Origin of the sequence: Streptomyces sp. WAC 04229, from assembly GCF_003947455.1 — a bacterium.
Taxonomy (GTDB): Bacteria; Actinomycetota; Actinomycetes; order Streptomycetales; family Streptomycetaceae; genus Streptomyces.
In genome coordinates this window covers 1-49,145 of sequence record NZ_QHJH01000039.1, presented here as the reverse complement: position 1 = coordinate 49,145, position 49,145 = coordinate 1, and the positions used below count along the sequence as shown (strand labels likewise).

The 49,145-nt window shown below is 72.8% G+C and carries 39 protein-coding genes and 3 pseudogenes; 20 read left to right on the top strand and 22 right to left on the bottom strand.

From position 1 onward, the window contains the following. Together DMH12_RS14055 and DMH12_RS14050 are read right to left on the bottom strand one after the other, a co-directional pair. The coding region (locus tag DMH12_RS14055; RefSeq protein WP_125491908.1) for an NAD(P)/FAD-dependent oxidoreductase at nucleotides 1-1,698 on the bottom strand (1,698 nt) is incomplete at its 3' end. A gap of 111 nt (nucleotides 1,699-1,809) precedes the next feature. Continuing rightward, a complete protein-coding gene (locus tag DMH12_RS14050) occupies nucleotides 1,810-2,292 on the bottom strand; it encodes a phage holin family protein (protein WP_125491913.1) in 483 nt (160 codons plus the stop codon). An 88-nt stretch (nucleotides 2,293-2,380) separates the two neighbouring features. Between DMH12_RS14050 and DMH12_RS14045 the strand changes: the two genes are divergently transcribed. Then, on the top strand, nucleotides 2,381-2,728 hold the full coding sequence (locus tag DMH12_RS14045) for a VOC family protein (RefSeq protein WP_125491907.1): 348 nt from the start codon (nucleotides 2,381-2,383) through the stop codon (nucleotides 2,726-2,728). Between the two features lie 17 nt (nucleotides 2,729-2,745). On the opposite strand, the gene DMH12_RS14040 is transcribed toward DMH12_RS14045, so the two are convergent. Continuing rightward, nucleotides 2,746-4,731, bottom strand: coding sequence for a DUF5107 domain-containing protein (locus tag DMH12_RS14040; RefSeq protein WP_125491906.1), 1,986 nt, complete (start codon nucleotides 4,729-4,731; stop codon nucleotides 2,746-2,748). 148 nt (nucleotides 4,732-4,879) lie between these two features. Here DMH12_RS14040 and DMH12_RS14035 point away from each other — a divergent pair, with 148 nt between their 5' ends. After that, complete coding sequence (locus DMH12_RS14035; RefSeq protein ID WP_125491905.1) at nucleotides 4,880-5,227, top strand: DUF6204 family protein; 348 nt, start codon at nucleotides 4,880-4,882, stop codon at nucleotides 5,225-5,227. On the opposite strand, the gene DMH12_RS14030 is transcribed toward DMH12_RS14035, so the two are convergent. Then, on the bottom strand, nucleotides 5,199-5,771 hold the full coding sequence (locus DMH12_RS14030) for a GNAT family N-acetyltransferase (protein ID WP_125491904.1): 573 nt from the start codon (nucleotides 5,769-5,771) through the stop codon (nucleotides 5,199-5,201). The genes DMH12_RS14035 and DMH12_RS14030 overlap by 29 nt on opposite strands. A 95-nt stretch (nucleotides 5,772-5,866) precedes the next feature. On the opposite strand from DMH12_RS14030, the gene DMH12_RS14025 reads away from it, so the two are divergent. Continuing rightward, a complete protein-coding gene (locus DMH12_RS14025; protein ID WP_125491903.1) occupies nucleotides 5,867-6,439 on the top strand; it encodes an XRE family transcriptional regulator in 573 nt (190 codons plus the stop codon). Between the two features lie 56 nt (nucleotides 6,440-6,495). Then, nucleotides 6,496-7,938, top strand: coding sequence for an FAD-binding oxidoreductase (locus DMH12_RS14020; RefSeq protein WP_125491902.1), 1,443 nt, complete (start codon nucleotides 6,496-6,498; stop codon nucleotides 7,936-7,938). Nucleotides 7,939-7,964: 26 nt separating this feature from the next. On the opposite strand, the pseudogene DMH12_RS14015 reads toward DMH12_RS14020, so the two are convergent. From DMH12_RS14015 to DMH12_RS14000, 4 genes and pseudogenes are all read right to left on the bottom strand, one after another. After that, nucleotides 7,965-8,333 (bottom strand): annotated as a pseudogene (locus DMH12_RS14015) (LD-carboxypeptidase); the annotation flags it as partial. Between the two features lie 8 nt (nucleotides 8,334-8,341). Further along, a complete protein-coding gene (locus DMH12_RS14010) occupies nucleotides 8,342-10,309 on the bottom strand; it encodes a prolyl oligopeptidase family serine peptidase (RefSeq protein WP_125491901.1) in 1,968 nt (655 codons plus the stop codon). Between the two features lie 34 nt (nucleotides 10,310-10,343). Next, nucleotides 10,344-11,663: a M20/M25/M40 family metallo-hydrolase gene (locus tag DMH12_RS14005; protein ID WP_125491900.1), complete on the bottom strand. Its 1,320-nt coding sequence runs from the start codon at nucleotides 11,661-11,663 to the stop codon at nucleotides 10,344-10,346. Next, complete coding sequence (locus DMH12_RS14000) at nucleotides 11,656-12,489, bottom strand: M55 family metallopeptidase (RefSeq protein ID WP_125491899.1); 834 nt, start codon at nucleotides 12,487-12,489, stop codon at nucleotides 11,656-11,658. Before DMH12_RS14000 ends, DMH12_RS14005 begins: the two co-directional genes overlap by 8 nt. 208 nt (nucleotides 12,490-12,697) lie before the next feature. On the opposite strand from DMH12_RS14000, the gene DMH12_RS13995 reads away from it, so the two are divergent. Further along, complete coding sequence (locus tag DMH12_RS13995; RefSeq protein ID WP_125491898.1) at nucleotides 12,698-13,531, top strand: PIG-L family deacetylase; 834 nt, start codon at nucleotides 12,698-12,700, stop codon at nucleotides 13,529-13,531. A 28-nt stretch (nucleotides 13,532-13,559) separates the two neighbouring features. Here DMH12_RS13995 and DMH12_RS13990 read toward each other — a convergent pair whose 3' ends face one another. From DMH12_RS13990 to DMH12_RS13975, 4 genes are all read right to left on the bottom strand, one after another. Continuing rightward, entirely contained in the window at nucleotides 13,560-14,288 is a 729-nt protein-coding gene (locus DMH12_RS13990) for a bifunctional 2-polyprenyl-6-hydroxyphenol methylase/3-demethylubiquinol 3-O-methyltransferase UbiG (protein ID WP_125491897.1), read from the bottom strand. 126 nt (nucleotides 14,289-14,414) lie between these two features. Continuing rightward, nucleotides 14,415-16,892, bottom strand: coding sequence for a SpoIIE family protein phosphatase (locus DMH12_RS13985; RefSeq protein WP_185832309.1), 2,478 nt, complete (start codon nucleotides 16,890-16,892; stop codon nucleotides 14,415-14,417). A 144-nt stretch (nucleotides 16,893-17,036) separates the two neighbouring features. Further along, nucleotides 17,037-19,436 carry an MFS transporter gene (locus DMH12_RS13980; protein WP_125491896.1) on the bottom strand — a complete coding sequence of 800 codons (2,400 nt, stop codon included), beginning with the start codon at nucleotides 19,434-19,436 and terminating at the stop codon, nucleotides 17,037-17,039. A gap of 174 nt (nucleotides 19,437-19,610) precedes the next feature. Beyond that, entirely contained in the window at nucleotides 19,611-20,057 is a 447-nt protein-coding gene (locus tag DMH12_RS13975; protein WP_125491895.1) for an SRPBCC family protein, read from the bottom strand. A 160-nt stretch (nucleotides 20,058-20,217) separates the two neighbouring features. Between DMH12_RS13975 and DMH12_RS13970 the strand changes: the two genes are divergently transcribed. From DMH12_RS13970 to DMH12_RS13955, 4 genes are all read left to right on the top strand, one after another. Continuing rightward, a complete protein-coding gene (locus DMH12_RS13970) occupies nucleotides 20,218-21,264 on the top strand; it encodes an Rv2578c family radical SAM protein (RefSeq protein WP_125491894.1) in 1,047 nt (348 codons plus the stop codon). A 156-nt stretch (nucleotides 21,265-21,420) separates the two neighbouring features. Beyond that, nucleotides 21,421-23,022, top strand: coding sequence for an alpha/beta hydrolase (locus tag DMH12_RS13965; RefSeq protein ID WP_125491893.1), 1,602 nt, complete (start codon nucleotides 21,421-21,423; stop codon nucleotides 23,020-23,022). Nucleotides 23,023-23,087: 65 nt separating this feature from the next. Then, nucleotides 23,088-23,486 (top strand): RidA family protein, encoded by a 399-nt coding sequence (locus DMH12_RS13960; RefSeq protein WP_125491892.1) that lies wholly within the window; start codon nucleotides 23,088-23,090, stop codon nucleotides 23,484-23,486. Between the two features lie 20 nt (nucleotides 23,487-23,506). Then, nucleotides 23,507-24,010, top strand: coding sequence for a GNAT family N-acetyltransferase (locus DMH12_RS13955; protein ID WP_125491911.1), 504 nt, complete (start codon nucleotides 23,507-23,509; stop codon nucleotides 24,008-24,010). Nucleotides 24,011-24,014: 4 nt separating this feature from the next. Here DMH12_RS13955 and DMH12_RS13950 read toward each other — a convergent pair whose 3' ends face one another. After that, nucleotides 24,015-24,608 (bottom strand): adenylosuccinate lyase, encoded by a 594-nt coding sequence (locus DMH12_RS13950; protein ID WP_125491891.1) that lies wholly within the window; start codon nucleotides 24,606-24,608, stop codon nucleotides 24,015-24,017. 380 nt (nucleotides 24,609-24,988) lie between these two features. Between DMH12_RS13950 and DMH12_RS13945 the strand changes: the two genes are divergently transcribed. From DMH12_RS13945 to pssA, 9 genes are all read left to right on the top strand, one after another. Continuing rightward, nucleotides 24,989-26,794 carry a 3-hydroxyacyl-CoA dehydrogenase family protein gene (locus tag DMH12_RS13945; protein ID WP_125491890.1) on the top strand — a complete coding sequence of 602 codons (1,806 nt, stop codon included), beginning with the start codon at nucleotides 24,989-24,991 and terminating at the stop codon, nucleotides 26,792-26,794. A gap of 136 nt (nucleotides 26,795-26,930) precedes the next feature. After that, on the top strand, nucleotides 26,931-27,746 hold the full coding sequence (locus DMH12_RS13940) for a TetR family transcriptional regulator (RefSeq protein ID WP_125491889.1): 816 nt from the start codon (nucleotides 26,931-26,933) through the stop codon (nucleotides 27,744-27,746). Between the two features lie 385 nt (nucleotides 27,747-28,131). Next, complete coding sequence (gene ccrA / locus DMH12_RS13935) at nucleotides 28,132-29,469, top strand: crotonyl-CoA carboxylase/reductase (RefSeq protein WP_185832310.1); 1,338 nt, start codon at nucleotides 28,132-28,134, stop codon at nucleotides 29,467-29,469. Nucleotides 29,470-29,479: 10 nt separating this feature from the next. After that, nucleotides 29,480-31,507: a protein meaA gene (locus tag DMH12_RS13930; RefSeq protein WP_125491887.1), complete on the top strand. Its 2,028-nt coding sequence runs from the start codon at nucleotides 29,480-29,482 to the stop codon at nucleotides 31,505-31,507. After that, nucleotides 31,504-32,466 carry a CoA ester lyase gene (locus DMH12_RS13925; RefSeq protein WP_125491886.1) on the top strand — a complete coding sequence of 321 codons (963 nt, stop codon included), beginning with the start codon at nucleotides 31,504-31,506 and terminating at the stop codon, nucleotides 32,464-32,466. Before DMH12_RS13930 ends, DMH12_RS13925 begins: the two co-directional genes overlap by 4 nt. 5 nt (nucleotides 32,467-32,471) lie before the next feature. Beyond that, entirely contained in the window at nucleotides 32,472-32,984 is a 513-nt protein-coding gene (locus DMH12_RS13920; RefSeq protein ID WP_125491885.1) for a MaoC family dehydratase, read from the top strand. Further along, entirely contained in the window at nucleotides 32,985-34,190 is a 1,206-nt protein-coding gene (locus DMH12_RS13915) for an acyl-CoA dehydrogenase family protein (RefSeq protein WP_125491884.1), read from the top strand. A 170-nt stretch (nucleotides 34,191-34,360) separates the two neighbouring features. After that, entirely contained in the window at nucleotides 34,361-35,017 is a 657-nt protein-coding gene (locus DMH12_RS13910) for a phosphatidylserine decarboxylase (protein WP_125491883.1), read from the top strand. A gap of 22 nt (nucleotides 35,018-35,039) precedes the next feature. Then, nucleotides 35,040-35,855 (top strand): CDP-diacylglycerol--serine O-phosphatidyltransferase, encoded by an 816-nt coding sequence (pssA, locus tag DMH12_RS13905; RefSeq protein ID WP_122618910.1) that lies wholly within the window; start codon nucleotides 35,040-35,042, stop codon nucleotides 35,853-35,855. A 53-nt stretch (nucleotides 35,856-35,908) separates the two neighbouring features. On the opposite strand, the gene DMH12_RS13900 is transcribed toward pssA, so the two are convergent. Further along, complete coding sequence (locus tag DMH12_RS13900) at nucleotides 35,909-37,051, bottom strand: glycerate kinase (protein ID WP_125491910.1); 1,143 nt, start codon at nucleotides 37,049-37,051, stop codon at nucleotides 35,909-35,911. Nucleotides 37,052-37,216: 165 nt separating this feature from the next. On the opposite strand from DMH12_RS13900, the gene DMH12_RS13895 reads away from it, so the two are divergent. Together DMH12_RS13895 and DMH12_RS13890 are read left to right on the top strand one after the other, a co-directional pair. Then, complete coding sequence (locus tag DMH12_RS13895) at nucleotides 37,217-37,711, top strand: NUDIX hydrolase (protein WP_125491882.1); 495 nt, start codon at nucleotides 37,217-37,219, stop codon at nucleotides 37,709-37,711. Between the two features lie 41 nt (nucleotides 37,712-37,752). Next, on the top strand, nucleotides 37,753-38,484 hold the full coding sequence (locus DMH12_RS13890; protein WP_125491881.1) for a Sir2 family NAD-dependent protein deacetylase: 732 nt from the start codon (nucleotides 37,753-37,755) through the stop codon (nucleotides 38,482-38,484). On the opposite strand, the gene DMH12_RS13885 is transcribed toward DMH12_RS13890, so the two are convergent. From DMH12_RS13885 to DMH12_RS13845, 8 genes and pseudogenes are all read right to left on the bottom strand, one after another. After that, the gene (locus DMH12_RS13885) at nucleotides 38,481-38,975 is read right to left on the bottom strand and encodes a methylated-DNA--[protein]-cysteine S-methyltransferase (RefSeq protein ID WP_125491880.1); all 495 of its coding nucleotides are present in this window, start codon (nucleotides 38,973-38,975) and stop codon (nucleotides 38,481-38,483) included. The two genes, DMH12_RS13890 and DMH12_RS13885, sit on opposite strands and share 4 nt — an antisense overlap. A gap of 39 nt (nucleotides 38,976-39,014) precedes the next feature. After that, nucleotides 39,015-39,824 (bottom strand): annotated as a pseudogene (locus DMH12_RS40485) (DNA-3-methyladenine glycosylase family protein); the annotation flags it as partial. Between the two features lie 154 nt (nucleotides 39,825-39,978). Next, a pseudogene (locus tag DMH12_RS40480) lies at nucleotides 39,979-40,659 on the bottom strand (DNA-3-methyladenine glycosylase 2 family protein); the annotation flags it as partial. A gap of 145 nt (nucleotides 40,660-40,804) precedes the next feature. Then, entirely contained in the window at nucleotides 40,805-44,719 is a 3,915-nt protein-coding gene (locus DMH12_RS13865) for a glycoside hydrolase family 2 TIM barrel-domain containing protein (protein WP_125491879.1), read from the bottom strand. Between the two features lie 179 nt (nucleotides 44,720-44,898). Beyond that, nucleotides 44,899-46,503 carry an alkaline phosphatase gene (locus tag DMH12_RS13860; RefSeq protein ID WP_125491878.1) on the bottom strand — a complete coding sequence of 535 codons (1,605 nt, stop codon included), beginning with the start codon at nucleotides 46,501-46,503 and terminating at the stop codon, nucleotides 44,899-44,901. 147 nt (nucleotides 46,504-46,650) lie between these two features. After that, nucleotides 46,651-47,310: an ABC transporter ATP-binding protein gene (locus DMH12_RS13855; RefSeq protein WP_125491877.1), complete on the bottom strand. Its 660-nt coding sequence runs from the start codon at nucleotides 47,308-47,310 to the stop codon at nucleotides 46,651-46,653. Continuing rightward, nucleotides 47,303-48,289, bottom strand: a complete 987-nt coding sequence (locus tag DMH12_RS13850) for an ABC transporter ATP-binding protein (protein WP_125491876.1) — start codon at nucleotides 48,287-48,289, stop codon at nucleotides 47,303-47,305. Before DMH12_RS13850 ends, DMH12_RS13855 begins: the two co-directional genes overlap by 8 nt. Beyond that, on the bottom strand, nucleotides 48,286-49,145 hold an 860-nt coding region (locus tag DMH12_RS13845; RefSeq protein ID WP_260474210.1), incomplete at its 5' end, for an ABC transporter permease. The genes DMH12_RS13850 and DMH12_RS13845, both read right to left, overlap by 4 nt.

The following is a 49,145-nucleotide window of genomic DNA, read 5'->3' as shown; positions in this document are numbered from 1 at the left end:
GGGTTCGGGGCCGGGGTCGGCGGGCGGACCCGCGGCCCGGGTCGGTCCGGACGGGGCGGCGGCCCGGCCTCCGCCGGACGCCCGGGACGTCTTGCGCGCCTTGCCGGAACCCCGGGCGGGACCCGTACCGCCGCCTTCTCCGGCCCGGCGCGGCTTACCGGAGGCGCGGGGCGGATGCGGCTGGTTCTTCGCGGGCTCCCCACCCGGCTGGTTCTTGGCAGGCTCACCACCGGGCTGGTTCTTGGCGCGCTCACCGCCCGGCTGGTTCTTCGCCGCCTCACCGCCGGGCCGGCTCTTCTCGCGCTCACCGCCCGGCGTGCTCTTCGCGGGCTCGGCGCGGGAGTCCTTCCCGGTCGTCCCGGTCGTCGCCGTCTGCTCGGCGTCCCGTTCCGGGCGCCCGGCCACCCTGGCCACCTCCGGTGACGACGACTCAAGCGGTACCGACCAGGAGCGGACGAGGCCCAGCTGCACCGCCTGGCGGGGCAGTACCGCGTCCAGCAGCCAGTCCGCGGCCACCCGGACGCGGTTGCCCGGCATCGCCGCGAGGTGGTAGCCGCGGGTGACCGCGCCCGCCGCCGGGCCGGACATCGGCAGACCGAGGGGGTTGGCGGCGGCCTTGGCCCCGCCGAGGTCCACGACGAACCCCAGGTCACGGTGGCGGTAGGGCCGCCGCTCGCCGATGCCGAGCGACGCGGCGACGTTCTGGGCGCACACCTTGCCGTGCCGCCAGGCGTGCTGCGCGGTCATCGGCGTGAACTGGCCGGGCTGCGTCAGGTCGGGCACCGCGGCCGCGTCTCCGCAGGCGAACAACTCGGGGCGGCCCGGCACCTGGAGATGCGGGTCGACGAGCAGCCGGCCGCGTTCCACGGGCAGCCCCAGGGACTCGACCAGCGGGTCCGGCCGCACGCCGACGCACCACACGAGCGTGCGCGTGTCGACGCTCGTACCGTCGGTCAGCACCACGCCGTCGTGCGTGGCCTCCTTCACCGAGGTCCCCATCCGCACGTCGACGCCCCGCTGCCGCAGTACCTGGTCGGCGGTGCGGGAGAGCCGTTCGTCCATCTCGGGCAGCACCCGGGGCGCCACGTCCAGCAGCATCCAGCGGGGCCGCATACCGGTGCGCATGGGGTGCTTGCGGACCTGTGCGTCGGTGTACATCGCGCCGTGCGCGGCGACCTCGGTGCCGGTGTATCCGGCGCCGACCACGACGAAGGTGCACCGCGCGGCGCACTCCTCGCGGTCGTCGGCCGCGGCGGCCAGCTCCACCTGGCGCGTCACGTGGTCGCGCAGGTACAGCGCCTCCGGCAGCCCCCGGAAGCCGTGGGCGTGCTCGGCGACGCCCGGGACGGGCAGCAGCTTGTTGACACTGCCCGCGGCGAGCACCAGCCGGTCGAAGGGCAGGGTGCCCTCGCCGCCCTCGGGCCCGGTGTAGTGCACGGTGTGCTCGTCGAGGTCGATGCCGTCGGCCTCGCCCAGCACCAGCCGGACGTGCGGCAGCGAGCCCGAGAGGGACACGGTGACGCGGCGCGGCTCCAGGATTCCGGCGGCGACCTGCGGCAGCAGCGGCAGGTAGAGGAAGTAGTCGGTCGGGTTGAGCAGGGTGATGTCGGCCTGGTGCCGGGTGAGCCGGGACAGGGTGCGGGCCGTCCGGTACCCGGCGAAACCGGCACCGACGATCACGATGCGGGGTCGGCTCACGGTTCGCCTCCGGGCTGTCGCGTACCTCGTGAGCCTTCCGCGTCCCCTTGACCAGGGCACCCAAACGTCGCGAGCGGGCCGGTTTCCGGCGCTGTGTCCGCGTCCGGCGGCTCAGCCGCGCTCGCGCGGGCCCTCGGCGTCGGTGCCGTCCCGGCGCGGCGCGGCCGGTCCCGTACCACCCGGTGCAGGGGTGCCCGCCGGGGCGGTGGGCGCGACCGGCGGCATCGGCGGCACCTCGGGCGCGGCCGGCGGCACGGGCGGCGCTTCAGCGCCGGCGCCGTGGCCGGATCCCGGACCCGACGGGTGGGGCCGGGCCGCACCGCGCAGCAGGTACGCGGCGACGCCCAGGAGGACGGCCGTGATCAGCGCGGCGGCCCAGTCGGGCAGTCCCACGGCGAGCGCCAGGCCCACGGCGAGCGCGAGGGCCGCGCCCGCGTACAGCGCGGCGGCACCGGACGCGGCGTACAGCGTGGCCCTGCGGCGCTGCTTGCGGGTCTGTTCGCGCAGCTCGTCGCGCACGGTCTCGCGTGCCACCTGTGCCAGTTCGTCGACCAGATGCTTGTCCAGGTGTTCCAAGTGTTCCATGCGGTCCATGCGGTTCATGCCTTGCGGGTACCCGGCCGCGGAACTTCCATGGCCGGGGCGCGAGTCGGGCCCACCCGCCGCCAACTAGGCTCGTCCCATGGACATTCTGGGAGCCACACTGCGCGTCTACGTCGACGACCTGGACAAGGCGATCCCCTTCTACGAGGGTCTGGCCGGCGGCCGGGCCATGCGTTCCGAGCGCGGCGGGGTCGAGGTCGCCGCGGTCGGCTGCTTCCTGCTGATGAGCGGGCCCGAGTCCCAGCTCGAGGTGTTGCGCAAGGTGGCGGCGACGATCGCGGTGACGGACGTCGAGGAGACCCAGCGGATCCTCACCTCGCTGGGGGGCGACGTCATCGCCGGCCCGGTCCCGACGCCCGGGGGCCGCAACCTGATCGCCCGGCATCCGGACGGCGCGATCTACGAGTACGTGGACCGGCGGGCGTAGCCCAGGACCGGGCGGGCTCACCCCGCGTCCGGCCGCATCCGGAAGTCGTGCCGGGCCGGGAGCGGTTCGTCGCCGAGCCGCGCCCACAGCGCTCCGATGCTCTCGTCGCCCTCCCGCAGGTCGGCGACCTCGAAACCCTCGTCGAAGACGGCCCGCGCCTCCTCGTGCCGGCCCTCGGCGGCCAGCAACTCCCCCTCGGCCAGCCGGAACCGGCCGCGGGTCCGGGTCGCGGGGTCCAGCCGCTCCCACACGGCGCGGGCGTCGGCGGTGCGTCCGACCGCGAGCAGCGCGCCGATGGCCTCGCGGCCGAGGGCGGCGGCGACGGCCGTCCACCGTCCGTCCCGGTCCGGGGCGTCCGCGTCCGAAGCTCGCCCGGGATCCGGCCGGCGCGCGCACAGGTCGTCGAAGGCCTCCGCGTACTGGTCGGCGGCCCGCTCGGCGTGCCCGTCCGCCTGGTCGGCGGCGGCGAGGCAGCGCAGCAACGGCCAGCGGTCGGCGGCGCCCTTGAGGCCGCGCTCCCAGCTGCGGACCGCCTGGGCCCGGTCGTCGGCGTGCCACTGGGCGACCCCCAGGTGGTACTCGGCGAGCGGGGTGGCGGCGGTGGTCTCCAGCATGTCCCGCCAGGGCCGGGCGACCAGGGTGGAGCCGGGCGGCTCGCGGTGTCCGGTCTCGGGGAGGGTCCCGGTGCGCAGCAGGTGGAGCCACGGTTCCTGCTCCTCGCCGAGGGTGTCCTCGCCGAACGGGGTGCCGGGCAGCTTCCATCCCGCGCGCAGCGCTTCCAGCGCGCCCCAGCCCGAGCCGGTGGCCAGCCGCTCGCCGGGCTCGGTGTCGGCGTGCGCCCGCCAGACCTCGTACGCGGCGTCGACGCCGGCCCGCGGCAGGGCGCTCTCCAGCCGCTCCTCCGCGCCGCGCAGCACGGTGTGCCAGTCGCCGTCGGGCGTGGCTTCGAGCGGCCCGTACGCCTCCAGCCAGGACACCTCGCTCTCCGCGTCCAGCCTGACGTGCTCCAGCTGGGTGCGGGCGAGGCCGGCCTGGATCTCGCAGTAGCCGCCGGTGCCGGGCTCGGTGAGCCACTCCTGCCAGCGGCGCCCGCCGGGTCCGGTGCCCCACACGAACAGCTTCCGGCCGCGCAGTACGTCGGTGGAGGTCTGCGCCAGCCCGTGGCCGTGCTCGTCGAGCGCGGCGATCCAGCGGCGCCGGCCGTCCGGCACGTCGTAGAAGTAGTCGGCGGCGTAGGTGCTGTTCAGGGGGTACGTCCGGTCGGTGCCGTCGTACTCCGGGACGGGCACGCGGCGCAGCCGCCGCTCGTAGCCGAAGTGGTACGCCTCGTCGGCGGGGGCGAGGACCCGGCGGTCCTCGGGCACGGCGATGTTGGACCACCAGTAGGTCGGCACGGGGCGCTCGTGCGGGTTGCGGACGCGGACGCCCACGTACAGGAAGTCCGAGCCCTCCGGGAGCCACAGGTCGACCTGGAAGGGCAGGTCGCGCAGCCGCTCCCACTCCCACAGGCGCAGCATCTCCCCGCCGTCCGGGGCGGGCACGCGGGCGGCGTGCACGGGGGAGCAGGAGAGGGTGGTGTGTCCGGTGGCGCCGATGTTCCACTCGATGCCGCCGGAGAACCAGGCGCCGTTGAGGGCGAAGTTGGCGGGCTGGAGGACGGGGTTGACGTAGAGGAGTTCGCGGTCGGTCGGCTTGTGGCGCAGGGAGGCGATCCGGCCGCCGAGCGCGGGCAGCACGGTGGCGCGCAGCCGGTCGTTCTCGATGACCAGCGCGTCCAGTTCCCGCGGCTCGCGGTCGCGTCCGTAACCGTCCCGGACCATGACGGGCAGCAGGCTGCGCAGCGGCTCGTAGTCGACCTGTCGGGCCATGTCGCGCGGCAGGCCGGCCCGGTCCCGGTCGTCGATGCGGTGCGCCTCGTCCAGGGGGCGCAGCGGCGGCAGGGGATTGTCCGGGCCCTGCGGCGCGGCGGGCAGGGTCAGTACCTCACGTCGGATCGTCGTCACGGTTCCCCATGGAAGCCGCTCCCCGCCACGGTGAACAGGGTCGGAGCCGGTCGCCGTCACGCGACGTGACTCACGTTTAATTCCTTGGGGCGCGGTGCGGGCGGGGGCTTAGGGTCGGGCGGTCGGCGTACGTACGAAGGAGTGGCACGTGAGCGAGCGGCACACCTACCGGGTGATCGTCCGGGGCACCTGGGAGGGCCTGACCGAGGAGGCGCGGGCCCGGCTGCTCGCCGAGGCCGGTGACCACGGGATGACGAGCATGCGGTTCACCGAGGAGGGGTCGCTGTCGTACGAGCCGTCGCCGCTGAAGCACTTCTCGATGCGGTACGTGGTGGTCTCGGACCCGGCGGACGGCGACGAGATGGCGGCCGCCCTCGCCGAGGACCGGGCCGAGGACACGCTGCGCGGGCTCGGCTACGGGTTCGGTGAGCTGCGCTCGACGGTGACGGACCTGGACACCATGAAGATCAACCGGAAGTCACGGTCTCGGCGGTGATCGCCCAGCGCTGATGGTCGCGCCAGTCCCCGTCCACGTGCAGCATCCTCGGTGAGAAGCCCTCCAGGTGGAAGCCGCAGGAGCGGGCCAGTGCGATGGAGGCGGCGTTGCCCGGCTGCACGTTGATCTCCAGCCGGTGCAGCCGCATCGGCCCGAAGGCGTGCCGCACCACGAGGCCCAGCCCCTCGCGCATCAGCCCCCGGCCGGCCGCGTGCGCGAAGGCGCCGTAGCCGAGGGCGCCGCTGAGGAAGCCGCCCTCGACGATGTTGTTGATGTTGACGAACCCGGCGATGGCCCCGCCCTCGCCGGAACCGCCCGCCCCGTCCTTCTCGCAGATCAGGAACCCGGCCTTGGTGGGGTCCTCGATCAGGCGGGACGCGTAGGCGTCGTACGCCTGGGGGCTGTCCGGCGGGAAGAGCCAGGGATGGTGCAGGTCCTTGCTCTCCCGGGCCCGGGCGGTGAACTCGGCGGCGTCCGCGTAGGTGAAGTGCCGTATGCCCACGCGAGGGCCCTCGGCGAGGTGGCGGGACGGGGTGTGCGGCATGGGGTCAGCCTAGAGGGACCGGCGCCGGCAAAGATTTCTTCGGTCCCGCCAACATTCATTGTGCTGCCGGCAAACCGTTGTTAGGTTGCCGCGGCATGGCGACCGAGCACCCCGGCCCCGCGGCCGGCATCGGCGGACGTCTGCGCCGCCGCAGAAGGGCCCTCCACCTGACTCTCAAGGACGTGGCGGACCGGTCCGGAGTCACCGAGGGCTACCTGTCCCAGGTCGAACGGGACCAGGCCAACGCCAGCGTGCGCACCCTCCAGCGGCTGTGCGAGGTCCTCAAACTCAACGTCGGCGACCTCTTCGCCGCGGGCGGTACCGCGGCCAACCCCGTACTGCGCTTCCGCGACGCCCACGGCATGTCGTTCGGCGAGGGTGCCTCGAAGATCAAGCTGACCCCGTCGTCCTTCGACCACCTCGAGGTGCTCCTCGGCCACTTCGCCCCGGGCGGTTCCACCGGCGTCGAGCCCTACACGCACGGCAGCTCCGAGGAGATCCTGCTGGTCCTCTCCGGCGAGGTGGACGTGCGGATCCGCGACCAGCTGCACCGGCTGTCGGCCCTGGACTCCGTCCACTACCGCAGCAGCGACCCGCACCGCGTCGCCGAGACCACGGGCGTGGACGAGGCCCGGGTCCTGTGGGCCATGGCGCCACCCACCTACTGAGCCTTTGCACCGTCGCGCCACGCACCGACCCAGCACCTCACCCCCGGGACCCGCCCATGACGCCGTACCGCAACGGTCAGATTTCGCACTGGATGACGGCGGCCCGCACCGCCGCGGACCTGGGCGGCGAGGCCCACCGCACGACGGCGGACCTGCCCGGCCAGGAGCAGGACCTCGTCGTCGTGGGCGGTGGTCTCACCGGGCTGTGGGCCGCCTACCACGCGATCGCGGAACGCCCCGAGGCGCGGATCACCGTCGTCGAGGCCAAGGAGGTCGGCTACGGCGCCTCCGGGCGCAACGGCGGCTGGCTCTCCCCCCTCATCCCCGGCAACCGGGCCGTCTACGCCAGGGCCGCGCGCAGGCGGGGACTGGACGGAACCGCGGCCGTCGTCTCCTTCCAGGAGGAGATGCACCGGTGTGTCGACGACACCCTGCACATCCTCGAACAGGAGGGCATCGAGGCCGACCAGCACCGGGGAGGGCACCTGCGGGTGGCCACCACGCCCGCGGCGATGAAGCGCCTGGAGACGGCCTACGCCGCGGACCTGTCCCACGGATACCCCGCGCAGGACCTGGAGCTGCTCGACGCGGAGGCCGTCAGGAGGCGGATCGCCGTCCAGCCGGCCCTGGGCGGCCTGCTCACCCGCAGCACCGTCCGGATCGACCCGGCCAAGCTCGTCCACGGCCTGGCGGCCGTCGTACGGGCCAAGGGCGTGCGGATCTGCGAGGACACCCGCGCGACCCGCATCGCGCCCGGCGTCGTCACGACGTCGCGCGGCGCCGTGCGTGCCAAAACCGTCCTGGCCTGTGTCGAGGCCTACTCCGGGCAGATCGACAGCGACGCCCGCGGCCTGGGGGCGCGCGACGTCATTCCGGTCAACTCCTCCATGGTCGTCACCAATCAGCTGCCCGAGGACGTCTGGCAGCGCATCGGCTGGGAGGGCCGCGAGTGCCTGGGCGACGCGGCGCACACCTTCGTCTACGCGCAGCGCACCGCCGACGACCGCATCGCCATCGGCGGCCGCGGCACGCCGTACGCCTTCAACTCCGGCACCCCCGGCGAGGGACGGGTGGACGCCCGCACCGTACGCACGCTCAGCGAGCGGCTCCGCCTGTTCTTCCCGGAGACGCCGTTCTCCATCGAGCACGCCTGGCGCGGTTCCATCGGCGTCACGCGCGACTGGTGCGCCGGCATCACCTTCGACAGGGCCACGAGGATCGGTGTCGCGCGCGGCTACGCCGGGCACGGTGTGACGGCGACCCGGCTGGCCGCCCGTACCCTGCTCGACCGGGCCGAGCACCGCGACACCGCGCTGACCCGGCTGCCGTGGAACGACCACTGCTCCGGGCGCTGGGAACCCGAGCCGCTGCGGTGGACGGGCGTCCACGGCATGTACCGGCTCTTCGGCGTGGCCGACCGCTGGGAGGAGAGCCGGCACTCCCGGAGCACCTCGCTCATCGCCCGTTTCGGATCCCGGCTGGCAGGACTGAGCGAATGAAACCGACACCTGTCCCAGATCCTCGGCGCCTGGCTGGGCGCGGTGACGTCGCTGAAGCCGGCGTACACCTTCGGCCCGGCCGCGCGCATCGCCTCCCGGTCGAGCAGGTCGGCCATGCGCTGGACGCCGTACCCGCCGCGGGCGCACAGCACGGCGTCCACGGACGGGTCGCACCAGGCGGCCCGGAGGCCGGCGGCCCGGTCGGTGTCGGTGCCCGCGAGGTAGTCGAAGACGCCGTGCCGGTCCAGGAGATGCGGTGCCACGACCGGGCCGAGGTCTCAGCCGCGCAGGACGTCCAGGCCCGCCTGGAGCCGCTCCTCGGGCACCGGCCCGCTGGGCGCGACGACGGCCACCCGGGCGCCGGGGGCGAGCCGGTCCGGCCGGGTCGGTTCCACCGCCCCGCTCACCGGGTCAGCTCCAGGGCGGGGATGCCCTGCGGTTCCAGCCCGAAGACCTGCGCGTAGAGGGAGAGTTCGGCCTCCAGGGCGCGCACCATGGTGTCCGCCCGGCGGAAACCGTGCCCCTCGCCCTCGAAGGTGAGGTAGGCGTGCGGCACTCCGCGGCCGGCCATGCGGGCGAGGAACCGCTCGCACTGCACGGGCGGGCAGATCACGTCGTCCAGGCCCTGGAGGAGCAGGAACGGGGCGGTGACGCGGTCGGCGTGCTCGGCGGGCGACCGTTCGGTGTACCGGGCGGGCACCTCGGCGTACGGGCCGATCAGGCTCTCCAGGTACTGGGACTCGAAGTCGTGGGTCTCCCCCGTGCCCCAGCCGGTCAGGTCGAGGATGGGGTAGATGACCGTGCCGCAGGCGTAGACGTCGGTGGTGGCCAGGGAGGCCGCGGAGGTCCAGCCGCCCGCGCTGCCGCCGCGCACCGCGAGCCGCCGCCGGTCGGCGGTGCCCTCCTCGGCGAGGGCGAGGGCGACGGCCGCGCAGTCCTCGACGTCGACCACGCCCCACTGCTCGCGCAGCCGGTTGCGGTACTCCCGGCCGTGCCCGCTGGAGCCGCCGTAGTTGACCTCGGCGACGCCGATGCCGCGGGAGGTGAAGTAGGCGATCTCCAGGTCGAGGACGAGCGGGGAGCGGGTGGTGGGACCGCCGTGCGCCCAGATGACGTACGGCGGCAGCGTGCCCTCCGGCGCGCGGCAGCCCGGGTGGTGCGGCGGATAGAGGTGGGCGTGGATGTCGCGGCCGTCCGGGCCCGTGAAGGTGCGGATCTCCGGCCGGGGGTAGTACGCCGGGTCCACGACGTCTTCGTGGAGCGAGCCGATCACGCGGGCGCGGCCGGTGCGGGCGTCCAGCTCGACGACCTCGTAGCCGCTGTGCGGGCTCGCGCCGACGCCGGCGACCCGCTCGCCGTGCGCGGCCAGGGCGGGCGCGAACTCGGTCCAGGGGCCGGCCGCGTCGACGACCTCGCCGGTCTCCGGGTCCAGTATCCCGAGGACGGCGGCGCCCCGGCCGTGCAGGACGGCGATCACTCCGCTGTCCAGGGGCGCGAACCAGCGCTGGCCGAGTTTCCACAGCGGCCCGCCGAACTCCTCGTCGCGGGCGCACAGCGGCGATCCGTCGCGGTAGAGGTTCCACCAGCCGGTGCGGTCGGAGGCGTACAGCAGGGCGCCGTCCGGGGCCCAGTCCACCTGGGTGACCGACTCCTCGGGGCCGCCGGCGGCGGTCCGGGCGTCCCGGAAGGTGCCGTCGGGGCCGATGTCGGCGACGATCAGCTCGGTGCCGTCCCAGGGCATGCGCGGGTGGTCCCAGGCGAGCCAGGCCGCGCGCCGCCCGTCGGGCGAGACGCGGGGTCCGGTGACGAAGCGGTGCCGTGCGCCGGTGAGTTCGCGGAGCCGGTCCCGGTCGTCGGCGGCCGAACCGTCCAGCGGCACCGCGACCGGGAGGCGGCGCACGTCGGTGGGCCCGTCGCCGGTGAACTCCTCCAGGACGCACCACACCTCGCCGCGCTCGGGGCGCACCTGCGGCTCGACCCAGCGCAGGCCGCCGCCGACCGGGGAGACGGGCGTCAGCGGACGCGGCTCGGCACCGCCCGGCCGGTAGGCGTACAGCCGCTGGTCGGCGAAGTTCACGAAGACCACCAGCGGACCGGCGTCGGTGGTGACCGCGGCCCACGGCCGGCCGCCGTACTCGATGACGCGGCTGCGCACGTTCCACGGCGGGGGCAGCACCGGCTCCTCGGTGCCGTCGGGGTGCCGCCGCACCAGCGCGCGCCGCCCGCCCTCGGTGGGCCGGGGCGCGGTCCACCACACCTCGTCGCCGACGAAGCCCACGTCGTCGGGGCGCCCGTCGTGCGCGGCGGCGAGCGCCGCGTCGATGGGCGAGGGCCATGCCCCGTACGCAAGAGTCCGCACTGACTCCCCCACTTCCTTCTCCTTGAGCCGCTCGGTCGGGACGGCGCTAGGCCGTGCGCAGGAACCGGTCCAGGACCCGGACGCCGAAGTGCAGCGCCTCGACGGGGACGCGTTCGTCCACGCCGTGGAAGAGGGCCTGGTAGTCGAAGCCCTCGGGCAGCTTCAGCGGCGCGAAGCCGTAGCCGGTGATGCCGAGCCGCGAGAACTGCTTGGCGTCCGTGCCGCCGGACATGCAGTACGGCACCACGTGCCCCTCCGGCGCGAACTCCTCGACGGCGGCGCGCATCCGGGCGTACGTCGGCGAGTCCACCGGCGCCTGGAGGGCGACCTCGCGGTGCGCGAACTCCCAGTCCACGTGCGGCCCGGTGAGCCGGTCCAGGGTGTCGCGGAACTCGTCCTCGCCGCCCGGCAGGAACCGCCCGTCGACGTGCGCGACGGCCTCGCCCGGGATGACGTTCAGCTTGTACCCGGCGTCCAGCATGGTCGGGTTGCTGCTGTTGCGGACGGTGGCCTCGACGAGCTTGGCGGCGGGCCCGAGCTTGTCCAGCAGCGCGTCGACGTCGCTCAGGTCGCCCTCGATGCCGTAGACGGCGGCGATCTCGGTCAGGGCGGCGCGCACGGTGGCGGTCAGCCGCAGCGGCCACTCGTGGTCGCCGATGCGGGTGACGGCGGCGGCGAGCCGGGTGACCGCGTTCTCCCTGTTCACCTTGGAGCCGTGCCCGGCGCGCCCGCGAGCCGTGAGCTTGAGCCAGCCGGTCCCCCGCTCACCGGCGGCGATGGGGTAGAACTGCCGCCCCGCCCCGTCGTGGAACGTGAACGCCCCGGACTCGCTGACGCCCTCGGTGCAGCCCTCGAACAGCGGGGCGTGCCGGTCGGCGAGGAAGCCGGAGCCGTCCTCGGCGCTGGCCTCCTCGTCCGCGGTGAAGGCGATCACGATGTCGCGCCGCGGCCGCACGCCCGCGCGGGCCCAGTCGCGCACGACGGCGAGGATCATCGCGTCCATGTTCTTCATGTCGACCGCGCCGCGCCCCCAGACGACGCCGTCGCGGATCTCGCCGGAGAAGGGGTGCACACTCCAGTCGGCGGCCTCGGCGGGCACCACGTCCAGGTGACCGTGGACGAGCAGCGCGTCGGCCGACGGGTCGGTGCCCTCGATGCGGGCCACGACATTGGTGCGGCCCTTGGTGCGCTCCAGCAGGGTGGGCTCGATCCCGGCCTCGGCGAGCCGCGCGGCGGCGTACTCCGCGGCCGGCCGCTCCTGGCAGTCGCCGCCGCCCCGGTTGGTGGTGTCGATCCGGATCAGCTCGGAGGTGAACCGGACGACCTCGTCCAGCGCCTCCGTGTCCGTCCCCGCGTGCTCAGCCATACTGCTCCTCAACCGCCGCCGAGACGATCGTGGTGACCGCCTTGAAGGTCCTGATCGTCTCGAACATGGTGTCGTGGGTGTACGCCACCTTCCGCTCCCCCACCTGCGCCACACCCGGCACCACGGTCGCGGCCGCCGCCAGGTGCTCGGCGTCGAACTCCAGGGCGACGGTGAACGGCCCGCCGCGCACCGGCTCGTACCGCACCGCGAGTGCCGTCGCCTCCTTGGCGGCCGCGCGGATGTCGGCGGCGGTCCTGGCGGGCGTACGGCACACGGCCGCGTACCGCGACACGTGGTCCTTCACCGCGACCTTCCGCGCCTCCGGCGCGTAGCCCAGCGCGTCCTCGCAGGCCACGTCGTCCCCGGTGACCAGCACGACCGGCACCCCGTACTCGGCGACGACGTGCGCGTTGAGCAGACCCTCACTGGCCCGTACGTCGTTCAGCCAGACGCCGGTGATCTGGTTGGCGAGGTAGGTGTGCGCGAGGACGCCCTCCATGCCGGCGCCCGCGTGGTACCCGATGAACGCGATGCCGTCCACGTCCCCGTGCTGGACCCCCTCGACCATGGACAGCGTCTTGTGCCGCCCGGTGAGCATCTGGGTCCGCTCGTCGAGCCGCTCCAGAAGCAGGTTGCGCATGCTCCAGTGCGCCTCGTTGACCAGCACCTCGTCGGCCCCGCCGTCGAGGAACCCGAGCACGGCCGCGTTCACGTCGGAGGTGAACATCGACCGGCACCGCTCCCACTGCGGCGTCCCCGGCAGCACGTCGGCCGGCCAGGTGACGCCGGTGGCGCCCTCCATGTCGGCGCTGATGAGGATCTTCATGCGGAGGACGCTACATGCCGCCGAATACGCTGGCCAGGGGCTACACGACAGCCACTGGTCCATACCACTCGGGCGGCCGCTTCCGGCCGTCTCGCGGTCGGCCGGCGGGATCGGGAACAGCCGGACCGGCCCTCGCGGTTGGATCCGGCGGAGAGACCGGGGCACCGCGCACCCGGAACGAGACGTACGTACGCAGGAGGACTGCTTCATGACCGACCGGCCCCTGACGCTCATGGCCGTGCACGCCCACCCCGACGACGAGGCCACCGGAACGGGCGGGGTCCTCGCGCGGTACGCGGCCGAGGGCATCCGCACGGTTCTGGTGACCTGTACCGACGGCGGCTGCGGTGACGGACCGGGAGGTGTCAAGCCCGGCGACGCCGGGCACGATCCGGCGGCCGTCGCCCGGATGCGCCGTCAGGAACTCGAGGCCAGCTGCGCGGCCCTCAAGATCAGCGATCTGGAGACGCTGGACTACGCCGACTCGGGAATGGTGGGCTGGCCGAGCAACGACGCACCCGGCTCCTTCTGGCGGACGCCGGTGGAGGAGGGCGCCGCCCGGCTCGCGGAGCTCATGCGGCACTACCGGCCCGACGTGGTCGTCACCTACGACGAGAACGGCTTCTACGGCCACCCCGACCACATCCAGGCGCACCGCATCACCATGGCGGCGCTGGAGACGACCGGGCTGACTCCGAAGGTGTACTGGACGACGATGCCCCACTCGACGATGCGGCGCTTCGGCGAGCTCATGAGCGAGCACCAGGAGGGCATGCCGGAGCCGGATCCCGCCGAGGCCGCCGCGTTGGCCGAGATCGGCCTGCCCGACGACGAGGTCACCACGTGGGTGGACACGACCGCGTTCAGTGACCAGAAGTTCGACGCGCTGGCCGCGCACGCCAGTCAGGGCGAGAACATCTTCTTCCTGAGGATGGGCAAGGAGACGTTCGGCGAGCTGATGGGCACGGAGACCTTCGTACGCGTCCGGGACACCACCGGCTCGGCCGTCCCGGAGAACGACCTCTTCGCCGGACTGCGCTGACCCGGCCTCCCGGCCACGGCCGGACCCGCTACACCGCCCGGGCTCCCGCCACCACCCACGTGGAAGGCAGCTCGATGCGGGCTCCGTCCGGCGTGTACTCCGTGGTGATCAGCGGGAGTTCGCCGGTCGCCAGGACGGCGAGGCCGGCCGTGCGCAGGTGCTCCGGTACCGCCTCGTCGGGGACCGCGCCGGGGGTGAGGCCGTGGCGGAGGACGGGGGCGAGTTTGGCGGGCGGGCCGTCGGGGCCCTGGGCCAGGTCCGCGAGGACGGTGCGGGCCGCCTGCGCGGGCTCCACCAGGAAGGCGCGGCCGCGGGCGCCGAGGAGGGCGGCGAGCGCGTCGGCGAGGGGCTGCCGGTCGTCGGGCTCGCACTGGTGCAGGACGCCGCGCACATAGAGGTTGGCGTCGCCCAGCTCGGCGTGCAGCGTCTCCGCCTCGGCCTTGTCGGCGGCGTCCAGCTGCCGGTACGTCGCCCGGCCCTCGGGGTCGGCGCGGCGGGCGTGGTCGAGGGCGGCGGCCGAGAGGTCGGCGCCGACGACGTGCCCGAAGCGTTCGGCGAAGTAGCGGGTCTGGGTGCCGTTGCCGCAGCCGAGGTCGATCAGCGGCAGGGCGGGGTCGGTCAGGTGGGGCTCGAAGTGCGCGAGGTGGCGGCCTGCCGTCAGCACCGGCTCCGCGTCCCAGAACACCGCCCCCTGGCTCCCGGATGCCTCGGTCCAGAAGCTCTCCCAGGCTGCCCGGTACCGACTCGTCACGCTCATGCCCGTCTCCCCAGGTGCGACGACGTACGGCCCGTCGAGAGCGACGGGTTCGTACGGTGTATCGCGCTCCGCGCACGGCCACAAGCGTCCGGCGCATTCCTTCACCGGACGTGCGAACTCCGCCGATCAGCGGCGAGGCAGGGTGAGTTCGAACCAGACGGTCTTGCCGGTCCTCGTGCGGCTCGCGCCCCACGCGCGGGCGAGGGTGCTGACGACGCGCAGGCCCCGCCCCGTCTCGTCGTCCGGCCCCGCGGTCCTCAGCGCCGGCAGTTCGTGGTCGTCGTCGTCCACCTCGCACAGCAGCGTGTCCGCCCGCACCAGGCGCAGTTCGACGGGGCGGCCGTGGGAGTGCCGTACGGCGTTGGTGACGAGTTCGCTGACCATCAGCCCGGCGGCCTCGGCCAGCTTCGGCAGGCCCCAGTCGTGGAGCTGCTCGCGGACCACGGCGCGGGCCCGCCCGACCTCGGAGGGGTCGCGGGCGAGGCGCCACTCGGCGACCGCGTCGGCCTCGATGCCGCCCAGCCGTGCCATCAGCAGGGCGACGTCGTCCTTGCGGCCGCCGCGGGTGCCCAGCGCGCGGATGATGGTGTCGCAGGCGTCGTCCATGGAGGCGGCGGGGTGGGCGGCGGACTCGCACAGGGTGGCGAGGCCGACGCCGATGTCCTCGCCCCGCATCTCCACCAGCCCGTCGGTGCACATCACCAGCCGGTCGCCGGGCGCCACCGGCACCCGTACCGACTCGAAGGGCACCCCTCCGACGCCGATCGGCGCCCCGGTGGGCAGCTCGATCAGCTCGCTGGCGCCGTCCTCGGCGCGGACCAGGACCGGCGGGATGTGCCCGGCGTTGGCGAGGTGGAGTTCCCCGGCGATGGGGTCGTAGACGGCGTACAGGCAGGTCGCGAGGTGGGTGTCGCCGAGCCGCTGGGCGAGGCCGTCGAGGTTGCGCAGCAGTTGGGCGGGCGGCAGGTCGAGGCCGGCCATGGTCTGGACGGCGGTGCGCAACTGGCCCATCATCGCGGCCGAGTTGAGACCGTGCCCCATGACGTCGCCGACGACGAGGGCGGTACGGGCGCCGGGCAGCTTGACCGAGTCGAACCAGTCGCCGCCGACGCGGCCGAGGAGGGTGCCGGGCAGGTAGCGGGTGGCGATGTCGCAGCCGGCCATGCGCTCGGGGATGTGCGGCAGCATGCTGTCCTGGAGCGTCTCGGCGACGTTCTCCTGGTACGTGTACATGCGCGCGTTGTCGAGCACGAGCCCCGCGCGGGCGGCCAGTTCGGCGCCGGTGACCCGGTCCATGTCGTTGAAGACGGCCCGCTCCGGGTGCCGGAGCAGGATCATGAAGCCGAGGACGACCTGGCGTGCCTTCAGCGGCACGAGCAGCATCGAGCGGCCCGTGATGAGCGGCCGGATGTCCCGCTTCTCGAACTGCGAGGCGATGGCGTGGCCCATCTCCTCGGTGATGCGCGGCACCAGGACCGGTTCGCCGCTGGTCATGCACTGGAAGAAGGGGGTGTGCGCCGGGAACGGCATGGCCTCGCCGACCGGTACGACGTCGTCCCAGCGGCCGGGTTCGTCGGTGTGCTCCAGGGCGACCCGGTGCCACATCGTCGTCGTGTCCGGCACGCCGTCGGGGAAGCCCTCGCCGGCGACGACCTGTTCGCGCAGGTAGGTGCCGGCGACGTCGGTGAAGCGCGGGACGACCGTCCTGCTGACCTCGACGATGGTCCGCGAGAGGTCGAGCGAGGTGCCGATCGCGCCGCTGACCTCGTTGAGGAACTCCAGGCGTTCGCGTACGGCGGCGTACTCCAGGTCCTCCGCCTCGTCGCGCAGGTCGTCCGGCACCGGTTCGCCGGCGGCCTGCGCGCGGGCGGCCCGCTCGCGGCGCGCCCTGCGTTCGGCCCGTCGGGGCACGCCCCAGTCGGGGGTGACCGGCACCCGGTCGTTCTGGCTGAACTCCAGCACGGGGTAGCCCAGTTCGAGGACCTGCGCGACGATGCGGGCACTCTCGCCGACGCTCATGCTGGGCAGGATCTCGGGAAGGCGGCGGGCGAGTTCCTCGGCGCCGGGGAAGTCGGTGTGCAGCGCGAAGGCGGGCGCGATCCGCTCCACCGTGGCCGCCTGGGCGTCGCCGCCGCCGTAGTCCCGCCGCAGCCCGTCCGCGTCGGCGGCGAGCACCAGCAGTCGCTCCGGCCCCGGCCCGACCAGCGGGTACGCCCACCAGAGGACGTCGACCCGCCGCTCGGCGGGCACGGTCAGGCGGGCGCGGCCCGCCGCCGGGTAGGACAGCCTCCCGTCGAGGGAGGACTCCAGGCCGGGCCCGAGGCCGTCGTGGTCGGCGTAGGCGCCGTACGCCGCGTCGTCCTCGGTGCCGGCTCCGGGAAGTACGCCGGAGACGGGCAGCAGGTCGGGTGCGGGCCGCCCGATCGCCTCCTCCTTGGGCAGGCGGAACAGCCGCCGTGCGCCGCGGCTCCAGTGGGAGACCAGTCCGTCGCGGTCCACCACGACGACGGCCAGCGGGACACGGCCGGTCACGGGATCGGGCGGCACGGCGCCGCCTCCGGCCGGGCGGCCGGGATGTGTGTCCCGCTCGGTGCCATGGTCCATGGCGTCAGGCCCTCTCTGCCCACGGCTCCGCAAGATCTGTGTCGCCGTCACCACCGTACGGCGGTGCCCGGTGACCATGTGCGGCAACGGGGGAATTGGTGGCGCGCGGACGCACCGGCGCGCGGACGCGCGCCGGTGGCCGTGTCAGTCCTCGTGTCCGAGCTGCAGGTCGCGCTCCGTGCGGCCGCCGCCGGCCACCTGGAGGACGGTGGCGACGGGCGGGTATCCGGCGGCGATGACGGTGTACTCGCCGGACGACAGGTCGATGAACCGGAAGGTGCCGTCGGGCCCCGTGGTCAGGGTGTCGACGACGTTGCCCGCCGCGTCGAGCAGCGTCACGCGCGCGTCCTCCACCGCCCGTCCGCCACTGGCCCGCACGGTGCCGCGCAGCACGGCGCCGCCGGCCAGTTCGACGTCCTGGCGGGTCTCACGGGCGGCCTGCACGCTGACGGGCAGCGCGGCCGGGCGGAAGGCGGGGGCGCTGGCGGCGAGGGTGTACTCGCCGGCCACCAGCTCGGTGATGACGTAGCCGCCCTCGCGTCCGCTGCGGGTGGTGGCGACGACCTCGCCGTGGACGTTGGTGAGGGTGACGATCGCCTCGCGCACCGGGGTGCCGTCGGCGGTGAACACCGCGCCGGCCAGGCGCCCGGCGCCGCCGAGGACCACGTCCAGTTCGACCGGGCGTTCGCCGACGGTCACGGAGACCGCCTGCGGCTGGTGGCCGCCGGCCGCGGCGATCAGGACGTACGCCCCGGAGCCGGGCGTGGCGAGGGCGTAGCGTCCGTCGTCGCCGCTGGCGCCCCGGCCGATCTGCTGTCCGCCGACGTCGATGAGGGTGAGCGCCGCGCGGGGCACGACGGTGCCGTCGGGGTGCTGCACGGTGCCGCAGACGGCGATCCCGGCGGCGTGCTGCGATCGGGCCTGCGGGACCTGGACGGAGGGCTGCGCGGTCTCCGGGTCGGTGACGGGGGCGTTGTGGGACACCAGTGGTTTCTCCTTGAGGAAGAGGGCGATGAGCAGTCCGAGGACGAGCACCGGCACCAGGTAGAGGAAGATCCGCGGCATGGCGTCGGCGTACGCCCCGATGTAGGCGTCGCGCAGCGCCGGGGGCAGGGAGTGGACGAGCTGGGGGGTGATGGCCTCGGCGTCGGGCAGCCCGGCGCCCGCCTCGGCGGGGACCCGGTCGGCCAGGGCGTCGGTCAGCCGGTCGGCGAAGAGGGTGCCGAAGACGGCGGCGCCGACGCTGCCGCCGATCTGCCGGAAGTAGTTGTTGGCGCTGGTGGCGGTGCCGAGGTCGGCGGGCCGTACGGAGTTCTGCACGGCGAGGATCAGCACGGGCATCACCATGCCGATGCCGGCGCCGAGGACGGCCATCCAGACGCTGTAGTGCAGCCGGGGGGTGTCGGCGTCGAGGCGGGAGAGCAGCCACATGCCGACGACGGACAGGGCGCTGCCGAGGATCGGGTGGGAGCGGTAGTGCCCGGTGCGGCTGATGAGCTGTCCGGAGACGATCGAGGCGACGACGATGCCGCCCATCATGGGCAGCATCAGCAGGCCGGACTCGGTGGCGCTGGCGCCGTCGACCATCTGCAGGAAGGTCGGCAGGTAGCTGGCGGCGCCGAACAGGGCGACGCCGATGACGAGGCCGACCAGGGCGGTGACGTTGAAGACGGAGTCCCGGAACAGCCGCAGTGGGATGAGCGGTTCGGGCGCGAAGCGCTCGGCGACCAGGAAGAGGAGGGTGGACCCGGCCGCTCCGGCGGCGAGGCCGAGGATCACCTCCGAGCCCCACGCGTACTCGGTGCCGCCCCAGCTGGTGAGCAGGACCAGGCAGGTGGAGGCGGCGGCGAGGAGCAGGGCGCCGAGGATGTCGAGGCGCGGCTTGACCCGTGGTCTGGGCAGCTTCAGGACGACGGCGACGACGGCCATGGTGACCAGGCCGAAGGGCACGTTGATGTAGAAGCACCAGCGCCAGGAGAGGTGGTCGGTGAAGTAGCCGCCGAGCAGCGGGCCGGCGACCGAGGCGAGTCCGAAGGCGGCGCCGATCAGGCCCATGAAGCGGCCGCGCTCGCGGGGCGGGACGATGTCCGCGATGATCGCCTGCACGCCGATCATCAGGCCGCCCGCGCCGACGCCCTGGACCGCGCGGAAGGCGATCAGCTGGTCCATGGTCTGGGCGCGGCCGGCCAGTGCGGAGCCGACAACGAAGACCAGGATGGCGACCTGGAAGACGCCCTTGCGGCCGAAAAGGTCGCCGAGCTTGCCGTAGATCGGCAGGCCGACGGTGGAGGTGAGCAGGTAGGCGGTGATCGCCCAGGACATCTTGTCCAGGCCGTGCAGCTCGCCGACGATCTTCGGCAGCGCCGTGGCGACGATCATCTGCTCCAGCGCGGCGAGCAGCAGCGCGAGCATGAGTCCGACGAAGACCAGACGCACCCGGCGGGGGCTCAGGTCCGCGCCCGGCTCCGGGTCGGGAGTGGGTGGCAGCGGTGGCGCCTGGGGTGCGGTGACCGGCTCGTCCTGCACCAGAGTGATCCCGCCCACGTCCCGCTCCCCTCGTCACACCTGCTCAGAATTGCCGCCTGAGGCGACAACTGCGAACAAGTGCGACGAGTTACGGAAAAGCGGCCGGTTCGACCGGAGATCACTCGAACCGGTGAGGCGGCCAACGACCGCCCGCGGCTTGCCGTTTGGCCGCTTCCGGCCGGCCGGCCGGGACTACTGCTTCTCGACCTCGGCGGCGAGCTTGGTGAGCATCGCGTCGTAGATCCGGGCGAGCCCCTTGGGCGCGAAGGTCTTCTCGAAGAAGCCGCCGACGCCGCCGGCGCCCTGCCAGGTGGTGACGACCACGACCCGGGACTTGCCCTCGCCCGCGGGGGTGACCCGCCAGGTGGTGACCATGGAGGAGTTGCGGTCCTTCTCGACCAGCTCCCCGTCGGTCGGCTCGGTGACGTCCAGCAGGCAGTCGCGGACGCGCTTGCTGGTGGCCTGGAGCTTCCAGTGCACGAGGGTGCCCTCGCCGTCGCCGCCCTCCCGGACCTCGTACTCGCTGAAGTGCTCGGGGAGCAGCTTCTCGCGGGTGCCGCTGTAGTCGGCGAGGGTGTCGAACACCGTCTCCGCGTCCGCCGCGACGATCCGCTCCGTCTCCGCCTCGACCTGCGCCATTCGGGTCCCTCCAGGGCCTGGTTCTCGGGGTCGGGGAAAGCCAATCACCCCGCCGCCCGGCCACCAAATCGGGGGGCGCGAAGCGGCCCCGCGCGACTGGGCCGCACGATCAAGGGAACAAGTGTTCTATTGTGTGGCCAGTGCTACCGAGGAGGCGTCCATGCGCTGGGAGAACCTCACCGACTCCGACCACGCCCGAGCGGCCGACCCCGCGCTGTTCGGCGCGGACGCGGTGACCACCCGCACCTTCGACACGCCCGAGTTCCGCGGCGTCACCTTCCACGAGGTCCGGGCCCGCTCGATCCTCAACCGCGTGCCGGGGGCCTCGCGCATGCCGTTCGAGTGGACCGTGAACCCCTACCGGGGCTGCACGCACGCGTGCGTCTACTGTTTCGCGCGGAAGACGCACAGCTACCTGGACCTCGACACCGGACTCGGCTTCGACTCGCAGATCGTCGTCAAGGTGAACGCGCCCGAGCTGCTCCGCCGCCAGCTGGCCTCGCGCCGCTGGCAGGGCGAGCACGTCGCGATGGGCACGAACGTCGACTGCTACCAGCGCGCCGAGGGCCGCTACCGGCTGATGCCCGGCATCATCGAGGCGCTCACCGAGCGGGCGAACCCCTTCTCGGTCCTGACCAAGGGCACCCTGATCCTGCGCGACCTGGACCTGCTGACGCGCGCGGCCCGGGTGACGGACGTGGGGATCTCGGTCTCGGTCGGCTTCACCGACGCGGAGCTGTGGCGGACCGTGGAGCCGGGCACGCCCGCACCGGAACGCCGGCTGGAGGTCGTGCGGACCCTCGGTGAGCACGGCATCGGCTGCGGTGTCCTGATGGCGCCGGTGATTCCCTTCCTCGGCGACGAGCCGGCCCAACTGCGCGCGACCGTACGGGCGATCGCCGCCGCCGGGGCCACCTCGGTGACGCCCCTCGTGCTGCATCTGCGGCCGGGCGCCCGGGAGTGGTTCATGGCCTGGCTCGCCCGGCACCACCCGCACCTGGTGCGCCGGTACGAGCGGCTGTACGCGGAGGGCGCCTACGCCCCGAAGTGGTACCAGCGCCGGATCACGCGCCAGGTGCACGATCTGGCCCGCGAGTACGGCATCGGGCCCACGCGCGAGGGGATGCCGCGGCGGGTCGCGGAGCCCGAGGCCGCACGGCCCGCCGAGACCGACGCCACGGAGCCGACCCAACTTTCGCTCATCTAGGTTCATTCGAGGGTACGAGAGAGCATTGGAGGGCATCTTCCGGCCCAATTGGGTCATGTATGAGCAGATTATGTTCCTCCAGGGGCGCTCCCCGGGACGATCCGGCGAGGACCGCGACTCGCGCGGACCGCAGCCACGCCGTCTCCGGAGGACGCCATGAGACAACGCGCAGCCGTGCTGTGCGGCGCCGCAGTCATCGCCGCGGGAAGTGTCACGGCCGTCCCCGCCGAGGCGAACGCGCCGCGCTCCGCCGGGACCCCGGCCGCCGCGTCCGCCGCGAAGCTCCAGTGGAAGAAGTGCGCCACGGAGGACTACCCGACGCTCCAGTGCGCGTCCCTCGAGGTGCCGCTCGACCACGCGCGCCCGCGCGGGAGGCAGATCACGCTCGCGCTGTCCCGCGTCCCGCACTCCGCCGCGACGTACCAGGGCCCCCTGCTGGTCAACCCCGGCGGTCCGGGTGGCAGCGGGCTGACGCTCGCCGGGTTCGTGGCGTCCTCGCTGCCGGAGAAGGTGGCCGCGCAGTACGACGTCATCGGCTTCGACCCGCGCGGCGTGGGGAAGAGCAGCCCCGCCCTGAACTGCCGGCCGGGCCACTTCGACCCCGTGCGCCCCGACTCGCTGCCCGACACGCCCGGCGTCGAGCGGGCCAACCTCGCCCGCGCGGAGGCGTTCGCCGAGGCGTGCGGCGACAAGTACGCGGACGTGCTGCCGTACATCGACACCGTCAGTGCCGCCCGGGACGTGGACGCGATCCGGGCGGCGCTCGGCGCGGAGCGGGTCAACTACTTCGGCTACTCCTACGGCACCTATCTGGGCGCCGTCTACGCCAAGCTCTACCCCGCGCGCGTGCGGCGCCTGGTCCTGGACTCCGTCGTCGGCCCGGACGACGTCTGGTACGACGCGAACCTCAACCAGGACCTCGCCTTCAACGACCGCCACCGGGCGTTCCTGGCGTGGATCGCCGAGCACGACGCCGCGTACGGGATGGGCACCGACCCGGAGCGGATCGAGCAGCGGTGGTACGCCATGCGCACGGCGCTGGCGAAGGAGCCCGCGGGCGGGCGGGTCGGCGCGTCGGAGCTGGAGGACACCTTCATCCCCGGCGGCTACTACAACGGCTACTGGCCCTATCTGGCGGAGGCCTTCGCCGCCTACGCGAAATCCGGGGACACGGACCCGCTGGTCGAGGTGTACGAGAACTTCGGGGCCCTGGACGCCTCGGGCGAGAACGGCTACAGCGTCTACACCGCGGTGCAGTGCCGCGACGCGGCCTGGCCGCGCGACTGGGACGAGTGGCGCGACGACAACTGGGGCCTGTACGAGAAGGCGCCGTTCATGGTCTGGAACAACGCCTGGTACAACGCGCCGTGCGCGTCCTGGCCCACGGGCGCGGGGCAGCCGGTGGACGTCGCCAACGGCCAGCTGCCGCCCGCGCTGCTGTTCCAGGCGACCGGCGACGCGGCCACCCCGTACGAGGGCGCGGTCACCGCGCACCGCATGCTGCGCGGCTCCGCCCTCGTCGTCGAGGAGGGCGGCGGCAACCACGGCATCACGCTGAGCGGGAACTCCTGCCTGGACGAGCGCCTGGCCGCGTACCTGACCGACGGCACCGTGCCGCGCGGCGCGGGTGGGGCGCGCGCGGGTGAGCCGGACGCGGTCTGTGCGGCGCTGCCCGAGCCCGAGCCGCTGGAGTCCAAGGCGGCTTCGACGTCCGCCCGCGGCTCGACGCTGCACAGGCTGCTCGGCTTCCGCCACTAGCCGTCCGCTCCCCCGGTGGGCGGCCCGCCGGGGGCGTTGTCGGTGCCATGGTCCACGATGGGCGCATGAGTGAGCTGACCAGGATCCACGCCCCCGACGGCGTCGCGCCCGCCGCCCAGTACACCCATGTCGTCCTCGGCACCGGACGGTTCGTGGCCGTCTCGGGTCAGCTCGCGCTGGACGAGGACGGCGGGGTCGTCGGCGTGGGCGACCCCGAGGCCCAGGCCCGCCAGGTCTTCGAGAACCTGCGCCGGTGCCTGTCGGCGGCCGGCGCCGGATTCGACGACGTGGTCAAACTGACGTACTTCGTCACGGACATGGCCCACATGGACGCGATCCGCGCCGCGCGCGCCGCGCACATACCCGGCGACCGGCTGCCGGCCGCCTCGGCGGTGCAGGTTGCCGCGCTGGTCCGGCCGGAGTTCCTGATGGAGATCGAGGCGTTCGCGGTCGTGGCCCCGTGAGCGGGCCGCTGGTGCGGGAGATGACGGTCGCCGACTGCGACCGGGTGGCCCTGATCCGCGTCCGGGGCTGGCAGACCGCCTACCGGGGCCTGGTCCCGCAGGTGTACCTGGACGGCATGGACGCCGCGGGGGACGCCGAGCGGCGCCGCGTCCTGTTCTCCGGCGCCCCGGCCGGCGTGGTGAACCTGGTCGCCGAGGACGACCGCGGCGAAGTCGTGGGCTGGGCCTGCCACGGCCCCTACCGGGACGGTGAACGGCCGACCGGGGACGCCGAGTTGTACGCGATATACGTGGACCCGGAGCGGCTCGGCGCGGGCATCGGGCAGGCCCTGATCCGGGAGTCGGTGCGCCGGTGCGCGGCGGCCGGGCACCCGCGGATGTTCCTGTGGGTGCTCAGGGACAACGCCCGCGCCCGGCGCTTCTACGAACGGGCGGGCTTCGGCGCCGACGGCGCCGAGGAGCCCTTCATGGTGGAGGGCGTCGAGGTGCCCGAGGTGCGGTACGCCGCCGACCTGGCCGGCTGACCGCTCACCGCTGACCCGGGATGCGCGCCAGCGCCCGCACCGCCGCCTGGGCCAGCGCCGGGTGGGCGAGGGCGTCGTTCAGCACGGGGCCGGCCCGGTCGTCGCCGAGGGCGCCCAGGCCCTCGACGCAGGCGAGCGCGACCCGCCGGTGGGGATCGTGCGGGCGCAGCCGGCGGCGCAGCGTGGTGATCAGGGCGGGGACGGCCTCGGGGGCCCGCAGCTCGACCAGCAGCCGCACCGGGTGCAGGGCGTAGGCGACCCGCAGCTCGTTGGTGGCGAGGGCGGCGGCCGCGCGGGCGGTGCGGGGGTCGCCGAGGCGGGCCAGGGCGTGGGCGGCGGCGGCGCAGCGCGGCGGGTCCCGGGGGTTGAGCAGCAGCACGAGGGACTCGAAGGCCCGCCGGTCCCCCGCCGTCCCGAGCCGGAAGGCGGCCAGTTCCCGCGCCCAGAGCGGCTGTCCGGGCTCGGTGAGCACGGCGGCCAGCTCGTCGTGGTCCCCGGTGGCCACGAGCCGGTCGGCGGCCGTCGGGGCGCCCGGCACCCCCGAAGTCGCCGCCTCGGTCCGTAAGCGCTCCGTGAGCACTCGCAACTCTTCGTCCATGGCACCGAGGTTAGGCGGGTCACCCCGCGTGTGGGACGTACATCACGAACACAGGGGGCTGGCGCGCTCGTTACTCGCGAGTTAATCTCAGACGAGCGGGTCACCCACTCGCAGCAACTCCTCACGGTGGTCTGGTGACGCGGCCACCGGGAGAACAGTCGGTTCGGTACCACGGGTACCGCAGGACGACTCGGCCCCGGGACAGGGCCGGTCGGAGAGAGCCGCCGGGCGGGCGTGTGCACGCCTCCGCGACGGCACCGGGCGTGTGCGATCCCAGCCCGGCAACACCCGCACTCCGCACTCCTTCCTCTTTCACGCATCCGGCGCGCTCGGCGCGTCCGGGCGTGTTCCGTCGTCACCCTCATTCCTGGAGTCCCGCGATGGCCACTCCCCTGTCCGACACCCCTCTGTCCCCGCTCCGGACCATCGCCGTCATCGGCCTGGGCACCATGGGCACCGGCATCACCGAGGTCCTCGCCCGGGCCGGCCGCGCCGTCGTCGGCGTCGACGTCAGCGAGGCGCAGGCCGCCAAGGCGCTCACCGCGCTGGAGTCGTCCACCGCCCGTGCCGTCGAGCGCGGACGCCTCACCGAGCAGGAGCGCGCCGACGCCCTCGCCCGTGTCCGTACCACCACCGACCTGCGTGCGGCGGCCGACGCCGACCTGGTGATCGAGGTGGTCCCGGAGTCGTACGAGGTCAAGCAGCAGGTCTTCAGGGAACTGGACGGGATCGTGCGTCCGGAGACGATCCTGGCGACCGGCACCAACGCCCTGTCGGTGACGCGGCTGGCCGCCGAGTCCTCCCGTCCGGAGCGGGTGCTCGGCCTGCACTTCTTCAACCCGGCCCCGGCGATGAAGCTGGTCGAGGTCGTCTCCTCGGTGCTGACCGCGCCGGCCGCCGTGACGGCGGTCACCGACCTCGCCCTGGACCTCGGCAAGGAGCCCGTGGCGGTCGGCGACCGGCCCGGTTTCGTCGCCGACGGCCTGCTGTTCGGCTACCTCAACCAGGCCGCGGCCATGTACGAGGCGAACTACGCCTCGCGGGAGGACATCGACGCCGCGATGCGTCTCGGCTGCGGTCTGCCGATGGGGCCGCTGGCACTGCTGGACCTGGTCGGCGTGGACACCGCGCGCACGGTCCTGGAGGCCATGTACGCCGCCTCCCACGACCGGCTGCACGCTCCCGCCCCGATCCTCAGGCAGCTCAGCGAGGCGGGCCTGACGGGCCGCAAGGCAGGACGCGGCTTCTACACCTACGAGGCGCCCGGCAGCGCCGTCGTGGTGCCGGACGCCCTGACCCCGTGCGCGGACGCCACCCCCGTCGCCGGCCGCCCGGTGCGCGCGGTGGGCGTCGCCGGGTCGGGCACGATGGCGTCCGGCATCGCGGAGGTGTTCGCCAAGTCCGGCTACGAGGTCGTGCTCGCCGCCCGCAGCGCGGAGAAGGCGCAGACCGCGAAGGCCCGGGTCGGCAAGTCGCTGGCCCGCTCGGTCGACAAGGGGCGGATGAGCGCCGAGGACGCCGCACGGACGCTGGAGCGGATCACGCCGACGGGGTCCTACGACGACTTCGCCGACGTGGACCTGGCCGTGGAGGCGGTCGCCGAGGACCTGGAGGTGAAGCGGCAGCTGTTCGCCACGCTGGACAAGGTCTGCAAGCCCGGCGCGGTGCTGGCCACCACCACGTCCTCGCTGCCCGTCGTCGCCTGCGCCCGCGCCACCTCGCGCCCGCAGGACGTGATCGGCATGCACTTCTTCAACCCGGCGCCGGCCATGAAGCTGGTCGAGGTGGTCCGCACGGTGCTCACGGCGGACGACACGCACGCCACCGTCCGCGAGGTCTGCGCGAAGATCCGCAAGCACGCCGTGGACTGCGGCGACCGGGCCGGGTTCATCGTGAACGCGCTGCTGTTCCCGTACCTGAACAACGCGGTCAAGATGGTGCAGGAGCACTACGCGACGCTCGACGACATCGACGCCGCGATGAAGCTGGGCGGCGGCTACCCGATGGGGCCCTTCGAGCTGCTGGACGTGGTCGGCCTGGACGTCTCGCTGGCCATCGAGAAGGTGCTGCACCGCGAGTTCCGCGATCCGGGCCTGGCCCCGGCGCCGCTGCTGGAGCACTTGGTGGCCGCGGGCTGCCTCGGCCGCAAGACGGGCCGCGGCTTCCGCGAACATGCCCGCCGCTGAGCGTCCGGGCGACTGGTTCCGGTCACCGGAGGACTGGGGCGGACTGCTCGATCCGGCCGGGTCTCCCCCGCCCCCCGCGGGCGGGGAGATCCCCGGTCACGCGCATGATTGCGCACACATGCAGTACGTTCGGGTCATGCCCCAGCCCGCCAGGTCCTCACGTACACCAGCCACGCCCGACGCGCCGGAGAGCGCGGCCGGCAGCCGCGCCGCCGCCCAGAGGCTCAAAATGCGCCGGGAACTGGCGGCGGCGGCCATGGAGCTGTTCGCGGCCAAGGGGTACGAGGCGACCACCGTCGACGAGATCGCGGCCCAGGCCGGGGTCGCCCGACGCACCTTCTTCCGCCACTTCCGCTCCAAGGAAGAGGCGATCTTCCCGGACCACGACGACACCCTGGTGCGCGCCGAGGCGGTCCTCAACGCGGCGCCGGCGCACGAGCATCCGCTCGACACGGTGTGCCGCGGCATCAAGGAGGTCATGAAGATGTACGCGGCGCGGCCGGAGATCTCGGTCGCCCGCTACAAGCTGACGCGCGAGGTGCCCACCCTGCGTGAGGCGGAGATCGCGTCGGTGGCCCGCTACGAGCGTCTGTTCACCCGCTATCTGCTCGGCCACTTCGACGAGCACGCGCACGACGACGACGCCAACGACGACCCGCTGCTGGCGGAGGTGGCCGCGTCCGCCGTGGTCACCGCGCACAACCACGTGCTCCGGCGCTGGCTGCGGGCGGGCGGGCAGGGCGACGTCGAGGCGCAGCTCGACCACGCCTTCGCCATCGTCCGCAAGACGTTCGGGACGGGCATCGGCGCGGGGCGCGGCACGGCCTCCGCCGAGCGTCCGGACGGCGCCTCGGCCTCGGTGCACGGCGACGTGCTGGTGACGGTGGCACGCACCGACGCGCCCCTGCACGAGGTCATGCGGACCATCGAACAGGCCCTCAAGGAGCACTGAGCCCACTCCTCCCCCTGTGACGACGGCCACCCTTCGGGTGGCCGTTTTTGCATGTCAACGCCCCTTTTTCCACCTCTCGGGCGGCCCGTTCGATCGATCATCGCTCACCTGTCGCGTAAAGATTTCATCTGAGAGCAAGTTCTGGCACCGAGTGCCTTGCGGGGTGACACGCGGTGCCATACGTTGAAGGTGTCCGGGCTGTCCCCGCGAGCCATCGCCCGCGTGCCCGGCGCCTGCGTCACAGGCACCCTCCGCGCCACAAAGCGCCGCCGAAGCACCACACCCGCCGAACCGACGGCACCCCTCACCCAACCCTCAGCAGCACCGACGTAACCCTCAGCGCCCCTCCCTCAGGGCGCTCGACGCCGGAGGCAACACCGTGACCATGAAGGACATCCTGGCCGCGATCCAGTCGGCCGACTCCACGCCGGACGACTTCGCCGCCCTGCCGCTCCCCGAGTCGTACCGCGCGATCACCGTGCACAAGGACGAGACCGAGATGTTCGCGGGCCTCGAAACCCGCGACAAGGACCCGCGCAAGTCGATCCACCTCGACGAGGTGCCGCTGCCGGAGCTGGGCCCGGGTGAGGCCCTGGTGGCCGTCATGGCCTCCTCGGTCAACTACAACTCGGTGTGGACCTCGATCTTCGAGCCGCTGTCGACCTTCGGCTTCCTGGAGCGTTACGGCCGCACCAGCGACCTGGCCAAGCGCCACGACCTGCCGTACCACATCATCGGCTCCGACCTCGCGGGCGTCGTGCTGCGCACCGGCCCCGGCGTCAACTCCTGGCACCCCGGCGACGAGGTCGTCGCGCACTGCCTCTCCGTCGAGCTGGAGTCCTCCGACGGCCACAACGACACGATGCTCGACCCCGAGCAGCGCATCTGGGGCTTCGAGACCAACTTCGGCGGCCTCGCCGAGATCGCGCTGGTCAAGTCCAACCAGCTGATGCCCAAGCCGGGCCACCTCAGCTGGGAGGAGGCCGCGGCCCCCGGACTGGTCAACTCCACCGCCTACCGGCAGCTGGTGTCCCGCAACGGCGCCGGCATGAAGCAGGGCGACAACGTGCTCATCTGGGGCGCCAGCGGCGGCCTCGGCTCGTACGCCACCCAGTTCGCGCTGGCCGGCGGGGCCAACCCGGTCTGCGTCGTCTCCAGCGAGCAGAAGGCGGACATCTGCCGCTCGATGGGCGCCGAGGCGATCATCGACCGCAACGCCGAGGGCTACAGGTTCTGGAAGGACGAGCGCACCCAGGACCCCAAGGAGTGGAAGCGCTTCGGCAAGCGCATCCGCGAGTTCACCGGCGGCGAGGACATCGACATCGTCTTCGAGCACCCCGGCCGCGAGACCTTCGGCGCGAGCGTCTTCGTCACCCGCAAGGGCGGCACCATCACCACCTGCGCCTCGACCTCGGGCTACATGCACGAGTACGACAACCGCTACCTGTGGATGTCCCTGAAGCGCATCATCGGCTCCCACTTCGCCAACTACCGCGAGGCCTGGGAGGCCAACCGCCTCATCGCCAAGGGCAAGATCCACCCGACCCTCTCCAAGGTGTACGCCCTGGAGGAGACCGGCCAGGCCGCCCACGACGTCCACCGCAACGCCCACCAGGGCAAGGTCGGCGTGCTCTGCCTCGCCCCCGAGGAGGGCCTGGGCGTGCGCGACCACGAGAAGCGGGCCCAGCACATCGACGCCATCAACCGCTTCCGGAACATCTGAGGAGCGCCGCATGACCGATCGTCAGAAGGACCGGCCGTGGCTGATGCGGACGTACGCCGGTCACTCCACGGCCGAGGCGTCCAACGAGCTGTACCGGCGCAACCTCGCCAAGGGCCAGACGGGTCTGTCGGTCGCGTTCGACCTGCCGACCCAGACCGGCTACGACTCCGACCACATCCTCGCCCGCGGCGAGGTGGGCCGGGTCGGCGTGCCGGTGGCGCACCTCGGTGACATGCGCCGGCTGTTCCAGGACATACCCCTGGACCAGATGAACACCTCGATGACCATCAACGCCACGGCCATGTGGCTGCTGGCGCTCTACCAGGTCGTCGCCGAGGAGCAGGGGGTGGACATCACCCAGCTCCAGGGCACCACCCAGAACGACATCGTCAAGGAGTACCTCTCCCGGGGCACGCACGTCTTCCCGCCGGGGCCCTCGCTCCGCCTGACGACGGACATGATCGCCTACACGGTCTCCCACATCCCCAAGTGGAACCCGATCAACATCTGCAGCTACCACCTGCAGGAGGCGGGCGCCACGCCGGTGCAGGAGATCGCGTACGCGATGTCCACCGCGATCGCGGTCCTGGACGCCGTGCGCGACAGCGGCCAGGTGCCGCAGGAGCGCATGGGGGACGTCGTCGGCCGCATCTCGTTCTTCGTGAACGCGGGCGTCCGCTTCGTCGAGGAGATGTGCAAGATGCGCGCCTTCGGCCGCATCTGGGACCGCGTCACCCGCGAGCGGTACGGCATCGAGAACCCCAAGCACCGCCGCTTCCGCTACGGCGTCCAGGTCAACTCGCTCGGTCTGACCGAGGCCCAGCCGGAGAACAACGTCCAGCGGATCGTCCTGGAGATGCTGGCGGTCACCCTCTCCAAGGACGCACGCGCGCGTGCCGTGCAGCTGCCGGCCTGGAACGAGGCGCTGGGCCTGCCCCGGCCGTGGGACCAGCAGTGGTCGCTGCGCATCCAGCAGGTGCTGGCGTACGAGAGCGACCTGCTGGAGTACGGCGACCTCTTCGAGGGATCGAAGGTGGTCGGGGCGAAGGTGGACGAGCTGGTCGAGGAGTCGCTCGCGGAGATGGAGCGCATCGAGGAGATGGGCGGCGCCATGGCCGCCGTCGAGTCCGGCTACCTCAAGTCCCAGCTGGTCTCCTCGCACGCCGAGCGCCGGGCCCGGATCGAGTCGGGCGAGGAGAAGATCATCGGCGTCAACGCCTTCGAGGGCACCGAGCCGAACCCGCTCACCGCCGACCTGGACACCGCGATCCAGACCGTCGACCCGGCGGTCGAGGCGCGCGTCATCGGCTCGCTCCTGAACTGGCGCGACTCCCGCTACCAGCCGCCCTTCAACCACCCGCGTCCCTGCAAGGCGCTGGAGAAGCTGAAGGAGGCCGCCAAGGGCACCGACAACCTGATGGAGGCCACCCTGGAGTGCGCACGGGCCGGCGTCACCACCGGCGAGTGGGCCGGGGCGCTGCGCGAGGTCTTCGGCGAGTTCCGGGCACCGACCGGGGTCTCCTCGGCGCCGGTCGCCGTCGCCGCCGAGGAGGGGTCGGCGCTGGCCGGGGTGCGCCGCAAGGTGGAACTGACCGCCAAGGACCTCGGGGTGGGCAAACTCCGCTTCCTGGTCGGCAAGCCCGGCCTGGACGGCCACTCCAACGGCGCCGAGCAGATCGCCGTGCGGGCCCGCGACGCCGGCTTCGAGGTGGTCTACCAGGGCATCCGGCTGACCCCGGAGCAGATCGTGGACGCCGCCCTGGCCGAGGACGTGCACGCGGTGGGCCTGTCCATCCTGTCCGGGTCGCACGCCCAGCTCGTCCCGGACGTGCTGGACCGCCTCCGTGTGGCCGGTGCCACGGATATACCGGTGATCGCCGGTGGCATCATCCCTGGCGGTGATGCCGAAGCACTGCGGGCCGCCGGAGTGGCCGCGGTCTTCACCCCGAAGGACTTCGACATCACCGGAATCATCGGCCGGATCGTCGACGAGATCCGGTACGCGAACAAGCTCGACCCCCTGGAGGTCCCCGCATGACGACCGTCAACCGCCTTCGCCCCCGCCGTTCCTGTCTGGCGGTACCCGGAAGCAACCCCCGCTTCCTGGAGAAGGCCCAGGGTCTCCCCGCCGACCAGGTCTTCCTCGACCTGGAGGACGCCTGCGCGCCGCTCGCCAAGCCCGAGGCGCGGCACACCATCGTCAAGTTCCTCAACGAGGGCGACTGGACCGGCAAGACCCGCGTCGTGCGCGTCAACGACTGGACGACCGAGTGGACGTACCGCGACGTCGTGACGGTGGTGGAGGGCGCGGGCCCGAACCTGGACTGCATCATGCTGCCGAAGGTGCAGGACGCCCAGCAGGTGGTGGCCCTCGACCTGCTGCTCACGCAGATCGAGAAGACGATGGGCTTCGAGGTCGGCCGCATCGGCATCGAGGCGCAGATCGAGAACGCGCAGGGCCTGAACAACGTCAACGAGATCGCGCAGGCCTCCCCGCGCGTCGAGACCATCATCTTCGGCCCGGCCGACTTCATGGCGTCCATCAACATGAAGTCGCTCGTGGTGGGCGAGCAGCCGCCCGGCTACCCGGCGGACGCCTACCACTACATCCTGATGAAGATCCTGATGGCCGCCCGCGCCAACAACCTCCAGGCGATCGACGGCCCCTACCTCCAGATCCGCAACGTCGACGGCTACCGCGAGGTCGCTCAGCGCGCCGCCGCCCTCGGATTCGACGGCAAGTGGGTGCTGCACCCCGGGCAGGTCGAGGCGTCCAACGAGATCTTCTCGCCCTCCCAGGAGGACTACGACCACGCCGAGCTGATCCTGGACGCGTACGACTACTACACGTCCGAGGCGGGCGGCAAGAAGGGCTCCGCGATGCTCGGCGACGAGATGATCGACGAGGCCAGCCGCAAGATGGCCCTGGTCGTCTCCGGCAAGGGGCGGGCCGCCGGCATGAAGCGCACCAGCAAGTTCGAGATCCCGGAGGCGTGACGGCCATGCAGTTCGGACGGACCTACGAGGAGTTCGAGGTCGGGGCGGTGTACAAGCACTGGCCGGGCAAGACGGTCACCGAGTACGACGACCACCTGTTCTGTCTCCTCACCATGAACCACCACCCCCTGCACATGGACACGAACTACGCCGAGAAGACGACGGACTTCGGCAAGAACGTGGTGGTGGGCAACTACATCTACTCGCTCCTGCTCGGCATGTCCGTCCCGGACGTCTCCGGCAAGGCGATCGCCAACCTGGAGATCGAGTCGCTGAGGCACGTGGCGCCGACCTTCCACGGCGACACGGTCTACGGCGAGACGACCGTGCTCGACAAGTGGCCGTCCAAGTCGAAGAACGACCGGGGCATCGTCCACGTCGAGACCAAGGGCTACAAGCAGGACGGCACGCTCGTGTGCGTGTTCCGCCGCAAGGTGATGGTGCCCACCGAGACGTACATCAAGGAGCGCGGCGGCGAGCAGCCGGGCCGCCCCGACCTGAAGGAACAGGGGAAGTAGATGAGCCGCCTCGCCCAGACCCACGGCCTGACGGACGTCCAGACGGAGATCCTCTCCACCGTCCGGGACTTCGTGGACAAGGAGATCATCCCGGTCGCGACGGAGCTGGAGCACCGGGACGAGTACCCGCAGGACATCGTCGACGGGCTCAAGGAACTCGGCCTGTTCGGGCTGATGATCCCGGAGGAGTACGGGGGCCTGGGCGAGTCGCTCCTGACCTACGCGCTGTGCGTGGAGGAGATCGCCCGGGGCTGGATGTCGGTGTCCGGCATCATCAACACGCACTTCATCGTGGCGTACATGCTCAAGCAGCACGGCACCCGGGAGCAGAAGGACCACTTCCTGCCCCGGATGGCGGCGGGCGACATCCGCGGCGCCTTCTCGATGTCCGAGCCGGCGCTGGGTTCCGACGTGTCGGCCATCTCCTCGAAGGCGGTGCGGGACGGCGAGGAGTACGTCCTGAACGGCCAGAAGATGTGGCTCACGAACGGCGGAACGTCGTCGCTGGTGGCCGTTCTCGTGAAAAGTGACGAGGGTCACCCCGAGGGGACCGCCGCCCACAAGTCGATGACGACCTTCCTGGTGGAGAAGGAGCCCGGATTCGGTGAGGTCCGCCCCGGCCTGACCATCCCCGGCAAGATCGACAAGATGGGCTACAAGGGCGTCGACACCACCGAGCTCATCATGGACGGCCTGCGCATTCCGGCCGATCGCGTGCTCGGCGGCGTCACCGGTCGAGGTTTTTACCAAATGATGGACGGCGTCGAGGTCGGCCGGGTCAATGTGGCGGCCCGTGGCTGCGGCGTCGCTCAGCGTGCCTTCGAACTCGGCGTCCAGTACGCCCAGCAGCGCCACACTTTCGGCAAGCAGATCGCCCAGCACCAGGCCATTCAGTTCAAGCTGGCCGAGATGGCTACCAAGGTGGAGGCGGCGCATGCGATGATGGTGAACGCTGCACGCAAAAAGGACTCGGGCGAACGAAACGACCTGGAAGCGGGGATGGCCAAGTACCTCGCATCCGAGTACTGCAAAGAGGTCGTGGAGGACGCCTTCCGGATCCACGGCGGGTACGGCTTCTCCAAGGAGTACGAGATCGAGCGCCTCTACCGCGAGGCCCCGATGCTCCTGATCGGTGAAGGCACCGCCGAGATCCAGAAAATGATCATCGGTCGCCGACTGCTCGAAGAGTATCGATTCCAGGGTTAGATGTCCGGATACGGGGTGTTTTCTTGGAGAACAAGGTCACACCCCGTAGGCAGTGTTCGGCCGCCGACTCGGCTTCCTGGCTTACCCAGTTGCGGCTGAGAGCCGCTACGATCGCCGGAAAGCCGCCGTCCCCCGTCAGTGTGCGGCATCATCCGCTACGAAGGTCATCCATGCCCCACAGCCAAACCTCTGCACCTCGCGACAGCCTCGCCGGCGTACGCCTCGCGCGCGGAGCATCGCCGTGGCTTCTGCCGACCGTCGCCACCGCAGCCGTCAGCCTCCTGCGTGCCCGCCGTTCCGGCGCGGCCAAGGCCGTCGCCGTCCCCGCCACCGCGCTCGCGGCCGGGATGCTGTGGTTCTTCCGCGACCCCGAGCGCGAGATCACCCGGGGCCGGGTCATCTCGCCCGCCGACGGTGTGGTGCAGAGCATCATGCCGTGGAAGGACGGCCGTACCCGCGTCGCGATCTTCATGAGCCCGCTCAACGTCCACGTCAACCGCGCCCCGCTCTCGGGCACGGTCACGTCGGTCGAGCACGTGCCGGGCGGCTTCGTTCCCGCTTTCAACAAGGAGAGCGAGAACAACGAGCGCGTCGTGTGGCACTTCGACACCGAGCTGGGCGACATCGAGATGATCCAGATCGCCGGCGCGGTGGCCCGCCGCATCGTCCCCTACGTGCCGCAGGGCACCAAGGTCGAGCAGGGCGACCGGGTCGGTCTGATCCGCTTCGGCTCGCGCGTCGACCTGTACCTGCCCGAGGGTGTGGAGGTCGATGTCGAAGTGGGTCAGAAGACGGTGGCTGGGGTGACTCGAATTGACCGTGATTGATCCACAGACGCAGGCCGGCTGGGTGCCCGAGGCCGACGAGATGGACGAAGAGGAGGAGATGCCCCTCTCGCTCCGTCTGTCGATAGCGGACACCCTCACCCTCGGCAACGCCACGTGCGGGTTCATGGCGGTGTACTTCACCACCACCGGGATCCTCATCCCGCACCTCATGGGCAGCGACGAGTCGGGCATGGCCCGGCACAGCGCGGCCACCGCGGTCATCCTGATGCTGTGCGCGGCGATCTTCGACCTGTGCGACGGCCTCGTGGCCCGCAAGCTGCGGTCGTCGCCCATGGGCGCGGAGCTGGACAACCTCTCCGACCTGATCAGCTTCGGCCTGGCGCCGGCGTACTTCGTCCTCGTCTACGGCATGGTCGCGGACGACGCCTACCAGCGAGTGGCGGCGGTGGGGGCGATCGTGGTGCTGCTGGCGGTGGTGCTGCGGCTCGCGCGGTTCTCCTGCGTCACCGTCAAGGACGGCACCTTCCAGGGCATGCCGTCCCCGTTCGGGGCGCTGACGGTCGTGTCGATCGTCCTGCTGGAGCTGCCGTTCGTGGCGACGCTGCTGGCGATCATCGGCACGGCGTGGCTGATGGTGAGCCGGGTCGAGTACCCGAAGCCGCGGGGGCGCCTCGCGGTGGCCATGCTCTCGTGGATCGTGCTCTCCATGGGTCTGCTGGCCGCGTGGGCCTTCGACGCGCCGAGCGGGCAGCTGCTGCTTCAGACGGGGTGCGCGTTGCAGCTGGTGATGGGGGCGGTGATCCCGCTGTTCGCGACGGCTCGGCGGGTGAACAACTTCCGTGACAACCGGCGGGAGGCGCGGGCGGCTCAGCCGTAGCGACGCGCTGACGCGTGGAGGGCCCCGGACCGGGTTGGTCCGGGGCCCTTCTGTCAGCTCAGGAAGTCCCTGGCGATGCCCTCGGCGACCCGCTCCAGGATCGGCCCCGCCTCGGCGATGCACTTCTCCACGTCCGGCTCCACGGCCGTCAGCGGGTACGCCCGGCGGATACCGGCCCGCCCCAGCGCCTCCGCCGGCAGCGCCAGCCGCCCGCACACGGCGACGACCTCCTTGCCCGCGGCCCGCGCCGCCGCCGCGACGCCCGCCGGGGCCTTGCCGTGCAGGGTCTGCTCGTCCAGCGAGCCCTCGCCCGTGACCACGAGGCCGGCCCGCTCCAGCGCCGGCGCGAAGCCCAGCACGTCCAGCATCACCTCGATGCCGGGCCGGAACCGCGCCCCCAGCAGCAGCGCGCCGTATCCGATGCCGCCGGCCGCACCGGCCCCCGGTGACGCCGCGTACTCGGCGGCCCGCGCGCCCACGCCCTCCGCCTGGGTCAGCACCTTCGCGAAGTGCGCGAGGGCTGCGTCCAGGGCCGCCACGTCCTCCGGCGAGGCACCCTTCTGCGGGCCGTAGACCGCCGGGGCACCCTTCGGGCCGGTCAGCGGATTGTCGACGTCGCTCGCGAGCACCAGCTCGACGTCGGAGAGGCGCGGGTCGAGGTTCGACAGGTCGGCCGAGGCCAGAGAGGCGAGGCCGCCCCCGCCCGGCGCGACCGGCTCGCCGTCCGCGTCCAGGAACCGCGCGCCCAGCGCGGCCAGCATCCCGGCACCGCCGTCCGTGGTGGCACTGCCGCCGACCCCGAACACGATCGTCCGGGCCCCCGCGTCCAGTGCGGCCCGCAGCAGCTCGCCCGAGCCGTACGTGGAGGCGGTCAGCGGCGCGAGGACGCCCTCGGGCAGCCGCTGCAAGCCGCTGGCCTCGGCCATCTCCACGACCGCGGTGTCCTCGCGCAGCGCGAACGCCGCCGTCACCTCGTCACCGAGGGGCCCGGCGACCCGCGCCTCACGGCGCTCGAACCCGGCCGCGACCGCCGCGGCCACGGTGCCGTCGCCGCCGTCGGCCACGGGCAGCGCCTCGACCCGGACGTCCGGCACGACACGGCGCAGCCCGGCCGTCACCCGCTCGGCGACCTCCACGGCCGTCAGCGACCCCTTGAACTTGTCCGCGGCGACGAGCACCCGACGGGCCCCGTCCACAGCAGCGTCAGCCACCTTGATCTCCCCTTGCTCTCCGAGCCTTGCGCACGTCAAGGCAGTCGCGCCGCTGCGACCATAACCGGAGGACACCCGCGTCGTCATGCCCTGCCCGCACCCTGGAACGACCGCGGCGGGGGCCCGCCCGGCTCTCGCTACGCTTTCGGGATGACCACTCCTGACTACGCCACCTACATCGCAGGTCTCCCCCGCGTCCTCGCCGGTGCCGCCGCGCTCTTCCGGGACGCCGAGGGACGGGTGCTGCTCGTCGAGCCGAACTACCGCGAGGGATGGACGCTGCCCGGCGGGACCATCGAGTCCGACGACGGGGAGACCCCGCGGCAGGGCGCCTGGCGGGAGACCCTGGAGGAGATCGGTCTCGACGTCCGGCTCGGCCGGCTGCTCGCGGTGGACTGGGTGGGCGGGACGGGTCGCCCGCCGATCGTGGCGTACCTGTACGACGGCGGGGTGCTCTCCGAGGACGACCTGAAGGCGATCAGGCTCCAGGAGGAGGAACTGCTGTCGTGGCGGCTGGTGCCACGCGGCGAACTGGGCACGCACCTGCTCGGGACACTCCACGGCCGGGTCCTGGCCGCACTGGACGTACTGGTGGACGGAACGGGCCCGGCGGAGCTGGAGAACGGCGTCCGGGTCGGCCGATAACCGTTCGCCGGGCCGACCGCGGCCGCCCTACCCTCGACCGCATGACCAGCAAGCCGCTCGTCGCCATCCTCAGCGGGGCCGGCGTCTCGACCGACTCCGGCATCCCGGACTACCGCGGCCCCAACGGGCTGTGGCGGCGCGACCCGGAGGCCGAGAAGCTCGTCACGTACGAGTACTACATGGGCGATCCGGAGATCCGCCGGCGCTCCTGGCTGATGCGGCGGGCGAACCGGACGCCGGGGGCCGAGCCGAACGCGGCGCACCGGGCGGTGGCCGAGCTGGAGCGTTCGGGGGTCCCGGTCCGCGTGATCACGCAGAACGTGGACGGCCTGCACCAGCGCGCCGGGCTCCCGGCCCGCAAGGTCCTCGAACTGCACGGCACCGCGCTGAGCTACGTGTGCACCGGCTGCCGGGTCCGCGGGCCGATGGCGGACGCGCTCGCCCGGGTCGACGCCGGTGAGGACGACCCGCCGTGCCTGGAGTGCGGCGGGATCCTGAAGTCGGCGACCGTGATGTTCGGCGAGCGCCTCGACCCGGTGGTGATGGGTGAGGCGCTCGCCATCAGCAAGGCCTGCCAGGTGTTCGTCGCCGTCGGCACCAGCCTCCAGGTGCAGCCCGCCGCCGGGCTGGCCGGCGTGGCCGCCGACCACGGCGCCCGGCTGGTCATCGTCAACGCGGAACCGACGCCGTACGACGACATGGCCGACGAGGTGGTCCGGGAACCGATCGGCACGGCCCTGCCCGAGCTGCTGCGCGGGCTGGGCCAGGGCTAGAACAACGGCGCCGGTCCCGCCGTGCCCCGTTCGAAGTCCAGCAGCCGGCGCTTGCGTTCCAGGCCGCCGCCGTAGCCGGTGAGGCTGCCGCTCGCGCCGATGACGCGGTGGCAGGGGACGATGATGCCGATGGGGTTGCGGCCGTTGGCGAGGCCCACGGCCCGGGACGCGGCCGGGTTGCCGAGGGCGTCGGCGAGTTCGCCGTAGGTGCGGGTCTCGCCGTACGGGATGGAGCGGAGTCGGTCCCAGACCGTGCGCTGGAACGGGGTGCCGTTCAGGCGCAGGTCGAGGGTGAAGTCGGTCAGTCTGCCGTCGAAGTACGCGGTCAGTTCGTCCTCCGCCTGCGCGAACGGTGCGTCGTCGGGCGTTCCGAAGGCCTCCTCCGGCGGGCGGTGGCGCTGGTCGGTCATGTAGAGGCCGCACAGGACGCCGTCCTCGGCGACGAGGGTGAGGGCGCCGTACGGGCTGTCGATCACGGTGTGCTGCTTCATGGTGTGCTGTTTCACGGGTCCGGTTCCCACGGGTCGTCCTTACACGGGCAGGAAGTTGATGGGGTGGCTGTCGGTCGCCCACAGGTACTGGACGGCGTACGCCCGCCAGGGCCGCCAGGCCGCCGCGCGGGCGGTGAGCGCGGCCGGGGTGGAGGGCAGGCCCAGCTCCCCCGCGGCGCGGCGGATGCCGAGGTCGGTGGGGAGGAAGGCGTCGGGGTCGCCGAGGGCGCGCATGGCGATGACGTCGGCGGTCCAGGGGCCGAAGCCGGGCAGGGCCAGGAGCCGGGCGCGGGTCTCGGACCAGTCGCACTCGACGCCCAGGTTGACCGAGCCGTCGGCCAGGCGGGCGACCAGGGTGGTGAAGGTCGTGCGGCGGCTGCCCGGCATCGCGAGGGTCTGCGGGTCCACCGCCGCCAGTGCGGCCGTGGACGGGAAGAGGTGGGTCAGGCCGCCCTCCGGGTCGTCGACGGGGTCGCCGTGCGCCGTGACCAGGCGGGCGGCGTGGGTGCGGGCGGCGGCGGTGGAGACCTGCTGGCCCAGTACCGCACGGACGGCGAACTCCGCCTCGTCCACCGTGCGCGGCACGCGCCGTCCGGGCGCCTTGTCGACGAGCGGCGCGAGCAGCGGGTCGGCGCGCAGTTGGCCGTCGATCGCCGTCGGGTCCGCGTCCAGGTCGAGGAGCCGGCGGCAGCGGCTGATGGCGACGGTCAGGTCGCGCGGGTCGCTGAGGGTGAGGCGGCAGCCGATGTGGTCGGGGCCGGGGGTGAGGGCGACGATGCCGTGACCGCACGGGAGGCGCAGGGTGCGGCGGTAGGCGGCGTCCCGCCACTCCTCCACCCCGGGGACGGCGGGGGGGGGGGGGGGGGGGGGGGGGGGGTGGGGGGTGGGGGGGGGGGGGGGGGGGGGGGGGGGGGGGGAGGGGGGGGGGGGGGGGGGGGGGGGGGAGGTGGCGGGGCCGGGGGGGGGGGGGGGGGGGGGGGGGGGGGCCGCGGTCCCGCCACTCCTCCACCCCGGGTACGGCGGTGGCGGCGAGGTGGCCGAAGAGGTTGTCGGGGTTGAGGGGGGTGCGGAAGGGGAGGCGGAGGGAGAGGGTGCCGGGGGTGCTGCCGGCGACGCGGTGCCTCGGTGCTCGGGTGCGCAGTTCGCTCGGGGAGAGCGCGAAGACCTCGCGGACGGTGTCGTTGAAGGTGCGCACGGACGCGAAGCCGGCCGCGAAGGCGACGTCCGCCATGGGCAGCGGGGTGGTCTCGATCAGCACCCGGGCGGTCTGGGCGCGCTGCGCACGGGCGAGCGCGAGCGGTCCGGCGCCCAGTTCGGCGAGGAGCTGGCGTTCGACCTGCCGGGTGCTGTAGCCGAGGCGCGCGGCGAGGCCGGGCACGCCCTCGCGGTCCACGACGCCGTCGGCGATCAGGCGCATGGCGCGGGCGGTGAGGTCGGCCCGCTGGTTCCACTCCGGGGAGCCGGGGCTGGTGTCCGGGCGGCAGCGCTTGCACGCCCGGAACCCCGCCTGCTGGCAGGCCGCCGCGCTCGGGTAGAAGGTCATGTTCCGGGGCTTGGGCGGCACCACCGGGCAGCTGGGCCGGCAGTAGATGCGGGTGGTCAGGACGGCCGTGAAGAACCAGCCGTCGAACCGCGCGTCCTTGGACCGGACGGCGCGGACGCAGCGCTCGGTGTCGGTGTGCATTCCCGTCTGCATGGGTCCAGGATGGTCCACCGGCCGGGGGGACGCTGGCGAGAATCCGACATGGACCTCGCGCTTCCTGGGCCTGCCCGGATCACCGTGTGGACGGGGAGCCCCGGGTCACCCCGGACTCCCCGTCCGTTCCCGGTTACTCGGTGGCAGTGGGCCGCCGCGAGGCCGCCGTCGCCTCCTTCACGTCCGTCAGCGGGCGCAGCCGGTAGGTGTAGGCGTAGTCCCGGTCGGCGAACAGCTTGAACTCGTCGTGCGTGTGCGCGCCCCAGCTGTTGTCGCCGCCGACGCCCATCTGCCGGTGGTTGAGGCGCAGGACCACCTCGTCCCGCGGCGTCAGCTGGTAGTCGTGCCGGACACCGGCCGACAGGTCCTCCGGCGTGAAGTACGAGGCGTTGGCCTCCAGCAGCGGTTCGCCGGACGCGAGCAGGCCGACGCCGTGGCGGTCGGTGAGGGCGATCCAGCGGACGTCGGTCTTGTTGCCGTTCTCCTGCGGGCGGATGTAGGGGGTCCACTGCTCGGCGACGGTGCCGGAGTAGAGGCCGACGTCGGTGCCGGTGTTGCGGTCCCAGTGGTTCTCCTCGGGACCGCGCCCGTAGTAGTGCAGGCGGTCCAGGCGGCCCGGCAGGAAGAGCAGGGTGCCGATCTCGGGGATGTAGGGCAGGGTCGCGGCGCCCGGGTGCAGGGTGTTGTCGACCTTGATCTCGCCGTTGCCGAACACCGTGTAGGTGGTGCTGTACGTCGACTCCACCGTGGTGGGCAGCGTACCGCTGACCTTGATCTCGACGGCGCGGTCACCGAGCGGGCGCACGGCCACGTCCGTGACCGCGCGGCGGGCGCCGGCGTCGCGCCAGGTCTGGTTGCGGGTGTGCTGCCCGTTGCCCTTGTCGTTGTCGGTGGGCGCCCGCCAGAAGTTGGGCGCGGGTCCCGAGGTGATGAGCCGGATGCCGTTGGCCTCGTACGAGGTGATGGTGCCGGTGCGCTTGTCGACGGTGACGGAGAAGTCCTTGCCGCGCACCCGCACGTCCTTGTCGCGGTCGTCGTGGCGCAGGGCCGGGACGCTCGCGAGCCGTACGGGGGCCGCCGCGCGGGCTTCGGGGCCGACGGGGAGCTGCTGGCGGGCCACCTCGAAGCCCGCCTTCGCCCACGGCGTGGAGTCCTTGGTGGCGAAGGACAGCTCCAGGAAGTACTCGGTGCCGTCGTCCGCGTCGTCCGGGAGGCGGACGGGGACGGTGATGTCCTTGGCGGCCCCGGGCGCCACGTCGAGCTGGTCCCGGGTCAGTGTTCCGCGCCGCACGACCCGGCCGTCGGCGACGAGCTCCCACCGGCCGTCGAACTCGCGCAGGCCGGTGAAGAGGTACTCGTTGGTGAGGGTCACCGCGCCGGGGTCGCCGCCGGGCCGGCGGGTGGCGTGGATCGCCTGGTAGACGCGCTTGACCTCGGCGGACTTGCCGGTGTGGCCGCGGTCGGCGGTGACGATGCCGTCGGCCACGAAGGCGCCGTCGTTGGGGTTGTCGCCCCAGTCGCCGCCGTACGCGAGGAACGTCTTCTCCCGGGGCCGCTTCCGCTCGGTCTTCACGGTGGCGGCGTCGAACCAGAACCGCACGCCGTCGTCCTGCGGACCGCGGTCGTCGCGGGCCAGTTCGGCGGCGGAGAGTGCCCGGGCGTAGACGCGGGCGCGCCGGATCCGGCCGCTGAACTCCCTGATCTGGGTGTCGGCGTCGGTGGCGAGGGCGAGGGGCGCGGTGTTGCCGCTGGGACGCCGGTCGGTGGTGCGGGTGGCCCGGACCACGCCGTCGACGTAGAGGGTCAGCGTTCCGGCGTCCGCGTCGAAGACACCCGCGAGGTGGTGCTCCCGGCCGGTCCAGTCGTCGGGCACGTCCCAGTTCGCGGTGATCCACTGGCCTTCGGAGTGGATGAAGAACTCCAGCTTCCGGTCGTTCTGCTTGAGCGCGTACTGGGTGTCGCCCTTGGCGATGAGCGGCTGGTGGTAACCGGTCACGTGCGGGGTGATCCAGGCCTCCAGGGTCAGGGAGTCGCGGAGGTCGAGGCTGTCGTCGCGCTCGAAGACCGTGATGCCGGACAGGCCCTCGTCCCGGTCGAGCCCGCCGCGGGTGGCCAGGATCTCGCCGCGCAGTGCGGCGGGTCCGGCCTCGGTGAGCAGGGTGCGGGCGGGGACCGGGGTGTACAGGGACTGGTCGACGAAGTCCCAGATCCAGCCGCCCTGGAGGACGTCGTGGGCGCGTACGACGTCCCAGTACTTCTTGAGGTTGCCGGTGGAGTTCCCCATCGAGTGGGCGTACTCGATCATGACGTACGGCCGGGTGTCGGAGGTGTCCCGGGCGCGCTGCTCGACGCGCTGCGGGGTGTCGTACATCTCCGAGCGGATGTCGCTGATGCCGGGGCGGTCGTCGCCCTCGTACTGGATGACGCGGGTGGGGTCGTAGGAGCGGATCCAGTCGTGCATGGCGGTGAAGGTGCTGCCGCCGCCCGCCTCGTTGCCGAGCGACCAGATGACGACCGAGGCGTGGTTCTTGTCGCGGTGGACCATGTTCTGGGCGCGGGCCACGCACGCCTCGGTCCAGTCGGGGTGGTCGCCGGGGTACTCGTCGCGGATGCCGTGGGTCTCCAGGTTGGTCTCGTCGACGAGGTAGAGGCCGTACTCGTCGGCCAGTTCCAGCCAGTACGGGTTGTTGGGGTAGTGCGAGGTGCGGACGGAGTTCATGTTCATCCGCTTGATGATCTTGGCGTCCTCGACCATGTCCTCGCGGGTGAGCGCGGTGCCGCGGGACGGGTGCATCTCGTGCCGGTTGGTGCCGCGGAAGGAGACGGGCCGGCCGTTGATCCGCATCAGCCCGTCCCTGAGCGCGAACTCGCGCAGGCCGACCCGGTGCGACAGGGTTTCGACCACCTTGCCCGCCGGGTCCCGCAGCTGCAGCACCGCCGTGTACAGGTACGGCCGCTCGGCCGACCAGAGCCTGGGCTCCGGCACCGCCTTGGCGGCCCGTACGGTGACGTCCTCGCCGGGGTCGGCCGTGCCGAGGTCGGCGGACTGCTGGAGGGGCCGGGACCAGACGGCGTGGCCGCGCGCGTCGTAGAGCTGGGTCTCGACGGTGTAGCGGCCGGTGGCGCCGTCGCCGTACGCCCGCACGCTCGCGGTGACGGCCAGCTCGGCGGCGGTGTACGCGTCGTTCAGCGGGGTGTCGAGCTTGAAGTCGCGCAGGTGCACGGCCGGGGTGGAGTAGAGGTAGACCGAGCGGAAGATGCCGCTCAGCCGGATCATGTCCTGGTCCTCCAGCCAGTCGCCGTCGGCGTAGCGGTAGACCTCCACCGCGATCTGGTTGGTGCCGGGCTTCAGGTGGTCGGTGATGTCGTACTCGGAGGGGGTGTAGGAGTCCTCGTCGTAGCCGACCAGTTCGCCGTTGATCCACACGTAGTGGGCGGACTTGACGCCCTCGAAGTGGAGGAAGGTGCGGCGGCCCGTCCAGTCGCGGGGGACGGTGAAGGTGCGCCGGTACTGGCCGACCGGGTTGTAGCGGGTCGGCGCGGTGGGCGGCTGCGGGTCCTCGCCGCGTCCGTTGGGGCCCCAGTACGGGTAGGTGATGTTGAGGTAGATCGGGAAGTCGTGGCCGTGCAGCTGCCAGACGGACGGGACGGGGATCGTCTCCCAGTCGGCGTCGTCGGTGTCGGTGCGGTGGAAGTCGGTGTCCCGGTCCTCGGGGCGGTCGGCGTAGGCGAACTTCCAGGTGCCGTCCAGGCTGAGCCGGTGGGGCGAGCGGGTGCGGTCGGCGGCGAGGGCCTGCCCGACGTCCTTGTACGGCATGAGCGTGGTGTGCGGAGGCTCGGTCCCGAGCCGGAAGACGCCGAAGTCGTTCCACTCCGGGGTCGCGGCGGGCTGCGTCCGCCGCCCGGCCGCGTGCGCCCCGGCGGGCGACGCGGACAGGGCGAGGGCGCCGAGGACGGCGGCACCGCCCTCCATGAGACGGCGGCGGCTGACGACGGGGCGGGGCAGGCGGGCCGGGGATCCGGTGGGTGACACGGGCGAGTGCGGCATGACCGTGGCCTTCCGTGGGCTTCGGGGGCGGCTCAACACACGGTGCTGTGGAAGCAGTTGACACTGGGATGGTGCACAACTGCCGGTGACGCGGCGACTACTGAGTCAAGGTCACCCTAGGACCCGAACACAACCGAATCAATTATCCCGTCGGACTCTGTTGGTTCCTGAGCGAGCCCTCAGGCGTCCTGGACCCCGGGTACCCCCGACTCGATCACGAACGACTTGTCGGTGCGGACCGGCGCGCCGGGCCGGGTGACGTAGTCGACCACGCGGTAGTCGGCGGTGCAGCTGTCCCGGGACACCGTGCAGCGGACGTAGCCGCGGCGGCTGCTGTAGTACTTGGTGTGCGGGTTCTCGTCCCAGTACACCTGGCCGGGGTCGTGCGTCGCCGAGCCGTCGCCTCCCGAGGTGACGGACGTGGTGACGAACTCGCTGCCCAGCAGGCGCGTCTCGGGGCGCTCGAAGTCGCGGCGCAGGTCGTTGGTCCAGTTGTGGTGGACGTCACCGGTGAGCACCACGAAGTTGTCGATGCGGCGCTGCTCGACGTAGCCGAGCACCCGGTCGCGGGAGACGCGGTAGCCGTCCCAGCCGTCGTTGTAGCCGCCGTCGTCGGGGCCGGCCACGGCGTCCCAGTTGGCGAAGTAGATCTGCTGCGGGAGCACGTTCCAGGTGGAGCGCGAGCGCGACAGGCTCCGCTCCAGCCAGGCGTGCTGCTCGTCGCCGAGGATGGTGGCCTTCGGGTCCCACTGCTCCGGCCCGGAGACCTGCCACTTGTCGCCGTACGGCTGGTTGGTGCGGTACTGGCGGGTGTCCAGGACGCTGAAGGTCGCGGTGGCGCCGAACTCCAGCCGCCGGTACAGCGGCAGCGCGGTGTCCACCGGCTTGCGCAGGCGGCGCAGCGGCATGTGCTCCCAGTACGCCTGGTAGGCGGCCCGGCGGCGGGCGGCGAAGCGGGCGGTGCTGTCGTTGCCCTGGCCGGCGTCGCCGTTCTCCGGGCTCAGGTCGGCATAGTTGTTGTCCGTCTCGTGGTCGTCCCAGGTGACGACGAACGGCACGGTGGCGTGCAGCAGCCGCAGGTCGGGGTCGGTCTTGTACTGCGCGTGCCGGGCGCGGTACTCGGCGAGGGTGTTCATCTCGTCGCCGTGGTGGGTGCGCACGTCGCCGTTGGCGCCGGCCGCGTACTCGTAGAGGTAGTCGCCCAGGTGAAAGACCACGTCGGGGCGCTCCTCGGCCATGTGCCGGTACGCCGTGAAGTGGCCCTCCTCCCAGTTGGCGCAGGAGGCGAACGCGAAGTCGACGGCGGGCGAGGTGCCGGGGGCCGGAGCGGTGCGGGTGCGGCCCACCGGGGAGAGGGCGTCGCCCGCGCGGAAGCGGTAGTAGTACTCGTGGTGGGGCCGCAGGCCGCGTACGTCGGCGTGGACGGTGTGCGCCTCCGCGGGCACGGCGTGCTCGACGCCGCGCCGGACCACCTTGCGGAACCGCTCGTCGAGGGCGACCTCCCAGCGCACGGCGACGGGACGCGCGGGCATGCCGCCGTCGTCGTCGAGCGGTTCGGGCGCGAGTCGGGTCCAGAGGACGACGCCGTCGGGCAACGGGTCGCCGGACGCCACCCCGAGCCGGAACGGGTCGCTCGGGACACGGCCGGGTGCGGCGGTGGCGAACGGTGCGGCACCGGTGCCGAGCAGCACCGCGCCGGCGCCGGCGGCGCCCGCGATGCCGAGGAAGCCCCTTCTGTTCAGCGGATTGAACGAGTTCGGAGAGCTGGCGCGCTGCGGGGTCATCGAACCTCCCAAGGACGGATGGCCGGACGACCACCAGGCAAGGGGGGCGGAGTTAACCCCGGTCGCTGCGTTCGTGGACCGCGCTTGTCAAAGACATGTCGATGCGGGTACTCGGCGTGGATCCGTGGGGGGTGTGTGGCGGAACCGTCAGGGATGCGTGAGGGTGTCCCACTCGACGGTGCGGTCGCACCAGCGGTCCAGGAGGACGCGGTCGTGGCCGACGGCCAGCAGCCCGGCGCCGGTGACGGCCCGGTAGTCCTCCACGACCCGCACCAGGGCGGCCGTGGTGGAGGCGTCGAGCATCGCCGTCATCTCGTCGCACACCAGCCAGCGCGGGCGCAGCACCAGGGCGCGGGCCAGGCAGGCGCGCTGCAACTGGCCGTCGCTGACCTCGTGCGGGCGCCTGGCCAGCAGGTCGGTGGTCAGTCCGACGGTGGCGGCCAGTTCGGCGACCCGGACGGCGGCGTCCGCGCGCCGGCCGGTGGCGCGCAGCGGTTCGGCGATCAGGTCGGCGAGGGCGAGCCGGGGGTCCGCGGAGAGCCGGGCCTGCTGGAAGACGACACCGAAGGCGGTGCGTCGCTCGCGCGGGGCGCGGTGGCGCCAGCGCCGTACGGGCGTGCCGTCGACGACCAGGGTGCCGGCCTCGGGCTGGTGCAGCAGGGCGGCGACCCGGGCGAGGGTGGACTTGCCGCAGCCGCTGGGGCCGAGCAGCCCGACGGCCTCTCCCGGCGCGACGGAGAGGGTGACGTCCCGGAAGACGGGCGCGTTGCGGGCGTATCCGGCGGTCACGGTGCGCAGTTCAAGCACGGTCGGCGGCCTCCGGGAGCGCGGCGTGGGGGTGGTGGCAGGCGACCGTGCCGGTGAGCGGCGGCAGGACGGCGCAGGCGTCGGTCGCCCGGTCGCAGCGGGCGGCGAAGGCGCAGCCGTCGGGGAGGGCGCCCAGCTCGGGCGGCAGGCCGGGGATCGGGGTGAAGGCGCGCTCGGGCAGCGCGTCGAGCAGACCCCGGCCGTAGGGGTGGCGGGGGCCGGGGGCGCCGAAGAATTCTCCGGCGTCGGTGAGTTCGACGATCCGGCCCGCGTACATCACGGCGATCCGGTCGGCGACGCGCTCGGCGGCGGCCAGGTCGTGGGTGATCATCAGCAGGGCACGGCCCTCGCCGTCCGCCGTGTTGTCGACATGTCGTCTCAACTCGTCGACGGTGCGGTCGACCAGGTCCCGGTCGAGTCCGGTGGTGGGCTCGTCGGCCAGCAGCAGCGGGGCGTCGCCGACCAGGGCGAGGGCGGTGGCGGCGCGCTGGGCGAGGCCGCCGGAGAGTTCGTGCGGGTGGTGGTCGAGGTGGTCCACGGGGAACGCGGCGCGTTCGGCGGCGGCCTCGGCGGCCTTGCGCAGGGCCGCGCGGCCACGGACGGCGGTGAGTTCGGCGACCGTCTCCTCCAGTTGGGAGCGGATGGTGCGCACGGGGGTGAGGTGGGCGGCCGGGCTCTGCGGGACGAGGCCGGCCAGCCGGCCCCGCACGGTACGGGCGAAGGTGCGCTCGTCGGTGGCGAGCAGGTCCAGGTCGCCGAGCAGGGCGGTGCCGGCGGTCTGCGCGTTGCCGGGCAGCAGGCCCAGCAGGGCGGAGGCGAGGACGGACTTGCCGCAGCCGCTCTCGCCGATCAGGGCCAGGCACTCGCCGGCCGCCACGTCGAAGTGGGCGTCGGTCACGGCGGCGACGCGGCGCCCCCCGGGCATCAGGAAGCGCACCGACAGACCGCGTACCGACAGTACGGGGGCTCGCTCGGTCACAGCATCAGCTCCGATCGGCGGCGGGGGTTGATCCGCTCCCGCCAGGCGCCCGCGAGTCCGGCGACGGCGAGGGTGGGCACGATGATGAACAGTCCCGGGAAGAGGGTCGGCCACCACTGCCCGGCGAGCAGCGAACCCCGCGCCTCCTGGATCAGGTTGCCGAGGCTGGCGGTGTGCGTGGGCAGCCCGAGCCCGAGGAAGGACAGCGCCGACTCGTGCCACATGGCGTGCGGCACCATCAGTACGGCGGCGAGCGCGGCCTGGGGAAGCACGCCGGGCAGCAGATGCCGTACGGCCACCCGCCACCGGGACGCGCCGCCGGAGACGGCCGCGTCGACGTAGGGGCGCGAGCGCAGGGACAGCACCTCGGCGCGGACGATGCGCGCGGTGGACAGCCAGTGGGTGAGCGCGACGGAGGCCACCACCGGCCAGACGCCCGGCCGGAACATCGCCACGATGAAGATGCCCAGCAGCAGGTGGGGCACGGAGGAGATGGTGTCGACGACCCGCATCACGCCCCGGTCGACCCAGCCGCCCAGCGCCCCGGCGGTGGCGCCCACGGCGGTGCCGACGACCGTCGCCGTCAGCGCCGCCGCCACCCCGACCAGCAGGGAGACGCGCAGTCCGTACACGCAGCGCAGCAGCAGGTCGCGGCCGACGTCGTCGGTGCCGAAGGGGTGCTCCCGGCTCGGTGGCCGCAGCTTCGCCGCGAGGTCGACGGCCTGCTGGTCGAGCTGGACCAGCGGCGGCACGAGCAGCACGGCCAGGACGGTCAGGGCGAGCAGCGCGGCGGAGGTGCGCAGGCGCAGGGTGCGGGTGGAGCGGCGGGCGGTGCCGACGGAGCGCCAGGCGGGGC

What these genes read in the sequence shown, in the direction of transcription:
- DMH12_RS14050 (WP_125491913.1), bottom strand. Translation starts at nt 2,292, where the DNA reads ATGGACCGCATGGAACACTTGGAACACCTGGACAAGCATCTGGTCGAC.
- DMH12_RS14045 (WP_125491907.1), top strand. Translation starts at nt 2,381, where the DNA reads ATGGACATTCTGGGAGCCACACTGCGCGTCTACGTCGACGACCTGGAC.
- DMH12_RS14030 (WP_125491904.1), bottom strand. Translation starts at nt 5,771, where the DNA reads ATGCCGCACACCCCGTCCCGCCACCTCGCCGAGGGCCCTCGCGTGGGC.
- DMH12_RS14025 (WP_125491903.1), top strand. Translation starts at nt 5,867, where the DNA reads ATGGCGACCGAGCACCCCGGCCCCGCGGCCGGCATCGGCGGACGTCTG.
- DMH12_RS14020 (WP_125491902.1), top strand. Translation starts at nt 6,496, where the DNA reads ATGACGCCGTACCGCAACGGTCAGATTTCGCACTGGATGACGGCGGCC.
- DMH12_RS14005 (WP_125491900.1), bottom strand. Translation starts at nt 11,663, where the DNA reads ATGGCTGAGCACGCGGGGACGGACACGGAGGCGCTGGACGAGGTCGTC.
- DMH12_RS14000 (WP_125491899.1), bottom strand. Translation starts at nt 12,489, where the DNA reads ATGAAGATCCTCATCAGCGCCGACATGGAGGGCGCCACCGGCGTCACC.
- DMH12_RS13995 (WP_125491898.1), top strand. Translation starts at nt 12,698, where the DNA reads ATGACCGACCGGCCCCTGACGCTCATGGCCGTGCACGCCCACCCCGAC.
- DMH12_RS13990 (WP_125491897.1), bottom strand. Translation starts at nt 14,288, where the DNA reads ATGAGCGTGACGAGTCGGTACCGGGCAGCCTGGGAGAGCTTCTGGACC.
- DMH12_RS13985 (WP_185832309.1), bottom strand. Translation starts at nt 16,892, where the DNA reads ATGGACCATGGCACCGAGCGGGACACACATCCCGGCCGCCCGGCCGGA.
- DMH12_RS13975 (WP_125491895.1), bottom strand. Translation starts at nt 20,057, where the DNA reads ATGGCGCAGGTCGAGGCGGAGACGGAGCGGATCGTCGCGGCGGACGCG.
- DMH12_RS13970 (WP_125491894.1), top strand. Translation starts at nt 20,218, where the DNA reads ATGCGCTGGGAGAACCTCACCGACTCCGACCACGCCCGAGCGGCCGAC.
- DMH12_RS13965 (WP_125491893.1), top strand. Translation starts at nt 21,421, where the DNA reads ATGAGACAACGCGCAGCCGTGCTGTGCGGCGCCGCAGTCATCGCCGCG.
- DMH12_RS13960 (WP_125491892.1), top strand. Translation starts at nt 23,088, where the DNA reads ATGAGTGAGCTGACCAGGATCCACGCCCCCGACGGCGTCGCGCCCGCC.
- DMH12_RS13955 (WP_125491911.1), top strand. Translation starts at nt 23,507, where the DNA reads ATGACGGTCGCCGACTGCGACCGGGTGGCCCTGATCCGCGTCCGGGGC.
- DMH12_RS13950 (WP_125491891.1), bottom strand. Translation starts at nt 24,608, where the DNA reads ATGGACGAAGAGTTGCGAGTGCTCACGGAGCGCTTACGGACCGAGGCG.
- DMH12_RS13945 (WP_125491890.1), top strand. Translation starts at nt 24,989, where the DNA reads ATGGCCACTCCCCTGTCCGACACCCCTCTGTCCCCGCTCCGGACCATC.
- DMH12_RS13940 (WP_125491889.1), top strand. Translation starts at nt 26,931, where the DNA reads ATGCCCCAGCCCGCCAGGTCCTCACGTACACCAGCCACGCCCGACGCG.
- ccrA (WP_185832310.1), top strand. Translation starts at nt 28,132, where the DNA reads ATGAAGGACATCCTGGCCGCGATCCAGTCGGCCGACTCCACGCCGGAC.
- DMH12_RS13930 (WP_125491887.1), top strand. Translation starts at nt 29,480, where the DNA reads ATGACCGATCGTCAGAAGGACCGGCCGTGGCTGATGCGGACGTACGCC.
- DMH12_RS13925 (WP_125491886.1), top strand. Translation starts at nt 31,504, where the DNA reads ATGACGACCGTCAACCGCCTTCGCCCCCGCCGTTCCTGTCTGGCGGTA.
- DMH12_RS13920 (WP_125491885.1), top strand. Translation starts at nt 32,472, where the DNA reads ATGCAGTTCGGACGGACCTACGAGGAGTTCGAGGTCGGGGCGGTGTAC.
- DMH12_RS13915 (WP_125491884.1), top strand. Translation starts at nt 32,985, where the DNA reads ATGAGCCGCCTCGCCCAGACCCACGGCCTGACGGACGTCCAGACGGAG.
- DMH12_RS13910 (WP_125491883.1), top strand. Translation starts at nt 34,361, where the DNA reads ATGCCCCACAGCCAAACCTCTGCACCTCGCGACAGCCTCGCCGGCGTA.
- DMH12_RS13895 (WP_125491882.1), top strand. Translation starts at nt 37,217, where the DNA reads ATGACCACTCCTGACTACGCCACCTACATCGCAGGTCTCCCCCGCGTC.
- DMH12_RS13890 (WP_125491881.1), top strand. Translation starts at nt 37,753, where the DNA reads ATGACCAGCAAGCCGCTCGTCGCCATCCTCAGCGGGGCCGGCGTCTCG.
- DMH12_RS13885 (WP_125491880.1), bottom strand. Translation starts at nt 38,975, where the DNA reads ATGAAGCAGCACACCGTGATCGACAGCCCGTACGGCGCCCTCACCCTC.
- DMH12_RS13865 (WP_125491879.1), bottom strand. Translation starts at nt 44,719, where the DNA reads ATGCCGCACTCGCCCGTGTCACCCACCGGATCCCCGGCCCGCCTGCCC.
- DMH12_RS13860 (WP_125491878.1), bottom strand. Translation starts at nt 46,503, where the DNA reads ATGACCCCGCAGCGCGCCAGCTCTCCGAACTCGTTCAATCCGCTGAAC.